The sequence below is a fragment of the Colwellia sp. 75C3 genome (assembly GCF_002836255.1).
Taxonomy (GTDB): Bacteria; Pseudomonadota; Gammaproteobacteria; order Enterobacterales; family Alteromonadaceae; genus Colwellia.
In genome coordinates this window covers 1-57671 of the sequence record NZ_PJAU01000051.1, presented here as the reverse complement: position 1 = coordinate 57671, position 57671 = coordinate 1, and the positions used below count along the sequence as shown (strand labels likewise).

The following is a 57671-nucleotide window of genomic DNA, read 5'->3' as shown; positions in this document are numbered from 1 at the left end:
TCTTATTAGGGATATTTTCCCTAATTTAAGCAGTTCTTGGTCTAGGTCGAGTTGATTAATACCCCAAGCATACGCTCCCATCGCTGAGCATTTACCTTGAATATACTTTTCTAAGTAACGTTCTTGCTGCTGGAAATGGTGAGGATTTAAAAACATCCCTTCTGACCAAACTACTTTGCTATCTAGTGACATAAGATCCTGCTATTTTTATTATTATTCCATTGACCGTAGTTCGCCTTCACTGCCACTTTTAAGGACGTGAGATGGATACAGTCTACAAACGTAAATTCTATTCTTCTATATGCCTAATGCAGTTAACTCAGGAGCTTGCTGTAAAAGTCATCTTCGAAGTCTCTGATCGAAGATGACTTTTACAAACTGGTCCCCCGATTAATACACCACGGGCATGACGTCCCTGATCCATCGGCATAGGCATAGGCATAGGCACGTTATTTTATTCTTACAATACTTATTCTTTTAATTTTGTACTATTTCAACAAAATCATATTGTTTTCAAAAAGCTGTACTTTTGCCGTTGAGCTAACAACGTTAGTTTCGGCTACAGGAATAATGACTTTATATTTAGCATCTTCATACTGTAGAAATTCAGCGTACAAGCCGATAAATTTTGTGCCTTTGCTTAAGACAAATCTTCCTGAGCGATCTTCATTCGGCTGAATAGGCTTCAACGACTGTTGGCTAATCATCGTTTTACCTAATACGTCTGCATCTCTTTCATATAAGTCGATAAAATTGGCATTTTCAAAAGCCTTAGTTGACTTCAATTCGTACATTCTGACAATCAGTGGTGAAGATATTTTACTGTCATCAGGGTTAACACTTTTGTCTACCACAAAACTCAATTTCAAATCAGTATCAAGGTCGAGTAAGCTGCCCACTTTACTATTTACTGAAGTGCAAGAAATAAGTGAAAACGCGATTGCGGTAACGAATAATATTTTACTGATATTAAATTTTCTCATTTTGGTTCCGTTATGCCTCGTAAATTAGTTAATTGACTCATCTTTATCGCTTTCATTTGGTGAAAGCCTTGCACTGATTAAGCGTTGCATTTGGTCTTCATACGCTTGTACAAAGTCATAACCAAACAAATGCTGAAAAGAATCATCTAGATTTTCGGTTAAACCTTGATGATATTCTTTATAGGCTGACCAACGTTTGCTTCTTTGCCCTAGGCTTAGCAAACTTGAACTCTTGTACTTTTCAAAACGGCTCTCTAAATTACTTGGATCAAATCGTTCTATCATGCCTCTAAATGCTGCTTGCATCCCAGCAATCACCGCCACTTGATGTTCAGCTATACCTTGAAAACCTTCTCTTACTGCATCAACAGGCGCTTTGTAAGCATTGTTCTCTTTGATGAACATATTTTCCATCGCATCATCTATATTGGCGGAGAATTTTAATGGGTTATTTTCAACAGATTGAATGGTAGTCACGTTGATTCTAAATTCTTCTTTAATTTTCTTTCTAAATTTTAATACTCGCATCATGCCTTGCATGGTTTCACGCATTAACAATCCGACCATTTCATTTATTTCAGCGACTTTTTTATCATCTAGATTCCACTTCGCTAACCCCATAGCATTAACAACACTATGGGTTTCACCTCGGCTATTAATCGCTGCACTTGGCGTAGCTTGCGTTGAATTCGCCTGTAACAATTGCTGTTTCAATTGTTCAACTTCACTTTGTAACTGTTGGTTTTTCAATTTTAGCTGGGTATATTTTAGCTGGGTATATTCAACATCCGAAGGTTTACCTGCTGGCACCGCTACGGCTGCAACGTTAGCTTCATGGTTTTGGTTTTGGTTTTGGTTTTGGTTTTGGTTTTGCGGAGCCTGATGTACTGGTGTTCCATTGGCTGGTGCTTGCTGTACTGTTGCTTCATATATTGGTGTTTCATAAGCAGGCTTTTGTTGCACTGGCGCTACATATGCTGGTTTTTCATAGTCAGGAATAACTTGAGCTGGTGCAGTAACTGCTGGACCAAAATCAGAAAGTAGATCCTCGTCATCCCAATCATCAGGAATTAAGCTAGTGTCCTGATTTGCCGAAGGCCAGCTAATAGAATCAGTCGCTACATTATTACTTTCAATTGACGTGCTGGTACTGGCTACAAAAGAATCTTGAACATTATTTTTTGACACATGACTACTTTGTGAAAAGTCATCAAGGCCATTTATTGGCATTGCAAAAGGATCATTAGCCGATTGGGCATTGTCTAATAATTCAAGAGGATCAATTTGTTCCGCATCAAAAGCTGATAATGGATTGTTAGCCGAATGACTTTGATTGATGCCTGAAGCAAAAGGATCGTTGTTTGAGAAGCTTGATGGACTTGACGACATAAAATCATCTTGCCCTGATGCAGGAGCACTGACTTCATCAAAATCAGAAAAGTCCGCAAAAGGGTCTGCATTGTTGTTATTTTCGAATATATCCGCATCAACCATCGAATTGGGAATATTAGCGATAAACTCATAATCACTGATAGTAAAATGATCACCATCATTTAAGGCTATTTGATTATCATTACCAATGGGCTCAGATGCGCCATTAATAAAAGTACCATTAGTACTTAAATCAGTCAGGAAATATTGTTCTGCTATACATTCGATTTTGGCATGAACAGATGACATATATTTATTAGGATCATCTAATATCCAAAAGTTATTACTGCCGCGTCCTAGCGTTCCACCCGCCTCTGGAAATGTATGGTTTGACTGACCTACATTGACATTGCTTGGTGAGTTAATAATGGTTATTTCAATTGGCATAAAATCATTCCTTGATAAGGAACCTCATCATCATTATTAATCAAAGAACTTCATGTTCTTACTCGGTATAAATAATTAAATTATCTATTTATTTATTTTATTCATGCATTACTGCCATACCGCAAAGTAGCGGGTAATTTAAATGGGGCCTAACATTATAAAGGTGTTAAACCTATGTTGTTATATGATGGATATTTTAGACTTTAAGACGTGGTACATAAGATTAATAACGGCGTTGAAACTCAACAACCAACGTATGTATTACTACAAAATTAAAGTGTACTACCAACTGAACAGATAAATTGACGTTCATGTTACAGATGATTAATATGAAAAGCCATCAAAATTAACATTGTAGCATTATCCCTTTGTACAATAACTCTCGCAAGATAAAACCCGCCAACACCACCGACATAAGCCACTAATTTAATTGAAATTAAGTGATTTTTAACTATTTCCAAGCTGTTGAAAGACTTGCTAACCAATGTAATTATATTGTTAATAAATATTTATCGCATCTATTGCAAATAAAGCCATTACATAATAATCTTCTCAGCCAGAAGGACTACATAACACTAAATATACGGAGATCATAGATTCAATGCCCTCACCTGCACTAATTGATATTTCATACCTGCTATCCCCTATTGAAGGTGAACTTAGCGTTGGTAATGACCCACGTATTGATACAGCTTATTCTTCAAATTATTCCCAAATAAAAGACGCAAGACGTGCAGCCCGCGATGCTGAACGCAATAACATGTTTGATGGTGACAATACTGAAGCACAAGAACACTGGGGGAAAATATTTTCATTAGCGCCCAAATTGATAGCGACTCAAGCTAAAGATATTGAAATTGCCTGTTGGCTTACCGAAGCGTTAGTAAGAAAATCTGGCTTCCAAGGCCTTAAAGATGGCTTTACCTTAATCAGACAATTAATTGAAAACTATTGGGAACAAGGCTTATATCCAGTAGAAGATGAAGATGGCATTGAAACTCGCGTTGCGCCTATAGCGGGATTAAACGGTGAAGGTGCCGATGGCGTTTTATTAACACCTATCCGTAACTCGTTTATTACCGAGGATGCCGCTTCCGAACCCTACTCTTTTTGGCAATATCAGCAAGCAGTAGATGTTAGTCGCATGTCTGATGAAAATAAACAACGAAACCAAATAGAAAGAAATGGTTTTTCAATGGACAACATTGAAAAAGCGGTGGGTCAATCTTCAAATGAATATTATGCAAATTTATATGATGATATCGATGTATGTATCACTGAATACAAAGCCGTTGATGCGTTATTAATTGAATTGTGTGGCCGTTCTGAAGCGCCACCAACCAGTAAGATAATTGAACTGCTTGAAGGTGCTAAAGGTGCGATCAATCACATAGCGAAAGCTAAGCTACCTATTGTTATTGAGACCAGTGAAAGTGATGAACAGAGTGATGAATTGATCGATCAACCCGAAGTCACTGCAAACGCTTCACAATCAAATAATATTACTGCCGCATTGAACTCACGAGACGATGCATTTAAGCAACTTAATATAATTGCTGACTATTTTAAGAAAACAGAACCACACTCACCTATATCATTTATGTTAACGAAAACAGTGAGGTGGGGGAATATGCCGCTTGAAGAGTTGATGAAAGAGTTAATTCCTGATTCGTCTTCAAGAGATACCTATAGCTCTCTTACCGGAGTAAGTGTTGACGACGATTAATATTTTTTCAACGTATAAGCTGTCAAAACTTATACGCTGATGAAAAGTTATTGTTAACAATCAAATTAATTTTTATACACGGAGAAAAACATGAGTGAAAGTATTCATAACAAACTGAAAAGAGTAAGGAAACCTCGCGTACACATTACTTATGATGTGGAAACGAATGGCGCTGTAGCTAAAAAGGAATTGCCTTTTGTTATGGGTGTCATGGGTGATTATTCTGGTGATAATACCAAAGATAAAAAAGCATTAAAAGACAGAAAGTTTTCACAAATAGACCGTGATAACTTTAATGACATCATGTCAAAAACTGCGCCTAAGTTAAATTTACAAGTTGAAAACACGTTAGCGGGTAATGGCAGTCAAATGGAGGTTAATCTTAACTTTAACCACATGGAAGACTTTGAACCGCATAAAATTGTCGAACAAGTTGAACCGCTTAAAAAATTACTACAAACACGTGACAGATTACGTGATTTATTAAGTAAAGCGGATCGCTCTGAAGAGTTAGAAGACCTTTTAGAAAACATTCTAAATAATACTGAAGCGCTTTCTACTTTATCTGGTGAGCTAGGTGTTGATGCTAATAATGAAGGAGATAAGTAATGTCTATTGAAGAAACTTTATCCAACCAAGCAGAAGCAAGTGCTGGTGATGTAGTAGAAGCTAGCTTTTTAGAACAAGCTATCTCAGCAACTAAACAAACCCCTAGAGACGAAACCGAAGCATTATTAAAAACGCTTACGCAAGAAGCAATGAACGGCACTGTTTCTTGGGATAAAAGCTTAACGGTTACCATCAATGCTGCAATCGATGCTATTGACGTTGCTTTGTCTACTCAGCTTTCTGCGATTATGCAAGAGCAAAAGTTTAATAAACTTGAAGGCTCATGGCGTGGTCTGCATCACACTGTGATGAACTCTGAAACTAGCTCACAATTAAAAATTCGTGTGCTTAATATCAGTAAAAAAGAAATTTATAAAGATCTTGAAAAAGCGGTTGAATTTGATCAAAGCCAGACCTTTAAAAAGATTTACGAAAGTGAATTTGGTACGGCCGGTGGTGAACCTTATGCAGCATTAATTGGTGATTTTGAATTTTCATCTCATCCAAATGACGTAGATTTATTATCAAATATCTCAAATATCGCTGCCGCTGGCTTCTGTCCATTTATTGCGGCTACTGCCCCAGAAATGTTTGGTTTTGAATCATTTGCTGAATTGTCTAAACCACGTGATTTAGAAAAAATCTTTGATTCTGCTGAATACATCAAATGGCGTAGTTTCCGTGACAGTGATGATTCACGTTTTGTTACCTTGACTATGCCACGTGTATTAGCACGTTTACCTTACGGTCAAGATACCAAGCCAATTGAAGCATTCAACTTTGAAGAAGGTTCGCTTGATGAAAGGGGCAATCAGCTTCAAGGCAAACATGACAGTTACTGTTGGATGAATGCTGCTTACGCAATGGGCGCAACATTAGCAAAATCTTTCGCTGAATATGGTTGGTGTACAAGTATTCGTGGCGCTGAAGGTGGCGGTAAAGTTACCGGTTTACCAAGCCATACTTTTGTTAGTGATGATGGTGATGTTGATCAACAGTGTCCTACCGAAATTGGTATTACTGACCGTCGTGAAGCTGAATTAAGCAAGTTAGGCTTTTTACCGTTATGTCATTATAAAAATACTGATTACGCAGTATTCTTTGGTGCACAAACGACTCAAAAACCTAAAACGTTTGATGACCCAGATGTAACAGCTAACTATGCAATCTCTGCTCGTTTACCTTACATCATGGCAACTGCACGTATTGCACACTTCTTAAAAGTAATGGGCCGCGATAAAATTGGTTCATTTGTTGAAGCATCTGAAGCTGAAGAATGGCTTAACAAGTGGATTAACAGTTATGTAAATAACAGTTCTGATGCGAGTGCTGAAATGAAAGCACAGTATCCATTAAGAGAAGCTAAGGTAGAAGTTAAAGAAGTTCCAGGTCAGCCTGGCTCTTATAGTGCTATTGCACATTTATGCCCTTGGTTACAAATGGAAGAGCTAAGTGCTTCCCTTAGACTAGTCGCTAAGATTCCAAAAGCTAGCTAATTGAACTACGTTAGGTAATATCATTTGGCTAATATCGCCAAACGGTATTACCTGCAACTATTAAGGGAATAAATAATGAAGCAGGGTGTTACTTTTACCAAAGACGATAAAGCATTGATGACGATTGCCAATTATGCGCAACTGTCATTGGCTTTTATCGATCAGTTAAAGCAGCGCCCTCTATTATTTGTTTCCTTATTATTCAATTACTTAAAGCTAACACTAACCTTATCGTTAACACATCCAACAATAACGCTTTATACGTTCACTGCTTTACCAAGCAAAACTTAACGTGGCCTACTCCCCAATACTAATGAGCAACCCTGAATCAACTCGGCTTGATTCGGTACTTCTTGATGAGGTATTGGAGCAATCGGCTTACATCACTAATTTAACGCAGCTGCTCGCTGAAAAAGACGATACCAAAGCGTTACAATACTGCATTGAAAACTTTGTCGATAAAAGCAAGTTAACGTCAGCCAAGACGGTACGAAATGCCTTACTTAGACTTGTTGCTGATATTGATGAGCAAATAAATGAACAAGTAAATCAAATTATTCATCATGCCAGACTGCAAAAGTTAGAAGCCTCATGGCGCGGCTTATGGTTATTGGTTAAGCAAGCTGAAGGTTACCAAAGCATCAAAATAAAGATGCTTAATATACGCTGGACTGAAGTGGTTAAAGATATCAGTAAAGCCATGGAATTTGATCAAAGTCAGCTATTTCAAAAGATATACAGTGAAGAATACGGTACGCCTGGCGGTGAACCCTACGGCGCCATTATTGGTGATTATGAAATTAGTCATCGAGTAAGCAAAGATCATCCCACTGACGACATTGCCACCTTAGCCGGTATTGCACAAATTGCTGCCGCCTCTTTCTCGCCTTTTATTACCTCAGCCTCGAGTGATTTATTTGGTATGGATGACTTTTCTGGCTTGGGTTTACCGGTCGATTTTGAAAAAGTTTTTAGCCAAACAGAATACATTAAATGGAATGCCTTAAGAAAATCTCCTGATACCCGTTTTATTGGTTTAGCCTTACCGAAAATATTAATGCGTCGTCCTTATCAAACAACGATGGGCAGTTATAAAGGCATTAACTTTTATGAAAAAAGCGCTCGCCATGGTGAAAACAATTTATGGGGCAATGCCTGTTACGCCTTCGGCTGCATATTAATCAGAGAATTTGCCGATATCGGTTGGTTTGGTCATATTCGCGGCGCACCTAGAAACCAACTTTCTGGTGGTATTTTTAAAGAGCTAGCGGTAGATAGTCATGCGACCGATGCCAATGATATTGCGGTTAAACCAACGACTGACGTCATTATTACTGACGCTATCGAAAAGAACATTAGCGAACTGGGCTTCATTCCTCTTTGCCAGGGTTATTTATCGCCTTACACAACATTTTATAATAACCAATCACTGCATAAGCCAAAAAAATACACGACGTTAGATGCAACCACCAATGCTCAAATATCGTCAATGTTACAACATGTTTTATGTGGCGCAAGAATATCGCATTTTATTAAATTGATGGTCAGAGACAAAGTCGGTTCTTTTATTAGCGCAGAGAAATGTGAAGATCACATCAGACAATGGCTAATGAAATATACCACTGGCAGTGAAGATCTTGATTGGGAAGAACAAGCAAAATATCCTTTAAAAGAAGGCTATGTACGGGTAAAAGAACATCCAAATAAACCCGGCCACTATTTATGCGTTATCCATATACAGCCACATTATCAGCTTGACCAAATGGTTTCAGAGCTGGAACTAGTGACTGAACTAGCCTCTTTTAGGAAGTAACGATGGCACGTATTGATAAAGACAAGAAATTACGCCCTTCCATTTTAGATCGCCTTTTTGATGATGAACCTCACAATCAGGTAGAAAAAAAATTGGAACATCACCAAGTATTAAAACAATTACGCCGTAGTATTCGAAGAGATCTAGAGTCTCTGCTTAATACCCGTTTTCACCTGATACAACCTAGCAGTGACTTGGTAGAAGTTGAAAAATCACTTTTCAATTATGGTTTACCTGACCTTGCCACCGTTAACATTATGGATATTGAACGACGTAAAAAATTTATTATTCACTTAGAAGGCACCTTAAAAATTTATGAGCCTAGATTTAAATCGGTCAGAGTCTCTTTTATTGAAAACGCTGACAGCATAGACCGCACCTTACGTTTTCGTATTGATACGGTTATTTATGCCGATCCACTACCAGAAGTTGTGGTTTATGACTCTATACTCGATTCTGTTACGCGCTCTGTAAGCGTTAAGGAACTTTAACTATGTCCGATGAACAACGAAATTTCCCGATATTGCCTGACGTAGTGGTTTATGAGTCTATGCATGGTTCTCTGCTTGATTCTGTTACTCACTCTCTTATTCAAACAGAAAGCGTTAAGGAACTTTAACTATGTCCGATGAACTGCTGCCCTTTTATGAAAAAGAGCTGGTCTATATACGCCAGCTAGGTGCTGAATTCTCTAAAGAACACCCGAAAATAGCCTCGCGTATCGGTATTAATAACGACAGCATTGAAGACCCACATGTTTCGCGTTTGATTGAAAGCTTTGCCTTTTTAAATGCCCGTATACAGCACAAACTTGATGATGATTTTCCTGAAATAAGTGATGCTTTGCTTGGTACTCTGTACCCGCATTATCAACGCCCTATTCCAGCAATGTCTATTGTGCAATTTGTTGCCGACAAAGAGCAATTAGACTCAAGTTACACCATTGCTAGCGGTACTTTATTAGAGACAACGCAGTTTCAAGGTGAGAATTGCCGTTTTACCACCAGTTATGAAATCCCGTTATTGCCGATAGAAATAACATCAGCCACTTTAATGGCTAAGCCTTTTTTCACCCCTGGTTCAGCGAGTATTAGAGGCGCGGATAGTGTACTTAAGCTATCACTTAAAACCTTCTCTAAAGAGTTAAACTTTGCCGATTTAGCTATAGATAAGCTACGTTTTTATCTTAAAGGACAAGCACAGCATATAAACCCGCTCTATGAAATGTTACTCAATGATTGTAACCGTACTTTCATAGCGACTTCTGAAGACGATATTCACCCGATTGATTTGGGCATCAATGCGATTCAACCAGTTGGCTTTTCAACGGATGAAGGCATGTTGCCCTACCCGGCGTCCTCTTTTATTGGTTATAGATTATTAACCGAGTATTTCGCCTTTCCAGAAAAGTTCATGTTCATTGATATTGTTGGTCTCGCTAAAAAATTAGCAAATCATGATGGTGATACCTTAGATTTTTATATTTATCTTAACGATACCAATGTCGAACTTGAACATAATATTGCTAAGTCGACCTTCAATTTAGGCTGTACACCGGTAGTGAATTTATTTGCGCACAGCGCAGATCCGATAAAACTTGAACATACTCAGCACGAATATAAAGTAACGCCTGACTCACGCCGAACAAGAGGTTATGAAGTTTATAGTATTGATCAAGTGACCGCGTCCTCTTATTACGGAGACGATGTTGATTTTCTACCTTTTTATGGCATGAATCACGAGCAACAAGAAAGCAATTCCCATGCATTTTGGTTTGCAGCCCGCCGTAATGCCAAACTTGATACTTATGACCGAGATGAGGGTACAGACGTATTCTTATCGTTAGTGGATTTATCGTTTAATCCAAACATACCTGAAGATCGTACCATCACCATTGAAACGACTTGTAGTAACCGAGATTTACCACAGAAGTTACCTTATTCAGTCGGTGAGTCACAATTACAATGTACCGACAGTGCGCCACCTTGTTCCGCAATTCGTTATCTTATGCAGCCGACTCAGGTCATTAGACCGCCTTTAAGAGATCATGCTAGATGGCGATTAATTTCTCACTTGAATTTAAATTTTTTATCGTTAACCGGTGGTAATGACGCCTGCTTAGCCTTAAAAGAAATACTGCGTTTGTACGACTTTAAAGGCTCCGCTGTTACCCGCTCGGTAATAGAGTCCATTACAAAAGTACATGCAAAACCGATCAGCGCGCCTTTAACTATTGATGGTTATACCGCGATGTGTCGAGGTATAGAGATAACCGTAAACATTGATGATTCGCTATTAAGTGGCAGCAGTGTTTTCCTATTTTCAAGCATGTTAGAACACTTTTTTGGCTTGTATTGCTCTATTAACTCTTTTACTCGACTACTGATAAAAACAAAAAATAAAGAAGGCTACTTAAAGAAATGTCCACCGCGAGCTGGCGAAAAAATACTGCTGTAATAGATACATTAGCTCAGCATCCATACCAGTTTTCTTTTAAGCAAGCTGTCAGGGTGATTGAGCGCAGTAATAACTATAACGACATGGTTGAAGTTTCGGCAATTCAATCTGTGGGACGCTTTATGCCTCCACTATCTGAATGTATCCGTTTTACCAGCCGTCAATCGTTATCGTTTCCTTCTTCTGAAATTTCATCCGTTGAACCTTTATATCAAGATAATAAAGAGAATAATCAATGGAAAATGGAGTTGAATTTTATTGGTTTGACCGGCAGTAATGGCGTATTGCCTTATCACTATACTGAGACGGTATTAAAGCGTTTAAAAGTTAAAGATAAAACAATATCCGAATTTTTTAATTTGTTTAATCACCGAACCGCTTCATTGTTTTATCAATCATCGGTCAAATATTTTGCCCCGTTAGAGTATGAACGTTGTCGTTTAACTCAACGTAACAATACTCAAAGTAGTAACGGTCAAAGCGTTAATACTCAAAGTAGTAATACTCAAAGTGTTGACATTCAAAGCGGTCAGACTAAAAAAAGTACACGTAATCAAGCGAAGACCCAAACCGATAATTTCACCAAAATGTTATTGGCGTTGGTTGGCCTAGGTACTGATAACCTGACCGACCGTTTATACACCAAAGACGAGTCATTATTACGCTATGCGGGTTTACTTAGTAGTTCTGTACGTAGTGCATCAGGTCTTAAGCAAATCCTTGAAAGTCACTTTGAATTGCCGGTCGAAATAAAAGAGTTTGTTGGCCAATGGCAACCTTTAATAGACGATGTCAGAACAAGAATGCCACTTAACGGCGCTGCTGGACAAAATAATCAATTAGGCAGAACGGTAATGTTAGGCAAAAGTGGTTTTTTTGCCCAAGGAAAAATTAATATTATTTTAGGCCCCTTAACGGCCAAACAGTTACAAAAATTCACCCCGCAAACACCTCATCTTAAAGCACTGGATGAGTTGGTACGCTTATATTTAGGTTTTGAACAAGATTATAGTTTCATCTTACGAACGCTCAAAAAAGAACTACCTAGTCAGGTAAGTTTTGCCTCGAAAAACAAACCAATTTTAGGCTGGACCAGTTGGTTATCGAGTAAGAGCATAAGCAGCGAACATGACAATTCCGTGGTAGATATACCGATATCAGTGAGATAAAAATGCATCTTTTTTATAAATATTTTACCGTTAACAAAACAGTAGCTCCGCCAATGTTAGTCATGTTGTTACTGCTGTGTTTGGTTTTCCTCAATGCTTGTTCGTCAAGCAGAAGCGCTAATGAATTAACCGAGATTACCATACTGGCGCAAGGTGAGAATATTAACAGTCGTCCTGAAATGACAGAAGCATGTAAGGGCTTTTATGTCAGTACTGAAAAGTTAAAAAGTTTTTACCTAAATTCAGCACTAACACATGATAAACAAGCCAGTAGCAATAAGAGAGAGTTGCCCTGTTATTCTTCTGGCATTGCTTTTTTAGCTGATGAACAAATCCATTGGGTTCTTCGTGCTGGCGGTGTCGGTGAGTTTTATAATGGACAAAAGAGTTTTACCAAAATTTGCGGCATCTCCTGCTGCGACAGCGTACAAGGCGTTTGTTAGTACCAACAAACTTACCAAAGTAAATAACATCACGTGAACAATAGGGAATAGATATGGTTACAATTGATTTAAAATCATTAGTCGGTAGGTTGAATGAAACCTCTCGTAATGCGCTAGAAGGAGCTGCGGGACTTTGTCTTTCACGTACTCATTATAATGTTGAGATTGAACACTGGTTATTAAAATTATTAGAAGTACCCGATAGTGATATCTTGGCTATTTTTGATAAGTTTGACATTGACCTTGGCAGACTTCATCAAGACCTAAATAGAGAGTTAGATCGCATTAAAGGCGGCAATACTCGAGCGCCGGCATTATCTCCAAGTATTGTTGATATCAGCAAAAATGCCTGGATGCTTGCCTCGGTTGAATATGGTCATGGCATAGCGACATCAGCTCACATTCTAACTGCCTTAATGCTTGACGATAGTATGCGTCAATCAACCTCAGCATTATCAGGTGAATTAAAGAAAATTCAACCTGAATCATTACGTGAAGTAACGCGCGCAATTGTTGGTACCACGGCAGAATCTTTATCGAGTGCCATGGGTGATACCTCTACCGGTCGTGCTCCAATGCCTGGCACACCAAGTAAAACACCATCATTAGATAAGTTTACCGTGAACTTAACCGAAGATGCCAAGCAAGGCAAAATCGATGCTATTTTAGGCCGTGATGAAGAAATCAGACAAATTATTGATATTTTAATTCGTCGTCGTCAAAACAACCCTATTTTAACGGGTGAAGCGGGGGTTGGTAAAACAGCAGTAGTAGAAGGTTTCGCTTTGCGTATCGCTTCGGGTGACGTACCTGACGCACTGAAAGGTGTATGTGTTCGCTCACTCGACTTAGGCTTATTACAAGCCGGTGCCAGTGTTAAAGGTGAATTTGAAAACCGTTTGAAATCTGTAATTGCTGAAGTAAAAGCCTCTCCACAACCTATCATCATGTTCATTGATGAAGCGCACACTTTAATTGGTGCTGGTGGCAAAGAAGGCCAAGGCGATGCAGCTAATTTATTAAAACCTGCTTTAGCACGTGGCGAGTTACGCACCATTGCAGCAACGACCTGGGCTGAATACAAAAAATACTTTGAAAAAGACCCGGCATTAACACGTCGCTTCCAAGTAGTAAAAATTGAAGAGCCTAGCGAAGAAAAAGCCATTAACATGATGCGCGCAATTGCTGAAGTATTACAAAGTCACCACGGTGTTCGCATCATGGATGAAGCCATTGTTGATTCAGTGAAATTATCAAGCCGTTATATTACTTCACGCCAGCTACCTGATAAGTCGGTTAGTTTACTTGATACCGCTTGTGCACGCGTTTCATTGAGCCAAAGCTCGACCCCTGAAGCGGTTGAAAATACTCGACGTAATATTACTCAAGCGCAAACAACGATAAAATCGTTAGAGCGTGAGCAAGCGACTTTAGGCGACCATCAGGAAACCATTGATGAATTAAATGCTCAGCAAGTTTCTCTTAGCGAATTATTAGTTGCTCAAGAAGCACAATGGCAAGAAGAGCTCGGTGTGGTTGCTAAGATTCATGGTTTGCAACAACAAATAGAACAGAGTCTAGCTAAATCTGAGAAAGCTATTAATGCTAACTCTGAGGGTGTTAAATCTGAAAATACGGTAGAAACTAGCGCTGAAGCAGCTTCATCGACTGAGAAAAAGCAAGAAACCAAAATATTAACGGCTGATGAAATTGCTGCGACTAAACAAGAATTGCATAGCTTAATGGCAACCTTAACTGACATGCAAGGCGATGAGCCCATGATTCAAGTTAACGTCGGTAGTCAAGCCATTGCTGAAGTAGTTGCTAATTGGACCGGTATTCCTGTTGGTAAAATGGTTTCCAACGAAATCAAATCAATTATGGGTCTAAAAGATACCTTACAAAAACGTATTATTGGTCAAGACCATGCATTAGAAGCTATCGCTGAATGTATCAAAACATCACGTGCTGGGTTAACTGATCCGCGTAAACCCGTTGGTGTATTCTTTATGGTTGGCTCAAGTGGTATTGGTAAAACCGAAACTGCACTAGCACTGGCTGATGAGTTATACGGTGGTGAGCAAAATATCACCTGTATCAATATGTCAGAGTTCAAAGAAGAGCATAAAGTGTCTATGTTACTTGGCTCTCCTCCAGGTTATGTTGGTTATGGCGAAGGTGGTGTATTAACCGAAGCTGCGCGTAGAAAACCACACAGCATTATCTTACTTGATGAAATGGAAAAAGCGCATCCAGGTGTGCAAGATATTTTCTATAACTTATTTGATAAAGGCACCATCAAAGATGGTGAAGGTCGTGATATCGACTTTAGAAATACCATTATCATTATGACGTCAAACGCAGGTGAAGAGCATATTCGTGCTATTTGTGCGCAAAGCGAAGAATTGCCAGATCCAGATGTATTGTTAGATAACTTTAGACCTCAGTTACTTAACTACTTCAAACCAGCATTTCTTGGCAGAACGACCGTTATTCCTTATTACCCATTAGGTGATGAGAACTTACTGAAAATATGTAAAATCAACATGAATCGTATTGCTAAGCGCGTTAAAGAACATTACAACGCGACCTTTACTTTTGATGAAGAAGTAATGTTGCATATTCTTGCCCGATGCCAAGAGGTAGATACCGGCGCGCGTAATATTGAAAATATTTTAACGCGTACGCTTTTACCGGCAATGGCTGTTGAGTGTTTAACTAAACTCTCGAATAACGAAGAAATATCGAATATTGAAGTCAAGGTTACTGAAGACGGTTTATTTACTTACCACCTCACGTAGCTCATTACTCAATAAGTGACTCAGTAAGTGACTTAAAAAGATAACACATCAGTGAGTACGCTAACCAAGGTTAGTTTACTCGCTGATTTATCTTAGTTTACACGCTCATTAATTCAGCACTAAATATTAACCCTAGGATGTAGCTAAATAGCCCACATCAAATGAAGACCCTTTAATGAAAATCACTGTTACTCGCATGCTTGTACGTTCTCTTTATATCAGCTTATTTTTACTAGGCTCACTTGCTAGCACCTGCAGTGTCGCAACCGATATTAATACCTATCAAACACAGTTAGATAGTTTGGATAAAGCGCACCAGACGTTTAGCAAAGACTTTTATAAAAAAATAATTAAAACACCTGCACTACAAGATGCCCGATTTAATTCCATTGGGGCGTTATCGCAAGCGGTACAGCGTGCAAATAAAAATAATAGCCCAGTAAAAGCCATTGCCTTAATTCTTAGAAATGAATTCTTACTTAGCCGTGACTACGACGACCCAAAGGTTATTTCTTTAGTTAAAGCCGTGTTAGATAACAACGCATTACCAAGCGCTAATAAGCTCATCAAAAACATTAATCGCCAAGGCGATGATAATGTAAATACACAGCTTAATTACCTGTTAGCTGACTTTTATTTTCAACGTGAAGATTGGCAGGAAGTACTAACTTACCTTGATGATAGTATGAGTAAATTACCCTTGACGCATTACCACCATGCATTATTAATCAAGGGCATTTCATTACAAAAACAAGGCGAACATCAAGCGTCAATAAAAGCCTATGTAAAAATACCCGTGACAGCTAAAGACTACATCGCTGCGCAGTTCAATATAGCACTGGCTAACATTAGACAAGGTTGGTGGACTGATGGGCATCAACTTATTTCTCAATTATTAGCTTCTGAACAGGCAGAAAATCAAGAAAAAACATTGAACCGTTTATATATCACCTTAGGATATTCACTTCTTAATCAAGCCTATTATCGTAATGCTAGAAAAACATTTCAATCAGTCGGTTTAACTAGCCGTTATAGCAATCAAGCGTTGCTGGGTATTGCGTTAACCGCAGCTCATCAAGATGATTACATTGGCGCGTTAAATGCGACGCGTTTTTTAAAAAATAAAACCGGTGATGATCTGAATATTGATGAAGCTTATTTATTAATGCCATTTTTTTATGAAAAATCACAACAACTTGCTACCGCTTCACTGGGGTATTCTCAAGCATCAACTTATTATCAAAATAAAATCATCGCATTAACGCAGTTAATTAATACACCAATCAATTTTAACAAGTCGCCAATAACACTTAAAAATGGCGCCATCATGACTATTGAAAATACCTATGTTGATTTTTTAACTGAGTACCCACAATATTTCTTTGTTCAGCGTCACAACGCCTCACAATATAAGACTCAGCTTGCTGGCTTAAATACCCCGAAGCTTAGCCGAGACTTAATAACGCTAACCAAAGAATATGATGAGCTCACCGCTAAAATGGCAAAAAGTATTATGCAAAACAGAGTGGCTCAGTTGAATAGCTATTTAAATCAATCTAGATATGGTCTCGCTAGACTATATGACAACAATACGGTTGAACAATAATGCCGCTTATCTTAATGCTAACTAAATTAATGGCCTCGAAAAAAAGGCTATCTAAAGTAAAAAAAGCAAAATCATCAATACGTTACCTACTGATAGCTTGCTGTTTAAGTTTATTGCTTAGTGCCTGTAACGAGCAAGAAAACTCACGACAAACACTAAAAACACTACAAAGTATCGATAGCAATGAACAAACAAAAAATAACAAACAAGAGAAAGCTATCGCCACCTCTGAAAGTGACATTCGTGACGCCTACGTTAATTATTTAAAGCATGCTTCAAAATCTGATTTATCGCGTGCAGATGCTTTAAATAGACTGGCAGCTATCGAATTTAAACTATCTGAAGAATTACAACAAAACTCTACGGCAGAAGATGTTGAGTCTACCTTGGCTGAAGAAAAGCTTAACCGCACCATTAAGTTATTAGAAACATCAATAAAGGATTACCCCAAGGCTAAACACAATGATGTAACGCTTTATCAGTTAGCTAAGGCTTACGATCAAAAGGGCGGTTATGATCAAACACACCAAGCATTAAAAGCACTGGTTAAGGGGTATCCTAAATCAACTTATTATATAGAAGCACAGTTTAGGTTGGCTGAATATGCCTTTAGTGCCAAGAAATATGCCTTAGCAGAAGATAAATATACTGAAATTATCTTTGCCAAAAACAATGCGGTATTTTATGAGAAGTCGTTATATAAACGTGGCTGGGCTCGTTTTAAACAAGAGTTCTATATTGAAGCTGCCGATGACTTTGTCCAGGTTATCAACGTTAATGATTTTCAACAGTACGAGCAATTAAACGCAAGTAAGCAGAGTTTATTTGATGAGTATTTTCGCGCAATGGGCTTATCATTTTCCTACATGGGGGGCGTTGAACCATTAAATTTGTACTTTCAACAAACTGAGCATGTAAATAACTTATATTATATTTACAGCAGTTTGAGTGAAACCTTCCTCAAGCAACAGCGATATAACGATGCGGTAAGTACTTTAGACAGTTATATTTCTCTGTATCCTGATGCAGAGTTTTCAGCGAAAGCGTCCTTAAAAATTGTCGATATCTGGAAAAAAGCCGGTTTTGTTGAACAACGAAAGGCTGCTTTCGAACAGTTTTATACTGACTATCAACCGACAAGTAGCTACTGGCTTAAAAATAAAAAACAGTATAAAAAACGTTTTGAATCCATAAACCTAGCACTTAAAAAACATATATTAATTGAAACGGCGACTTACCATAAACAGTATCAGCAAAGTAATAAGTCAGCTGATTTTTCTCGTGCTGAGCGTTGGTATAAAAACTATTTAACGCACTTTTCTGCTTATTCTCGCCAAGACAATATTAACTTTTTATTCGCCTCATTATATTTACAGCATAAAAATGAAGACCTTGCCTTTAAGTATTATCAGTTAGCGGGTTTTGATGAAGAAACCATCACAAATAAAGAAGCGGCATACCAAGTTATTACCTTGGCAGATAAGTTATTAACGAACACTAAAAACAAACAAAGTCAGGCCGTTTGGATTAACCGACTCATTGACTCTTCGACATTATATGCCCAACAATACCCAACCGATAAACAAACCATTAAAGTTATCGCTCATGCCAGTGAAGTGGCTTATAGCAATAAAAAGTATGACGATACCATTCTGTTAGCTGAGTTAGTTTTCAGTGATAGAAACACTAAACTTATCAACAATATCAATATGGTTAAAGCCCATGCGTATTTTCAAACTAAACAATATTTAGCCGCAGAAAATACCTACATGGCGTTAGTGCACACTTCACAGTCAAGCTCACAACTACATTCAAAACTAACCAGTAAGGATAAATCGTCGGCTAAAGAAGGCCTTGCCTTAGCAATATTCTACCAAGGCAGTAGCGCCGCAGAACAAAAGCATCTGCAGCTTGCCATTGATCATTATGCAAGGATCTCAAACGTAGCACCAAAAACGGCAACAGCTGCGTCAGGACTATTTGATGCTATTGCCCTGTCGATTCAAAGCGAACAATGGTTACAAGCCATTGACCATATCAAGCGTTTTAGAACACTTTACCCGCTTCATAAGAACTCGAATGATGTCACCAAAAAACTATCTGTCGCTTACTTAAACTCTAAACAAGATATAGCGGCTGCTAATGAGTTGGAGAAGCTATCAAGTCATGAAAATAGCCCTGAATATAAAATGGCTTCATTGCTAAAAGCGGCTGAGTTATATCAAAAAAGTAATGATGTTACCTCAGCAATTAGATCATTAAAAAAATATATTAAAACCTACCCGCAACCTTTGATGCCTCATGTTGAATCTATGTATAAATTAACGCAATTATATAGTCAGACCAACGAACTCAATAAAAGTCTTTTTTGGCAAAAGAAAATTCTGTCGGTGGATAAGAAAACGCCTAATAGTAGCAAGAATGGTCGCTCAAAGTTTATTGCCTCCAATGCTGCAGTAGCTTTAGCACGAACAGAGCAAAAAAACTTCGCCAAGGTGAAACTCGTGACACCGTTAAAACGTAATCTCAAACGTAAGAAAAAAGCGATGCAGGCTAGCGTTAATTATTATGCTCGCGCCTCGTCGTATGGGGTCGCTGAAACGGCAACGGAAGCAACCTATGAAATCGCAACTATCTACAATGACTTTAGTCAGGCTTTATTAACATCAGAAGTGCCCAAGCATCTAAATGAAGACCAAAAAGAACAATACCTCTTTTTATTAGAAGATCAGGCTTTTCCTTTTGAAGAGAAAGCTATTGAATTTTTTGAAGTGAATTTACTGTACACCAAGGATGATATTTACGATCAATGGATACTAAAAAGCCATCAAAAATTGCAGGGTTTATTTCCAATAAGATATCAGCGTGAACCTAAAGTGGAGGACGTTATAAATGCATTACATTAAAAAATTACTGAGTATGGCCTTACTCCTGACTATTACCGCCTGTAGTAACCAGAGCACAACGACTAATACTGAGGGTGAGAATCAAAACACTCAATCGTCAGTACAGGAATTACAACTCTATAAAAGTGCCATCATTGCTTTAAATAATAATGAACTGGATAAAGCTGAGCAGTTATTTATCACCATGAGTGAACGCCAGCCTAACATTGCCGGTTCGTGGGCTAATTTAGCCTTAATCAGTATTAAAAAAACTGATTTAACGCAAGCTGAAGTTTATGCAAAAACTGCCTTAGCGAAGAACCCAAATATGCCACAGGCATTGAACTTGTCAGGTTACTTAGCACAGAAAAAGGGCGAGATTAATAAGGCAAAATCTTATTATTTGAAAGCTATCAGTCATAAATCAGATTATGCATTAGCGCATTATAACGTGGCACTACTTTTTGATATTTACCTACAAGACATTGCTAAAGCGATTGAGCATTACCAATTCTATTTAGCTTACAGTGAGCAAAAAGACGAAAACACTGAAAATTGGTTAGAAGGTCTAAAGGCAACCATGGCGGCCAATAACACATGAAAACAGTACTCATGAACATAAGACTAAAAATTAGTTTAGTAATACTGGCTGTTGTCTTTGTCGATACCAAAGCCTTGGCCAATGACGAACAAGCCACAGCGGAACCCGTAGATAGAGTCGAGTTAAAAACGAGTTTTATCAAAGGTAATAAAGAGCTACCACAAGTGCTTTACATTGTGCCTTGGCAAGAAATAAAGAAGACCACTAAAAAGCCAAAAAACATGGTGTTACACAGTTTATATGGTGATATTTTCCAGCCAATAACACCAGCAGATATTAGTGAATAATAACTAACACTTAGTATTAAAGAATAAACATAAATAATAACAGTGAGGTTCTACATGAAAAATTACTACTGGCTCCCATTTCAAGATAACGGGTGGCATAGCGATACCGTTGCTAGGATGACTAATCGTGACGCTATCTTACCTTTTTCTGATGGCACGTCTGCTAGTCGTACCCGACTTGGTAATTCCAAGCCTGCTGGACAATGGAGTGATATCGGCTCTGGCGACCAATTATTAATTGGCGGCCATGGTCATAAGTACTCTACTGAAAAAGTAACGTGGGTATTAGCCAATAAAAATGTGAGCTGGACAGCATCACAATTAGCTTCAGCAATTAAACTTAATCTTGCTAACTGCGGGCAACGTAAAATTGACTTCCATATTCTTGCCTGTTTCGGCGCTAATAACATGACACCATTAGCGAAAAGCTTTGGTTCTAAGCTCGCCAAAGAATTAAAAGTACGCGGCCTTAGAGGCACATTAACTGCTTATAAAGGCGCAACAGGTATGATGGCAGCTAGAGGTCATCAAACAGGTACTAGCCGTATTACCGCATTACCTAAGTTTGCTTTTGGTGATGGTGCGAGTACTACTGGTAACCCGACGAAAGATGCCGGGGTAATTTGGCAGTTACACCCGTAAAGTTTCAACCACTATTATTTATGGTCATTACTTAAGATAAGTAGTTCATTGCTTTGAGTAGTGGCCATAAACACCTACTATCTCCTTATTCAAAATCACCTCCCTAATCCCAATCAGTTTTTCTTAGTGATCTCATTTGAACAGCTTAGTGCATTAAGCTAAGATGGTTTTTTAATCGTTCACTGAGTAATACAATGAAAACTATAGCATTTATAACCTCTGTTTTATGCCTTGCTAGCAGCTCATTAAGCTATGCGGCAACTAATGCCGCAGTTAATACTAGTAGTAATAATACAAAGCTAGTCAACGCAGCCATGCCTGAACTAATGACGCTATATAAAGACTTACATCAAAGCCCTGAGCTTTCTAGCGTAGAATTTAATACCGCCAAGAAATTAGCTAAAACCGCCCGCGCATTAGGTTTTGAAGTCACTGAAAAAGTAGGTGGTACCGGTGTTGTTGCCGTATTAAAAAATGGTAAAGGTCCTACGGTACTAATTCGTGCTGATATGGATGCCCTACCAGTGAAAGAGCAAACAGGTTTAGCCTTTGCTTCCAAAGTTATTACTACCACTGAAGAAGGCTTACAAGCTCACGTAATGCATGCCTGTGCACATGATACCCATATGACGAGCTGGGTTGGTACCGCAAAACTGCTTAGTGAAAACAAAAAAAGTTGGTCTGGTACTTTGGTGATGATTTTACAGCCTGCTGAAGAACGTGGTCGTGGTGCAAAAGACATGCTAGCTGACGGTTTATATAAACGTTTTCCAAAGCCTGATTATGCGCTAGCTTTTCATAATTCTGCTAGTTTAAAAGCCGGTGTTATTGGTTATACCCCAGGTTTTACCTTTGCAAATGTTGATAGTGTTAATATTCTGGTAAAAGGCATTGGTGGCCATGGCGCTTACCCGCACGCCACTAAAGATCCTATTGTATTGGGCGCACGCATTGTCGGTGCCTTACAAACATTAGTTAGCCGAGAGTTAGATCCTCAAGATCCTGCGGTAGTTACTGTCGGCAGTTTTCAATCCGGCACTAAACACAATATCATTTCTGATCAGGCATTATTGCTGCTAACCGTACGTAGTTACTCTGATGAAACACGTCAAAAATTAATTGACGGCATCACCAGAATAGCTAAAGGGGAAGGCATTGCTATGGGTTTACCTGAAAAATTACTACCAGTAGTTACTCTAAAAGATGAATATACACCGGCAACCTATAATGCGCCTGAATTTACCAATGAGATGGCGCAATTATTCACCGCTGAGCTAGGTAAAGATCGTGTTATTGAAGTACCAGCAGTAATGGCAGGAGAAGATTTTGGTCGTTATTACAGAGCAGATACCAGTATTAAAAGCATGATATTTTGGGTAGGTGGTGTACCGCACGATAAATGGCAATCGGCGCAAGAAACTGGCGCAGGTTTACCATCACTACACAGCCCATTTTGGGCACCTGATGCGAGAAAAGTTATTGCTACTGCAACACAAGCAATGAACAGCGCCGTGTTAACTATTTTGGCTAAATAAGCTTCATTTAAACATTGATTGAAGCTTAAAATACGACGAGTGACTAGTTAGCCTAACTAGTCGCTGGTATTTCCTACCTTATTACCCAGTTCCCTAAATTAAATAACTGACTTCACTACTTTAATATTTAAACGTTTGGCAATACGGTTTAAATTAGCTCTATCGGTAGATAGTCGTCTTGCCGCTGCCGCCCAATTACCCTCTTCTTCTTTTAGAATTCGGCTAATTAACTGTTTTTGAAAGTTCTCTGTTTCTTCTTTCAAATGAAAGTTAGCATGCTGTTCCGCTGCTGATAATAAGCCATTCTCAGCAATCAGCTCTATCGGCAGCTCAACGCCGACCGCGTTAAGTGATCCACAATCAACTTTATCGATAGAGATTATCGCTTTATCACGTTGTCGAGCACGCGCTTTTAAAGTTGCTCGACTAACCACATGTTCTAATTCACGTACATTACCTGGCCAGTTGTATTGCGTTAAATGGGCTACCGCTTGCTCGGTAATTTTTAATTGAGTTATGCCAAGCTTACGTCGGGTTTGTTCAACAAAATAACCAGCTAATAGCTGCACATCACCAACTCTTTCATAAAGCCTTGGTACTCTAATGGGATAGACACTTAATCTGTGATACAAATCGGCACGAAAGCGCCCTTCACCGACTTCTTCTTTTAAGTCTCGATTGGTCGCGGCGACAATACGAACGTCAACTTCTTCAACATTGTCTTGGCCAACCGGTTGGATCTCATTACTCTGTATAGCTCTTAAAATCTTACTCTGTGCAGCCAGCGGTAACTCCCCTATTTCATCTAAAAATAATGTACCACCATCAGCCAGTGCGAATTTACCGGCACGGTTTCTTTCTGCGCCAGTAAATGCTCCTTTTACATGACCAAAAAGCTCACTTTCAATCAGATTTTCCGGCAGAGCAGCACAATTTACATAAACCATAGGCCCATTATGTCGCAGTGACTTTTGATGTAAGGTTCGGGCAACAAGTTCTTTACCTACTCCGGTTTCACCATAGATCAGGATGTTGAAATCAGAGGAGGCGACAATATCTAATTCTTGTTTTAACTGCGACATGATTGGACTTTCACCAATGAGTTCCCCACCATCACGTTTCCACGCTTCTTCGGTTAACTCTGCCACAACTCGCTGTGAATGATCCGCCCTACTTTCTAATTGATCCAGCAAAAAAGCGGTATTGAGCGTTGCTGCCGCAATGGCCGAAATAACCTCTAAGGTACGTACCTCAATATCTTCAAAATCATGGGGCGTTAGGCTATCAATCGTTAATAAACCTAACAATTTATCATCATAATACAGTGGTAATCCCATGCATGAATGCACAGGTAAATCGCCTTCACGATCTATTAATAGTCCATCGTATGGATCAGGTAATGGTGAGTCGGCAGCAAAACGAATTGGTGATTTTGATTGGCAAAGCGCTAGAAATCGAGGGTGCTCTTGAACATAAAAACGACGCCCTAAGGTATCTCGACTTAATCCTTGTAGGGCAATAGGTTTGAGCACGTCACCATGAAAAGACAGCAATGCTACCGCATCACAGGTAATGGTTTTTCTAACGGTATCTAATAAACGATCAAATCTATCTTTGCTATTTAAACTCGTTGCAAGATCGAGTGCTAACTCAATAACTGCCGTTGAAGATATTTGTTTCATAGTTTGTCCTGGTGCGAGAACCGATTTTGAACGTTAGCTTTAAAGGTAGAGTCACTGTAACTATTACTGCAACTTTCAGTGAGACAAAATAACACATCCGAGTCTTTATGACTACCAATGTAATGAGTCGATATGACTACATAAAGTAAACATTAAAACATAAACCATTGAATATAGTGAACAAATAAATGTGGCACTTACTTTGCAATTACATAGATAAATAAGTGCAGTAAGTAAATAACATTAGATAAGAGGCCGCCATGTATTCACAATTTTCTATCGCTCGCCAACTACCCACTATAGATAACGCATTAGGTTTTCAAAAGTGCTTAGTTATAGGTAACTACTTAATGTTGCTGTCTGTATTGATTGTGAGTACGTCTATATTTATTGCTTTCGGGTATGACGAACACTTCACCATTTCAGCGCAAGTATCTGCGCATATTGCCACTATCGTTTTTGCTGGTTTACTCAAAATTGGCTATGTCTTGCGCTGTGTTGCTTTACATGGCTTTGGTAAAAGGAACTTTTAATATGTTACAAATTCAAGATTCAGAGACTGCTCAACTAACTTATGACCAGCAAGGTACAAGTTCAGTCAGCTTTATAGCACAGCACCCAGCGCTTGATTTACCCTTTAGAAGCTACTTTTTACTTGCCGTGGTTTGCTCTTTGTTCTCGTTAGGAATATGGGCAGCATACTTTAATGGTTATTTCACTTTTAGTGAAAATGGCATTAGCCCCTTAGCCTGGCATATTCATGAAATGATATTTGGTTTTGCTGCCACCGTTGCTGTCGGTTTTGTTCTAACTGCGGCACAAACATGGACAGGACAACCAAGCATTAAAGGCTTACCTGTATTAGCTTTTATAGCACTTTGGCTAATGGTTAGAGTCGCCTTATTAATTAACTTACCTAGCACTATTGTCATAGCCATCATCTTGCAAAGCTTTTGGTGGCTTGGTGCCATTGCTGTTTTCACGCGCTTAGTACTTAAAAGTAACAACCGCCGAAACTACCTATTTATTCCATTATTATCGGTATTAATGCTGCTTAATATTGCCTTATTACTGCTCGACTTCAACGGTCATTATGAATTGACCCGTCATATTGCTAGAACCAGTGTGCTGATGTTTTGCTTGCTAATGGGTATTTTAGGTGGTCGAGTGATCCCTTTTTTCACCGTATCAGGTGCTAAACTTTCACCAATAACTAGCCCTAGTTGGCTAACACCATTACTAACCATTACTTCAGTTTCAGGTGTAGCGGTATTTTTTAGTTCGACTTTCATTGATTTACCCTTTAGCCCTGCTGGATTAATGATAACAGCAGGACTACTTCACCTCGTTAGACAAAGTTACTGGCGTAGCTTTGCTACCAGAAACATCGCTTTATTATGGTCCTTGCACTTATCGTATTTTTCACTAGGTATGGGATTAATATTACTCGGTATGAGCTACCACCCCTTGCATGGCATTGGCTTTATTCAATTAGCCATTCCCTTTGGTGATGCACTGCATTTAATTACCATAGCCGCAATGGGCTTGATGATTTTTTCCATGATGAGCCGAGTATCGCTTGGTCACACAGGCAGAGCATTAACACCGAGTAAACTGGTTTCATGGGTCTTTATTCTGATTACTCTCTCAGCACTGACACGAGCCTTTATGCCAACATTAATTTCTCAGCCGCTGTTGAGTTGGAATATTAGCGCCTTCGCATGGCTAATCGCCGGTGCTTTGTTCTTAAAAATTTACTACCCGATTTTGACCGCTAAAAAAATTGAGAAGTCCTTTAGTCGTTAAAAGAATAAATACACAGCAATAGCAATTATTTCAAAAATACAAAATCCATTAATACCACGCTAGGTAATTTTACCTAGCGTTCATTTTTAATTTCCGTTTGCCTTAGGAGCAATCATGTTAACTGACCAACACATCGACATAATAAAAAGTACTATTCCCCTGTTAGAAAATGCAGGTCCCGCGTTAACTGGGCATTTTTATCAACGATTGTTCACCCATAACCCTGAACTACAAGACATCTTCAATATGGCCAATCAACACTCTGGTAGACAGCAAGTTGCTTTGTTTGAAGCTATAGCAGCTTATGCTAAAAATATTGAAAACTTAGCGGTATTAACCACTGCGGTTGAGCGTATTGCGCAGAAACATACTAGTTTCAATATTAAAGCACCGCACTACGCGGTTGTAGGTCATCACCTTATCGAGACATTGCGTGAATTAGCCAGCGACGCTTTCACTGCCGATGTTGAAGAAGCATGGACAGCAGCTTACCAATTTTTAGCGCAAATATTTATTAACAGAGAAGAAGAACTATACCAAGAACGAGCTGAGTCATTAGGTGGTTGGCGCGACGCCAGAGCATTTACAGTGATAGATAAACAAGTTGAATCTAAATTAGTCACGAGCTTTATTTTTGCACCTGTTGATAACAAACCAGTAATAGGCTTTAAGCCTGGCCAGTATCTAGGTATTGAAGTCTCTGATCCAAAAAGGGAGTTTAAAGAAATACGTCAATATTCTTTATCTGATAAAGCGAACAATGAAAGCTATAGAATTTCAGTAAAACGTGAAGCAAACGAAGTACCTGGTATTGTTTCAAACTATTTACATGATGAGCTACATATTGGTGATGAAGTTGATTTATACGCGCCAGCAGGTGACTTTTTCTTTACTGACCGTCAAGCTCCGGTGGTATTGCTTTCTGCCGGTGTTGGCATAACGCCGATGCAAGCCATGTTAGAGACGTTAGCACACCAAGGTTATAACAAATCAGTACAATATTTACATGCCTGTGAAAACAGCGAGCAACATTCATTTTCAACAAAAACAGCCAGTCTTATTAGTGAAAATAATTGGCAACAAGCTATTTGGTATCGAGACGGAGTGAATGAGCAAGCACATATTCATCACGGCATGATGGATTTAACCAAGGTAGAATTACCTATTGAACACGGAAACTTCTATCTTTGTGGACCGATTCCTTTCATGCAATTTGCCAAGCAGAAACTACTCAGTTTAGGCGTAGTATTAGAAAATATTCACTATGAAGTCTTTGGTCCTCATGCCGATTTATAACTAAAACAGGAGCTTTAAAATCTCACTAGAATTTGCCGATAAATAATCGTCACGAAAAAATAAAGTAGCACTTAACAGCTGCTGCTTTATTTAATTCGTAGCATTAGTAGAAAGTTTACATTGGGATTCGTTCATTGTGCTGTTCATAGCAGTAAACTAGCCTAGAAAAAAAGTTCTAAGCTCTGCTATTGTCGGCTGAGATCTAAATATCAAACTACCGTCAATAAAAATATTAGGTGAATGGCGAATATGATTTGATTCAACTAAATCAAGGTTTTCTTCAATATATTCAACACTATAATTTATACCCACACTTTCTAGGTTACGCTTAAGGCCAGGTAAACTAGGGTCGGTATGTGTTACTAGAAGTTGTACATCCATCATTAACTCCAATTAAGCAATTTATTAACTTCTAATATTAGTATAGCTAGATATTTTCCTTTATGAGCTTTAGTTAAACCCTAACAATTAGTACCTGCCAGCTAGCTTCTAATGATCATCAATAATATATTATTTTATTACCTTACTAGTTTTTTATTCTCTATATTTATTAGCTCACGTTTTCGATTATCCCCCCAACGATATCCGCCTAATGCACCGTCACCACGTATTACTCGGTGACATGGAATAACCAGAGCGACATTATTACCCGCACAAGCATTGGCCACAGCTCGGTATGCTTTAGGGGCACCAATAGCTTTAGCTATTTCGCCGTAAGACATCACTTCACCATAAGCAATGGTTCTTAAAAAGTCCCAGACCTTTTTTTGAAATGCAGTTGCTCGTACATCTAGCGGTAAATTGAGTTCATTTGAACACCCCGTTAAATACACGTTGAGTAGATTTAACCAATGATGTAATTGCTCTGAGTTTTCATCCGGCATTAAGGTTATTTCAGCGCTTGGGTATTCAGCAACAAGTTGAGCCAATAACTGATGCTTAGACTCGCCAAATTGTAAAAATGATAGCCCTTTATCTGTTGCAGCAATCAACACTAGTCCTAGCGTTGTCAGGTCAATAGCATAAGATATTCTTACCCCTGCCCCACCTTGCAGATACTTTTTCGGAGTCATACCTAAATGACTATTCATTCGTCCATAAATGACAGAACTAGACTCAATGCCTGACTGGTATATAGCATGACTAACGTTATCGGTTTCTCGTAAGTTTTTCTTTAGTAGCGTTAACTGAATTTGATCGATATAACTTTTTGGCGTAACACCCAGGTATTTTTTAAACAATCTGTTTAGCTGAAATTGATTGATACCTATCGACTCGGCTAATTGCAACGCAGTTATCGAGCCTTCGGTATGCTGTTCTATTTTTCGACAAGCGTGGATAAGTTTAATTAATCCGCTATCTTGCTGAGCATTTTTGTCAGGCTGGCAACGTTTACAGGCTCGATATCCCTCAGCCTGAGCTAACGAAATACTGTCGAAAATAATAATGTTATCTATCAGCGGTGTTTTGCTTTTACACGATACATTGCAGAATATTTTTGTGGTTTGAACACCATAGTAAAATTGAAAATCAAATGCATCATCTCGTGCTAATACTGCCGTAGAATAGACTTCATTAACCATAGTAAATATCCTTAATTTAACGCCGTTACTTTCTATCAAGTCTTAAGCTGTAGCAACCATAAGCAGCAAATCTTGCGATGATAAAATCAACCTGTTCTTGTTGAAAAAACTCAACGATTGTTTGTTCTGCATTGGCAGGAGTCACTAGCCGTGCATCAGAAATAGACTCTTGCTTATCATACGCCCTTAAAACAAATACTTCGCCAAAGTAATCATTGATAGAGTTAGTCGGCAAAGGAATTTTATCATAATTAACAGGCTCATCAGTTTGGTTAGCCAACACAAAAACAGCGCCGTATTCTTTATAAGGGCCTGGTTTTGAAAAGGGGCAATAACTCCCAAGTATTAATTCTTCACCGACATTCGCTCGTCGTAAGACATCTCGACACGGCTCTCCGCCTTTTGCTACTGTGGTGACTACAGGCTGATTTTGATCATCAATTCCTGCTTGTCTTACCTTCATTAAAAAATCGTTTCTTATAGGCGTAATTTGATAATTCACACGTAATCCTTAATACATCAATGATTAGCTAAATCTAAAAGGAATTTAACTTTCGATAAGCATAAACGCCTGACCATTGAGTAACTATCGGATTATTGCGCTGTGACATTATTTATGGGAATACAATGTTAATTACCCTTGATTCATATAAAAATCAATCAACCCCTGTGTAGAACTATCATGCTTAGTATTAATATTTTGTGTCATAAGTTCTTGCTGGATTTTATTAGCCAGACCTTTACCTAGCTCTACGCCCCATTGATCAAAAGAGCATATTTGCAAAATAATGCCTTGCACAAAAATTTTGTGTTCATACAAAGCAATCAAACTACCTAAACTTTTAGGTGAAATCTGCTTCATTAAAATGGTATTTGTCGGTCTATTACCTTTGTGAACTTTGTGCGGCGCCACCTTATCTATATAATCTGCTGTTCGCCCTTTTGCTTTTAAATCAGCTCTAACTTGCTCCTCATTTACGCCTTGCATTAACGCTTGAGTTTGCGCAAAAAAGTTAGCCATTAGAGTTTCATGATGGCCTTTTACCGGTGTGACACTATTAATCGAGCCGATAAAATCTGCCGGTACTATGTTATTACTTTGATGTAGATATTGGTAAAAAGCATGCTGGCCGTTTATGCCTAGTTCCCCCCAAATAGAGGGTACAGTTGCATACGAAATTTCTTCTCCATGCCAGCTAACCGACTTGCCGTTACTCTCCATTTCAGCTTGCTGTAAATAAGCAGACAACATATGAAGCGATTGATCATAAGGTAATATAGCCTGAGACTGAGCACCTAAAAAAGTACAATTCCATACGCTCAGTAACGCCAAAATAACTGGCGCATTCTCTGCGAGTGGTGCTTGTTTAAAGTGACAATCCGTTTCAAACGCGCCATCGAGTAATTCAATAAACTTATCAAAACCTAAATCTAGCGCGATAGGTAAACCAATCGCTGACCATAATGAAAATCGACCGCCAACCCAATCCCACATATCGAATATATTTTCTGCAGCAATACCAAACTCAATAGCATTTTTTTTGTTAGATGAAACCGCAACAAAGTGCTTACTAATAGCTTCAGCATCAAATGAAGAGGCGACCAACCATTGCATTGCGGTTTGCGCATTGGTCATAGTTTCAGTAGTAGTGAAGGTTTTACTAGAGACAATAAACAGCACGTTTTCGGGGTTTAAAGGCCTTAAAACGTTAGCGATTTGTGTGCCATCAACATTAGAAACATAATGCACATTGACACTATCATCACTGTATTGTTTTAAAGCCTCTGTGACCATTTGTGGGCCTAAGTTAGAGCCACCAACACCAATGTTAACAATATCGGTAATACGTTTACCGCTATAGCCGCGCCACTTTCCTTGTCTTACATTCTCAGTGAACAACTGCATCTGTTTCAGTGCTGTACGTATGCTGTCTTTGACATTGTGACCATCAACAATGAAAGGCTCATTAGTACTATCTCTCAGCAAAGTATGAAGTACCGCTCGGTCTTCTGTTTTATTGATATGCTCCCCAGCAAACATTTTATCGCGCCACGATTCAACCTGACATTCATCGGCTAGTTTAAGTAATAAGTTCAAGGTCTCTTCGGTAATCAAGTTTTTAGAGTAATCGAGTAGCATACTCGGCAATTGAATAGAGAAATCATTAAAGCGATTATCATTAGCTTCAAATAAATCATTCATATGCCTACTTTTCATGGCTTGGCTGTGTTTTATCAATTGCTGCCAACTTGGTAGTGATTCTCTTGTGGTCATGGCCATTCCTTAAAATTATTTAGTTATATCTAGGAGTATCTGGTGGGTAGGTATTGAGATAAGCCTTATGTTAATCTTTTATATTTAACGCTTATGCGGAGCCTAGTGTTTTTATTTTTTCTGCTATCAACGTTTTTAGCTGTTGCCACTCTTCGGCTTGCCATTGACCATCATGAGGTAACATAGAAAAGTGATCCGCGTTAGGCATGATAATTTGATCAACTACTCCCTTAGCATTATCACAATAATGTTGTGTTTGACTAATGTTCACACAAGTATCTTGTGCACCGTGAACAAGTGTTAAATTTATATCTTCGCTATATAAAGTACTGGGATCGCAAGCGAGATAACGTTCAGCTTTAGTGTTGGCGCAACCCCCCATCAATCGTTGTATTTGCTCTGGTTGGTCAACATCACCAGCGTTAAAGAGGTTTGAAATAGCAGCGATTGAAATAACACTATGTATCGATAGAGGCTTTTCTTCATAAAGCTCGCTGTCTGGAGCAATGTTACTTCTTGAAGCTGCCCAGGTAGTTAAATGTCCGCCAGCTGAGTGGCCAATAAGTAACACACGATTCAAATCTAAGTTTTCTTCATTAGCAATTGTTTTTAGATGGTCTAATCCCGCAGCAATATCTTTAAATGTTGCTGGCCATGGCGCTTTAATATTTTCACCTATAGCATCCATACGCCGATATTCTAAATTCCATATCGCGGTATCAAAACCTTGTAAATAATCAACAATGGCAGAAGTCGCATAAGAGTCTAAACTATGGCTATCTTTCCAATAACCTCCATGAATGACAACTACAATAGGTAGTATTTTAGTGGAATTAGGTTTGTATAGGTGAGCGAACTGCTGGCTATCACGGCCATAAAAAATAATTTTTTTCAGGTGATTGGTCATAAATACATAGATTTTAATAATAATCGCGCTTAAGATGGTATAACAGGTACACCAACCAAGCAACAATTTTAATTATCTGTGTAATATTGCATAAATGTCTAAAATTCAATCAATTTCAATAATTTCGTATACATTTTACTTTGCCTTGGTATAATAGCAAAATAGGTAAACACATAACCGATACTGTGTTAAGGAGCTACACATGCCAATTACGATTAAACGTCCCGTTGAAAGAAAAAAATTATCTGAAACTGTTGAAGAAGAGTTAGAGTTAATGATCCGCCAAGGCGAAATTGCTGAAGGTGATGCACTTCCCTCAGAAAGAGAGTTAATGGCTGCGTTTGGTGTTGGTAGACCTTCAATTCGCGATGCTTTGTCTGCACTTGCACGTAAAGGCTTAGTCAAAATTAGCAGCGGTGAAAGAACCCGAGTAACGAGACCTTCGCCAGATACTATTATCTCTGAGCTGTCGGGTATGTCGAAAGATTTTTTATCTCAGCCTAATGGCTTACAGTATTTTGACCAACTTAGAAGTTTCTTTGAATCAAGCTTAGTGCGTCATGCCGCTGAATTTGCTACCGAAGAGCAAATTGAAGAGTTAGAAAAAGCACTTGAATTAAATGGTAAAGCTATTAATAGTGAGAACCAATTTAAGAAAACAGATATTTACTTCCATCGTGTTATCGCCTCAATACCGGGTAATCCAATCTTTTTAGCTATTCATCAAGCGCTTGTTGATTGGGTTATTGATGCAAGACCAGCAAAAACTAATGCCAAAGTGCTCAACGCTAAGAGCCATCAAGATCATGTTGAAATTTTAGAGTGCATTAAAAAGCGTGATGTTGAAGGAGCGGATAAAAAGCTTACTCAACATTTAGAATACGTCTTTGAAAAGTATTACGCCGAATAACAAGTCACGCCATATCAAACCTTAATATCACGCTTAAAGGCTGCCATTCGGTAGCCTTTTTTGTTGGAATTTTTTCAACATAGATTATCGTGTAAAGAGAGAAAATTATCAAAGACTGTAAATAAAGTAGGATGTTTTTATAGTATTAATAAAACACAAGTGGTATAACAGGTATACAGCACAAAACAATACCACTTGAGTACATATGATTACAAAGATGTTTAAATATGCAGTCATTTCATTTTTAATGATGCCCTTATTCACCAACGCCCAAACTATTATTAATTGGCAGGAAGTAAGCACGTCTTCAGTTGAACAAGTTGACATCGGCCATGGCGCCTTTATAAGTAAGCAAAATAATAACTTAATTATCTCTTCAGGGGTAAATATTGACAAAACGACTAACAAGTCACCTTTTATTGCCGAGAAATTAGCACGTAATAACCAATTAAATAGCATGTACATCGTAAGTGGCGAAAGTGTTTTTCCTACGACTTTAACTACTGAACTAGGTAACAGAGCCTACGCAGCATCAGCAAGCTTTCATGATACAACACTTGTTATCGGTGGTATTGCCAAAAATGAGGCATCAGCCTTAGTTAACATAGTCAACTGGCAAGCGTCATCAAAAACACTGCAAAGTTATGCACTACCTAACTTACCTCAAGCGGCCTCTTCTCCTTCGACTGTCATTATTGATAATACCCTTTATGTTTTAACCGGCTCTGACGCGAATAATCAATTCTACACGTTAGACTTAAGCACGTTAGTAAACAATAAAGGTGAATTATCCTTTAACAAAAGTGATATCTCCTACTTTACTGCTCACAGTTCGTGGAAAAAACTGCCCGGTTTACCATTAGCCAGTAGAAATAAACCTTATCAAAACGCTATCCAATTAGCGGTACAAAATGATGGCAGTGGTGAGAAAATATTCGCAATGGGTGGTTATCAGTTTTCTGAGGGTTACCTTACTAATCAAGGTGAAGTAACACCACTTATTAGCCATTGGAAATATGATCCTTCATCTCAAAGTTCTGACAAAAACTGGCAGGAACTTGGCGATATATTTATTGCTAAAAATTCACTTAAAGAACGAATTAATACGCTAACGACCTTAGGACAATCACATATATTAGCATTCACCAACCAAGGTAATACCTTGTCATTTAATGCTATTACCAAAAGTTGGACGAAATATTTAGCTGTTAACAATATTGCTGAAAGTGACAAGACACAGAAAAACAATCCTCAAAATAACACCGTAAACTCTGCGCGTTTTATTAGTGAAAGCGTAACCTCCTCTAACGGTGAAGTATTTTCACTAAATCGCGCTGATGATAATCAAGGATCACTACATCTTTGGCAAGTATCGCTCAAACAACCTGAAAAGAATTTCGGTTGGGTGAATATGACGGTACTCATGGTCTATTTATTAGGTGTAGTGCTGCTTGGCCTGTTCTTTATGTTTAAGAATAAAAATACCGATGATTACTTCCGTGGTGGTCAATCGATTCCTTGGTGGGCAGCAGCCTGCTCCATTTATGCCACCTTGTTAAGCTCATTAACTTATGTCGCCCTGCCTGCCATGGTCTATCAAACCAATTGGTTAGTGTTAATTGGTATTTGGATGATTGTTGTCGCTGCACCAATTGCTGTTTACGTTGCTATGCCTTTTTTCCGTCAAATCAATGCCACCAGTGCCTATGAATACCTATCGAAACGTTTCAATATGACTGTTAGGTTATTTGCTAGTGGCTTATTTACTTTATTTCATATTAGCCGTATGGGTATAGTGATGGCGCTAACCGCCTTAGCGTTGTCCGCTGTAACGCCACTATCCGCCAGTGATAGCGTACTAATAATGGGCGTATTGTGTTTAATATATTGCACCATGGGCGGTATTGAAGCGGTTATTTGGACAGATACCTTACAAACCATAGTATTGCTTATTGGCGCTGTTATTTGTTTTATTACCATTATTATGGGATTAGATGGCGGTTTAACTGACTTTATCCGCATTGGCCTCAGTGATGATAAATTTACTATGGTCAATGCTGACTTTAGTTCAAGCAGCATAATGACCCTTTCTATTTGGGTAATTGTGCTTGGCGGTATCGGTCAAAATTTGGCAAGTTACACTGCTGACCAATCAATTGTACAACGATATATGGTCACCAAGGACTCTAAGGCTGCAGCAAAATCAATTTGGGCTAATGTTGCCATGGCGGTACCTGGTACGCTGTTATTTTTCTGTATTGGTACTGGTCTGTATGCTTTTTATCAAATGCATCCAGAAAAGTTAGATCCTACTATTCAAATTGATCAAATTTTCCCAATGTTCATCGCAACTGAATTACCAATAGGCCTTGCCGGATTAATTGTTGCAGGTATTTTTGCTGCCGCACAATCTACGGTATCAACCAGTATGAATTCTACCGCGACTACGCTAATAACAGATTTCATCAAACCCTTTAACTTGATTAAAACAGAAAAGGGTTACTTGAATGCGGCACGCTGGTTAACGTTTGTTATGGGCGCATTAGGCACGCTTGCAGGTCTTGTTTTTATTAACCCTGAAATTTATTCATTAATGGCCGCTTATTTTAAAGTAATTGGAATGTTTATGGGCGTACTCGGTGGTTTATTTGTACTCGGCGCACTCACTAAAAGAGCCAATTCTACGGGTGCCATAATAGGTATTATCTCCAGTTATATAACCACGATTGCAGCATGGCAATTAGGTTGGGCTAACGGCTATTTATACGCCACCATAGGTATTTTTTCATGTCTAATCTTTGGCTATATAGGCAGCTTGTTAACGCAGACAGCTAAATCCACAGAAAAAGACTTAACTGGCTTGACCTTATATACCATGCACCCTCCCGTGACTAAATAGTCATAAACTTTTATTCATATCAATCCGTATAAAGAAGTACTCACTTTATTATGCGGATTAGTATTAGCTATAAGGAAACTTGTATGTCTGTTGTAAATAAAACACGCGAAGCCCAGCTGTTATCTACTTTGAAACACTCGTTAATCGCCTCTTGCCAACCCGTTGATGATGGCCCAATGGATAAGGTTGAACATATTGTTGCTATGGCATTAGCTGCCGTTGATGGCGGTGCTAAAGGTTTAAGAATTGAAGGTGTTAAAAATGTTACTGCTGTTGCCAAAGCCACCTCAACGCCTATTGTCGCTATTGTTAAAAGAGATTTAATTGATAGCCCTGTGCGCATTACTCCATTCATCGATGATGTGGTCGCGTTAGCCCAAGCCGGCGCAAGCATCATTGCTTTTGATGGCACAGACCGAAAGCGCCCGACTGCGATGTTAGATTTGCTTAACGCAATCCATGAATCAGGCTGTATTGCTATGGCAGATTGTGCTGATTTTGATACTGGCTTAATGCTAGCCCAACACGGTTGTACCTTTATTGGCAGTACCATGTCAGGTTATACCGATTTGGATAATATCCCTGACGAGCCCGATTACCCGTTAGTAACACGTTGGGTTGAACAAGGCTTAAATGTTATCGCTGAAGGTAGGTACAATTCGCCTGAACGCGCAGCCAAGGCAATTGAATTAGGGGCATTTTCAGTGACCGTTGGATCAGCTATTACCCGTGTTGAACATATTACTCAATGGTTTGCTGGCAGTATTGATGGCGCTGTAAAAAACGCAGCTAATCACGCGATTAGCAACTCTACAGTATAACCACATTGTAAAAACGTAACCTATAACCTAGATAAAATGAAGGAAAGTAATTAATGATCATAGCAATCGATGTCGGTGGAACTAAAATATCAGCGGCATTAATCGCAGATGATAAAATACTAGAGCAACGCAAAATTGCTTCGGTTATTCACAGTGATTTAACGAACCTCAGCCACTACTTAATAGAACTTTGTCAGGACTGGATTGCACAAGCAACACTCGTTGCCATCGCTTGTACCGGCCAAGTAGGTGATGAATACGTTAATTTTCTTTCTGCCAAACAAAAATTACCACTGAAAGATCAGCTTGAATGTGCTTTTAAACTACCGGTTACAATTATCAACGATGCAGCTGCAGCAGCTTGGGCTGAATATTGTGCCATTAAGATCACTGCCAAGCATGACACTCCAACGCCCAGTGCTGACAGCATTAATCTAAGCGATGATACGCTGGTCTATATCACGGTATCAACAGGCATTGGTGGTGGCATGATTCAAAATGGTCAATTAGTTACTTGTCCAGATGGCTTTTGTGCGCATTTAGGCCATGTCAGTGTTCAACATAACAGCCAAGAATCAATTACTTGTCATTGTGGACGCGTAAATTGCGCTGAGGCCATTGCCTCAGGCACCGCGATTGCCAAACAAGCATCGTTAATTTTAAACAAGAAGGTTAGCTGCAAAGAAGTATTTGAACAGTATTTAGCAGTAGCCGAAATAGCACAGTTAATTGATGATGCCAGCAGCGCTGTCTGCGATTTAATAGCGAATATCAAAGCCGTTACCGGAACAAATATTGTTGTTTTAGGTGGTAGTGTTGGCTCAGTCGATATATTCCACCAGCAAGTAATAGCCAAAGTCGCTAATTTACCAGAAATTTATCAAGTACGTATTACACCTCCTAAAATGGGCGCCGATGCCGATTTAATGGGTGCTGCTTTTTACGCTAACAAAAAATAAAAATATTACTTAAAGACCAGTTAACTACTACATCAAATTCAAAAATATCATTTTACAAAATTGCTTTTAAACAGGGTAAGTCATGCAAGTTATAATATTAGAAAATCCAGAAGAAGTTGCACAACACGCTAGTCAATGGGTTGTAGAACTGATTACCAAAAAAGCTAAACCAGTATTAGGCTTAGCAACGGGTAGCACACCTATCAGCCTTTATAAAAACCTAGTAAAAAGTCATCAGGAAGATCAAATAGACTTTAGCCATGTCACCAGTTTTAACCTTGATGAATACCACAATATTGATATTGCTAATGAGCAAAGTTATCGTGTTTTTATGAAAAATCATCTTTTCGATAAAATAAATATTGATCAAAAAAACACGCATTTACCTACCTGTACTCAGAATGAAAATCCTCGTGTTCAAGGTCTTGCCTATGAAGAAAAAATTAAACATGCCGGTGGTATTGACTTACAAATACTAGGCATAGGCGCTAACGGTCATATTGGTTTTAATGAACCAACCTCCAGTTTACGTTCTAAAACACGAATAAAGACATTAACTCAGCAAACCCTACAAGATAACAGTCGATTATTTAAAGCAGACGAGTATCAACCCACAATGGCTATGACCATGGGCATCTCAACGATATTAGATGCAAAATATGTATTACTCATGGCAACAGGGACAAACAAGGCAACAGCAGTTAATGACATGATAACAGGCCCACTCTCTGCAATATGCCCAGCATCCGCCCTGCAATTACATGAGCATGCCATCATTGTTTTAGATAAAGCGGCCGCAAGTGAACTAGCGAATCAAGAGTACTTTATTTGGGCAAATGAAGAACACCAAAAAATAAACAAAACTTACGGGTTTTTCTTATAAGTATGAATAAAGGTAAAAATTAAGGTGATAAGTTAATAAACGGCTAATAAACAACTCAAAATAAAAGTAAATTTTAACACCATATTTTAGCCGTAAGCACTAGCTCCAATGACTTAAAAATTATTACCATTTAGTCTATTTAGCGTGTTTTTTGTTATTCAATCATCGGACCAGTAGTGATACCCTCCTCTCATAACTATAAAAACAATAACTATAACGATAAAAAACAATAAGATGAATAAACCCATGTTGACTTTTCGAAACCCGCTCAAAAAATGTATTTTCTTACTTCTTTGCCTGAGCATTACCAGTTGTGGCGGCAGTGATGAAGAAAGTACCGAACCAGCTAATCCTATTCCTACAACACCAGATACAGCCAATATTGCTCCTGTAATATCAGGAACACCAACGGTTGCCACAGTAGGCACAAACTACACTTTTACACCAACGTTATCCGATAGTGATGGCGATGACGTGATATTAGGGTCAGAGAACTTGCCCGCTTGGTTAACTTTAGACACCACAGGTATTAAGGGCACTGCCTCTGTCGATGATATTGGTGAGCATAACCTAGTATTAACCGCCTCTGACGCTAAAAGTACAATTCGCTATGAAATAACTATTTCAGTCATTGCTATTCCAGAAGAAGAAAAAGAAGTTAAACCCGAAAATAATAAAGCACCTAAACTATCAGGCATACCTAATAAAGCAGTCGTTGAACAAGCATTTAGCTTTACTCCTGTCGCAACCGATGAAAATAACGATGAGTTAGCTTTTTCAGCCACTAATTTACCGTCATGGTTAACTGTAGATGGAACAACTGGGGAAATGACCGGTACACCACAACTCAGTGATTTAGGGAGCTTTAGGAATATTGAATTAACTGTGTCAGATGGTGTTCTTTCAACATCGATTACCGTAGCAATATACGTTGTTAATGTACCTGTCGTAAATCAAGCACCAACAATCTCAGGCACAGCTAATAATGTGATAACAGAAGATGCCTTTAGCTTTGCCCCGATAGCATTAGATAAAGACAACGACATATTAACTTTTAGTGCCACTGGTCTACCGCTATGGTTAAGTATAGATAACACAACAGGTGAGATAACAGGTACGCCAGGATTAAATGATGTAGGTATCCTTGATATTAAATTAACCGTTTCAGACGGAGCATTATCCGTATCACTAAGTATTAGCATCACCGTAATCGAGCGAAACTTAGCACCGACAATATCAGGCATACCTAGTGAAGCGGTAATTGAACAAGCCTTTACCTTCACTCCCTCTGCGGCAGATGAAAACAACGACGTATTAAGTTTTAGTGTAACTAACCAACCAACATGGTTGAGTATAAATAGCACTACTGGTGAAATGACAGGTACGCCACAAATAGGTGACTCAGGCATAAGCGGTGATATTGAACTTGTGGTTTCAGATGGAAAATTATCCACGTCACTGAGCATTAGCATTAACATTCGTATATTTCCAGAACTCACCACATTAATAGCACAAGCGGTATCTGAAACATTATTTAATTTCGATTTAAGAAACAAGGCAGAAGAAAAGAGTGTAGTAACTTACAGTGCATCTTCTTTACCTAGCTGGCTCACGCTGGATAGAAAGACAGGTATATTATCTGGTACCCCAGCCATAGAGCATGTTGGTGAAACTATTATCCCAATTACCTTAGATGACGGTGTAGCGCAAAGAACATCAGTTTTTACTATATATATTGATGATGGTTCGTTAGATTTAGCAATCGCTACCGGCAATACTTTAGTGATAGCAGAAAGTGATAGTATTTTAAATGCAGCCCTTGTGGAAATTGACAGTCACAAAGTCCGTTTTAATGAAGTTAAACGTCAACTTTTCCAACTCGATTCTACCGAGAATAAACTTACTGCCATTGATTGGGATCCTAGCCATGACGCTGCTATTTTGTATGGGCAATATCCTTTTAATGACACAGTACTCAATACGAACAGCTCATATCAAGCGGGTGGGATAGACCGAGTTCTCCCTATTGCCATTGCGGGTAGTAAAACCACTGATACTGGCCGTTACTTAGCCTTTGGTGGTAATCCCTTTAGAAACGGTAAGAACGCCCAAATGGAGCAATTCTTACATAATAGTTTTGATTGGTTAACACAGAAAAAATCAACAGAGTTAGCTGAGTTTAAAGTGATATTTACTCAACTTGATGAGAGTCACTGGTTTAAGGATCGTAGCCAAACCCGTGCTTGGTTTGATAATAACGTAACGAATGTTAGTTATAACGATGCGGGTGTTTGTGACGGTACTAAGCTTGCCGACTGTATTGCCAATAAGCCTGATTTAATTATTATTTCACGCATTGCCCGCAGTGGTGATGATAAAGCGGCCATCATCCAAAGCGTAAAAAACGCGTTAGCGCAAAATATTCCGGTGATCTACCTTCAACATGACGGCGGTATTGGTGAGCACGGCCGCGAGCTACTCAGTGTATTTAACATTACTCACGGTCATGACAATTACTGGTGGAAATTACGTTTACAAGCATTTGATCCATCAACCTTAACGGATGGTTTACCCAGTGATATTCTCAATATAAGAACACTGTTAACAAACTTTAAAAATAATTTTTTCGATGTCGACTTAACGGGTTGTAGTGTTAGAAATTGTCCTGCAGAGTCTAACGTGCAAAGCGAGTTTTTTGATGGTGCTAATGCCACCAATGCGATGTTTAACATTTTTAACAGCCAAAAAATAAATATATTTAATAGCGAAGATTACCGCCTGAACAAACTGTTAATTTTACTAGCCGATCACTATCGCCAAACAGTTAGCTATCCTATGGATAAATTAACAACTGATACGGTAGACTTTTTTAAGTCTTTATATGCTGATTACGCTATCTACAATACCCGTGATATTAATCCAGTACAGCCTGACATGGGTAACTTTAGCCGTTCTGACTTTAGTCATATTACTCCTGAGAGTGCAAATGTATCATTAACATCTAAACCCTCTTTTCGCTCTGCCGGTGTTTATGCATTACCAGGACAAACGTTTACGGTTACACGTACCGATAATAATATTGCGGATACCAGCATTTTTATTAATACCTTAAGAACTGGCGCCACACATATATTCAATGGCAATAAATATAACCGTCCTTACCTATTACAAAGTAATCGTTTAACGATTACTTCTGGTGAAACAATACGTTTTACCTCAAGTTACGGTGGTCCCATTCAAATAGGTTTTTCTCAAAAAGATATCGAGGTCAGTTTTACCTTTACCAATATTGGTCGTCACCCACATTGGCGAACACCTGCAGATGATATTGTTTTTGCCCAACAAATGGATAAAGGTGATTATGATTGGGCTGAAATTGCCACTGAAGGCTTTGAGGTACATTCTAAATTGACTAAATTACGTGCGTCATTATCTGGCAGTATTTGGCCTGTCGCCTCAGATTTTGCTAATGCGACTTACCGTTACACCCATAATAAGGTGCATGTACTCGCAGGCTTTAAAGGACCTGGTATAGACGTAGTCCCTGAAATACATGACTTTGTCACTAATCGTGGACTCTCAGTTGATACCATCGATATTGTCAAACACATGAATGCCGACCAACCAACGTGTGGCTGGGGCTGTAGCGGTAACCCATATGATGCTGGTTGGAACTTCAGTCCTACGGGACATGGTGACTTACATGAATTAGGTCATGGCATTGAACGAGGTAGCATGCGCTTTGAAGGATATGGCGGTCATTCAAATACCAACTTCTACTCATATTTTTCTAAGTCTATTTATGAAGATGAAACCGGTGAGTCTGCAAGTTGTCAGGGGCTTCCTTTTGAAACGATGTTTAATACTTTACAACAAAGCAAGTTAGCAGCGGATCCAGCACTATACATGCAAGAAAAGCTATCTAAAAGTTGGTCTGAGCATCATGCGCTATATATCCAATTAATGATGGCAGCGCAAGCAGAAGGTACGATTACAAACGGTTGGTACTTATACCCCCGAATGCATATTTGGGATAGAGAAATGTGGCGCTTAGATAACTCAATTGAAACGTGGGCTGCAGGTAAAGTAGCACTAGGTTTTAATGATTACACACTCGAGGAATTTAAAGTAACCAGTCAAAATGAACGCTTATTTATCTCTTTATCTGAAATAACGCAGTTAAATTTAAGCGATTGGTTTGCTATGTATGGCTTTGAGTTAAGTGCTAAAGCAAAAGCACAAATCACGGCAAAAGGTTATAAAATGCTACCGCAAGTATTCTATACCTCGACCAGTACGGGCTATTGTTCAAGTTTAAACCAAAGTAGCCTGGCTATTGATGGCGTACAAATATGGCCAACACCATAACAGAGCACTTTAAATGCCTTAAACGAGTAAAACCCAAATAATTACAAAGCAAAAAAGTCAACGTTCAGCATATACTGAGCGTTGACTTTTTATTTATGGCTACAATAAACTGCTGATTATTAATCATTTACATTGCAAATATAAAGCAGTAAAGCTGTGAATAACAAAAGTATTTTCAATCATTAAAACGATACAGCCAAAATTGGTAAAGTAAGACTAACGAAAAGAAAAATCCTGGCAAATTAGCCCCTAGGATGTACCAATCTACCGGATTACTATTCCAAGCGTACAATGACCACATCACCAAAGTAATGGCACAAAAGACAATCAACATTAATGACAAACCTTGCGTCGATTTTCTCCGATAGTTATTGATAATCTGCAAGGGTAAGCCAAAACATAAATACAAAATTGATGACAACATTGCCATCCAGCCGATGATGTCGACAGTAAGCATTATTTACTCCTATTTTTTTGACAAAAAAAACCATCAACAAAGTGTTGATGGTTGTATATATTTTTTATATGTAACACTTATATAATTGCTATTTATAGATTGTAAAAATGGATATAACCTTTGCTAGCAATCATTCATATACAAAGCGTAAGTAGTTACCTAGTCGTTAAATTATTATTATTCCGTGTTCTTAATCGGTGCTATGAAGCCTTTATGTGCGCCATAAAACCAGCATCTTTCATTTTAGCAACAACATCTTCTTTTTCTGCTGCCGAAAGTGCACGAATAGGGAGTCGAGGATCGCCAACATCAATACCGTGTAGCAACATTGCCGCTTTACCCGCAGCAACCCCACCATATTGTACGAGTGGACGAATAATACCGATAACCTTATCCATAAGGGCGGTTACGCTAGCTTGATCGCCGTTATTGAATGCTTCGATAATGTCTAAGTAAAGCGGTGCCGCGTAGTTATAAGTACTACCAACAGCACCAATAGCGCCTACCGCAAGTCCACCTGGTAGGAATTCATCAACACCAAAAGGAATATCGAATTTTCCATCGCAAACACGTGTACAACGTTGGTATTCATAAAGATCACCATGATTGAACTTAATACCGGCAAGGTTTGGAATAAGTTTATCTGCTTTGATAAGGAATTGTTCCATATCAAACATGACACCAGACATACCTGAATGATAATAATAAAAGGCCTTTGTCGGAGCCGCTGCAGCAACAGCAGCACAATAGGCGACAAGGTCATCCACTGAGCCTGGCTTGAAGAAACATGGAGCGATAACTGAAGTAGCAAAGATATCGAGTGTTTCTGCATGTTTTGTTAATTCAAGTGTATCAACAATTGACAAAGCGCCTGTATGCACCGTGATACTGAGCTTGCCTTGAGCTGCGATAACCCAACGTTCAGCGACAGCTTTACGTTCAGCGACAGAACAATTAAGGCCTTCACCTGTAGTGCCACAAATATAAACACCTTCAACGCCTTGGTTGATGAGTAGTGCGGCAATTTGATCGATAACAGCAAGATTAACTTCGCCATGTTTATCAAAAGGTGTATGAGGGGCGGAGATCAATCCGGTAAGTTTTTTCATTGTAAACCTCTGTAATTTAGAATATTTGTTTGCCGCCAATCCATGTCTGGCTAACATGTAAAGCAGAGTTATTACCGTATTCAAGTAATGTGAAGTCAGCATTAGCACCAATGGCTAGCTGAGGGGTTTCTGTATTTAAGCCAAGAAAATTTGCCGGATATAAACTTGCCATTCTTAACGCTTCTTCTAATGGCACATCTAGCATCATTTTGGCATTATTTACCGCTGTAATCATATCTAGGGCCGAGCCAGCTAATTGTCCTGTTTGACTGGTTAGCTTATCGTCTGATAACTGTATTTTATGGCCGTCAAATTCAAGTGTTTGTTGGCTACTGCCTATCGTTGACATTGAATCTGTCACTAACATCATCTTGCCCTTTTTTTTAGCACGTGTTGCTAACTTAGCTACTGCGGGATGAACATGATGACCATCTAAGATCAAACCACACCAACTGTGTTGATCAAGCAATGCCGCTCCGACCATATTAGGCTCGCGAGACGTCAGCGGTGACATCGCATTAAATAAATGGGTAAAACCAACTGCCCCAGCGGCCAATGCAGCCTGCGTTATTTCAAAACTTGCATTTGAGTGTCCTAAACAGACTTTTACATCGTGCTCGATTAAATATTTAATTTGCGCTGTAGTGACATTTTCAGGTGCTAGTGTGACAATTTTCACGCCTAGATCATCGCGACAGTAAATAGCTATTTCTTGTTCGGATAAGGCTCGAATGTGCTCACTACTATGAATGCCTTTTTTAGGCTCACTAATATGTGGTCCTTCAAAATGTACACCTACGATGCCAACCATTTGCTCTTTTATTGCGAAGGAAATCGTGTTTGCCGCGGCATTTATTGTCTCAATGTCGCTAGTGATAAGTGTTGGCAGCAATCCTGTTGTTCCATAGCGACTATGCGCTAATACCATTGCTTCAAGCGCTATTAAGTTAGTGTCGTGGTTAAATAAATATCCGCCACCACCATTAACCTGTACATCAATAAAACCTGCCGTAAGTAAACCTGAAACCTTTATTTCCTTCGAGCCTTTAACTGAATCAAAAGCGATCACTTTACCGTCCGCGAAGCTTATCGCCTGATTATTTATGATGCTGTTACCATCAAACATTCGCTTTGCTATTATTGTGGTAATCATGATTATTCGACTTCTCTCTACGTTGTTAGTTTATTAAAAACTATTTATAAAACTTATAGCTACAGTGAATAAGATCAAACTGAGATGCCATTTTCTGACTAGCAAAACGCCTACTATTTAATAATTTACGCCTATGGCACAGCGTAAATACAAGGTACACCATCAACCTGTTATACCAATATACCATTTAAGTATTTTTATTGTCAAAGTGAAAATATTTTTTTTCAGTAAAACAATTAAATAAAAACAGTAATAGATTGTTTTTATTCGCTTATATAATTATTTTTATTTGAAAGTCATTGCAGATTGAGTCCTAATACTAACGATAAGTAGTCATTATTTTCTAAGTAGCTTCTATAGAATTACTCATTATTTCTATTTTTTTCTTTAAATTTCTCTAAAGTTAACCTGTAAATGAAAACCTCGATTAAAAACCAGTACGTTATATTGCAACAAAACAGGAGTGATGGTATAAAAGGTACACCAGTAAAGTCAAATGACTTATCTATTATCAAGGCTGACACTTAATGGAATATATTATTGGCGCATATGCCACTGCACCTTCTACCGAACAATGGCACCAAGAATTAGAAACTCAGTATTATCAACAACTCAAAGCTATTGATCGTATTGCAGGTCTAGAGCACCCTTTTACCGGTAAACTTCACCCTTATGACGATGATTGGTTTTTAGAGAATATCGATAAAGATTGGCAGTTTATATTTACCTCAATCCCAGGTGTTATGGGCAATATTGCTAAAAACCCTCACTTTGGCATTGCTTCTACCAATGAAGATGGCAGACAAGCCGCACTTGCTTTTTATCAACAAGCTCAGCAGGCCATATTAAAACTCAATAGTTACTTAGATAAACAAGCCGTGAGCTTTATAAAAATACATACCGCGCCAAGAATCACCGCTAGCACGCATTCATCTATACAAGCGCTACAAGCGTCCCTTGACACTATGCAGTCTTGGGATTGGTACGGTGCAAAACTTGTGATTGAACATTGTGATGCCCACATTGTTGGACAAGAAGCAGAAAAAGGCTTTATGTTATTGGAAGATGAGATTACCGCTATCAAACATGTTAATAATAGGCTTAACAGTGACATTGGTATCAGTATCAATTGGGGCCGCTCAGCTATAGAAACACGCAGTTCAACAGGCCCTTTGCTTCATATCAAACAAGCCTACCGAAGTGGTTTATTAAAAGGCATAATATTTTCAGGCGCCTCGGGGCTTGAAGGTCCGTATGGACAATGGAAAGATACCCATATGCCACCAGAGCAAGCATTTAATATTCCAAGTTTTGCGAAGGGTTCTCATTTAACTATTGAACAAATAGAAAACTCTCTGCAGCAATGTCATTATGATCAGCTTGATTTTATCGGCGGAAAAATATCAATAAGTCCAAATAAAGCGAGTGTTGCCAAACGTGTTTCTTATATTAAGAGCTTGATCACTTTATTAGATAAAGTGATCATTTAGCGTTATTTATGCTCTTCAAAATAAAGCAGCTTCTATTAACCGGTTCAGGCTTTTACCAAGATTTTCTGTATTTACTTATTGCTAAATTGTTAAGTATAGTAATCCCCCTACCTCCAACAATCATTGGCCTGAAGATCTGCTGAGGGGATGTAGGTTTGTTGATGTCGCGTTTGTCAGCAAAACAAAAATCACATTAACTACAACATTATTTAAAAAAGCTTCAGTGGTACTTTAGGTGCAGGGCTATCGTTAAAAACATCGATAACACCATAGTCCGTTTTATTCGAAATACGATCATTAGGATATTGGGTTCTATGAATGTTTACGGTTGGAAGAAGCTAGCATCAAACCCAGATATATTGAATGAATATTAGACACCTGCTTTAGTAAAACATAAAAGCAGGTAAACCTATTATGATTCTTTTGCTAGAGCAAACTATTTCACGCGTTCATGATTAATCTCTAGAATATGAGCCAAGATAAATATTGGGACTACGAATAACTGGTTTAATTTCACCTGAAACCCAATAAATACTATCACCTTTTTGTGTAACTGTTAACGGCCCCGCGCCACCGCTAAAAGGCACTTCATCCGTTAAGGCATGCCATGAATTTTCGCTGATATCATAAATAACCTGACGACGACTAAAGTTAATATCTTTTTTACTTAACGAGAAATAGCTATGCTTGAAAGCCTGTAAAGCTTCTCCTTTAAGGCTAGTTAATTGTAAAATAGCATTATTAAAAACGTCTCTATTCACCCCGCCTAATAACACTAACTGATTATTTGGCAGAGCTGCTACACCGCCACCTGCGACTGAAAATGCTTTTTCGTCCACGGTAATAGGCGCTAATGTTTTCCAGCGGGCTTTGTTAAAATCAAAGGCATAAACATCGGTTAATACGTAATTATCTTTTCCTGCCGCTAAATTCAAACCACCAAAAACATAAAAATGGTCATTATGGTTAATTGCTGGAAAGTCGGATCTACTCAGCCCTGGTACTGGTGGGGTAGTGTTGCTATCAACACACGTTTCGCTTCGAAAAGAGTATTTACAGACTTGGTTGCTCACTTGGCCATTTTGTTTACCAGCAAAAGTATACAAAGCATTATTTTGCCAAGCCGCACCACCGGAATCCCACGTAAAAGGTAAATTTCCAATAACCTCTGTTATTGGTTTTTTGGATCCATCAAGGGTGAGTTTTATTATTGTGTCAAAAGCTTGTTCGTTGTTTTTGCCGCCAATTAAATACAGACTGTTATCAACAATCAACGTTGCACCATGGCCAGCTTTGATGGGTAAGTGACCACGAGCGACTAAATTCAGTTGTTTGTTAGCCGTATCAAATACAAAGATATCTGAATAAAATTGTTTATTTCCCTGATCAAAAAAGGGATGCCCTTTGGGAAAATTTGCGCCTCCAGCAACGATCAAATAATCGCCTATAAAACCGCTATAAGCGGCTGAAACACCGAGTGACTCTGTAAATTGTTCAGGTACAGGTAATTCCCCAAATTTTTGCCAGTAAATTTTGTTGGCCTTACTGGTAATAACATTAATGTCACTGCCTTGGTCAAAAGCATGAGAAAAGAAACAAAAGAATAACGTACTGATCGTACATAGCTTAAAAAAGTTCAATGAAATTTCCTTTTTGTATCATTATACAGAAGCAGTTCGACTTCCTACTAAAGTAGTCTGTGAAAACGTCCACCGTAGAAACAATAAAACCTAATCACTGTATAGAGGTAAGCGATTAGGTTTTATTAATGTATTAACTATCATCAGCCAGTAACTAGACCTCAATAGTTTAACTCAGTTAAATTAGAACTTAAGTTTTAATCCAGCGAAGATAGTACGACCAATTGCATCATATGCTCTAGGCTCTGTGTTAGTACCTACAGAAGCAGTGCGTACGTCAATATCAGGTTCTTGATCAAATAAGTTGTTTGCACCAATATAGACATTTAACGAATCCATTACTTGGTAACTTGCTTTAAGATCAACATATACTACAGCGTCCATAGTATTTAAATCTTCACTAAAGCCAGCTCTGTCTGCTTCAAGGTATGATTCAGTTTCAGAGCGATATCTAATTTGAGAGAAAAGATTCAACTCATCAGTAACGTTGTAAGAGATATTTGTTGTAGATCTGAACTCTGGGAACAATATACGGCCTTTAAATTCTTGAGTGCCACTAAGTGTATCTTCATCATACTCACCTAAGAAGTTAGCTAAGAAGCTAATGTGCAGGTCATCAATTGAATAAGAAACTTCTAAATCTACACCACTAGTTGTAATAGTGTTGGCATTTATTATAGCAGAATTTAACTGTAAAATTGGACCACTAGCATCACGTTTAACATTACCTTCACAAGTAGCATCAAATGAACCTGGAGCAACGTTATGACAACGTTGAACAGCTACATCACCAGCGATTGAAGTAATACCATTTTCAATTTCAATTGCATAATAATCAAGTGAAAGAGAAAGGCTATCGATAGGAGTAAAAACCACACCTAATGTTAACGAGTCAGCTGTCTCTTCTTTAATATTAACGTTACCTGTTGTACGTTGCGTTGTATTGTTCGCTTCTGAAGCTTCTAGTTGAAATACACCACCATTAGCCGCTTGACGAGCTGCAATAGAAGCAATTGAAGAACAGTTTACAGAAATATTATCAGTAGCTGTATTACTAACACCATTACAAGCATCTACATTATTAGCCGCTGTACCTGCAACACCATTAGAGAATAAGTCATTGATGTTTGGAGCACGTACTGAAGAAGATTGACTAGCACGAAGACGGAAAGAATCATTAATAGGTGCATCAAGACCTAAACGGTATGTTGTTAAAACACCCACTGTAGAGTAATCAGCAACACGCGCAGCTAAACTTACGTTTAACCAATCTGCAACAGGAACATAAAGCTCACCAAAGATTTCTGCAACATCAAATTCACCTTCGATAGCTGTAATTGCTGCACTACGTGCTAAACCTAGTTGACGGAAACTATCAGGAGTTTCTATAGCTTCTTCTTTACGGTATTCAACACCAGCAGCAAAACTGATTTCGTCGTCATTAAATGAATAAGGTAAGAAACCAGAAAGAACACTTGATACTACTGTTTGTTTAATTTCACCAGTTTGGCCTGTAGTGATTTCAACATAATCCACACCTTCAGGTGAAAAACCAACAATACCAGCATCACCAGCAAGACTATCTACAGTGCCGAAAGGGTTGATAGGCACACAACCTTCAGCTCTAGCAGCTTCATCAGCACATTGATACTGACCAGGATTTAGTGGATCTTCTTGAATAGTTACAGCGTTACGAAGTTGAGTTCTGCTGTAATCGCCACTACTAGTTTGTTGTTGAGATGTTATACCATAAACAGCACTCGTTTTTAATAATAAATCGTCTTCAAATTCGTAACTATAGCTACCTGCAACTCTGAAAGTACTACGGTTATTATTTACAACACGGTCACCAATTTCAAATATACGTCGACCAGTAGTTAGTTGATTCAGAGATGTACCGTTGCCAAGAGTATTAAGCTCTGCAAGTAATTGCTCACCAGCACTACTACCAACAAAGAATGGGCTAGTTGCTACATCAATACCAGTATCGCCGCCACGGAACAAATCACCTCTAACACCAAGTGAACCTTCTTCTATTTTAGAAGATGATGAAGTTCTTGAGTAATTAATTTCAATTTCAGCTGAAGATTTATCAGAAAGATCAAAATTCATACCAGAAGAAACATTAAAACGTTCATATGGTGAAACAATAAGTCGACCTGCATTTTGATTATCAAAATCAGTTGGGCCTACAGGTTTGAAGTTACTATCAAGTAATGGTTGTGGTTTATCGTAATTATTATAAAGATCGCCATTACCAAACAATTGAAGACTACCTGCAAAAAGTGTTGAACCATCTACATGGTTAGGACCATTACGTACAGCTGGAGCATCCATGTCGCCATCGCCATTAGTATCTAAAAAACGTAATTCTTGTGCAGCAAAGGCTCTATCCTTAGAGTCTAATTGTTTTTGTTCTGCAAAACTTGAAGAAACCCATACGTTACCTGTATCAAAGTTAGTACCGTAAGTAAAATCAACATTACTTCTACCTGCACCACCTTCAGTTGACTCAGCAGCTAAAGCACTAACTTCAAAACCTTCAAAATCTTTCTTAGTGATGATGTTGATAACACCAGCAATTGCATCAGAACCATAGATTGCTGATTGACCACCAGTTAATACGTCAATACGTTCGATAGTAGCCGTTGGGATAGAGTTTAAATCTACACCGTAACCCGTGTTAGCTGATACACCTGATACATAACGACGACCGTTAACTAAAACCAACGTACGTGCTGAACCAAGGTTACGTAATGATGTAGTTGCAGTACCGATGTTAGCTGCTGGACCAGCACTAAATGAGTTGTTGTTGCTTGATGCACTGATATCTGATGTAACTGATGGGATGCTATTTAAAACACTCTCAACAGAAATAGAACCAACACCTTCGATAACTTCTTTACCAATTTCAGTAACTGGTGCTGATGAAGAGAAGTTTGCACTACCACCTCTATAGATGTTTGAACCAGTAACAATAATACGTTCAACTTCTTTTTCAGCTTCTGCTGTTTTAGCATCTTCTGCTGCCATAACTGCTGGACTAAGTAGTGCTGCAATACAAACGGATAATGCTGTGCGACGAAATGTTTTTTGATTAGTATTCATAACTTCCCTCAATATTTAATTGTTTTAATGTTTCGACTGTTATTTTTATTAACTTATTATTTAATCGTATAATACCTAGCACTGATATCATGCAGTTAACCTATCATACCAGTATACATCCAGCAACACTAAACAACAAAACAACGAACATTAATCACACAAACACTTATTAATCAGTACGAAAAACATCAACTAAAACAAACACACAAAACAAAATAAATAATTGTTTAATAAGGAATATAATATAAAAATCTAATGTTTTTTAGTGGTGTTTATAAAACCAACGTCACTGATATAAGATGTAATAATATTTATTTAATCTCAGTAAAAATAACTTTTAGATAAAAATAAAACCTATAAAAGAGTTCAATAATGTTAGTTTTTTTGGAAAAAAGGCTGGTATTTCTTTATTAGCGGATGAAATTGAAATGTATTGCCTGGTTTTAATAGAGTGAAATTGAGTATAAAAAAGACTTGGCACTTATACTCAGGCTTTCGAGAAGCAGTTGAACTGACTAATAATAAACAAAGCATTTGATATTCAATGCTCTATTATAGCCAAAATCATCATGCTTAATAAGACAACTTAGTTATGATTACTGGCTCCTAAAAAATCCAGTAAAAAACATAATGCCCGTAAGAAGTAGAGCCTATCTTTTCCGTAAGAAAACATAGACTCCTTAAGCACTATTACGTGAGATTTTCATCCTGATAAAGCCAAAATATAGCCATTGGCTAGCCTAATGAGAGTAACCTACTCCACCTTAATTAGAGTCAATACAATAAATTGTATTGAGATGCAGCAGACTTACTGCCTCAGTTTAATTTAAATGTATGCAAATTATTTAATTGACCTTTTTACCGGAAGAACAAGCTGCTCCTTTATATTCAACTCGATACGGCGATTGACCTTATGTGCCTCTTCGGTATATCTATCATCAATGAATTCTGATTCTCCCTTACCAATAGGCTCAATGATTTGTTTATCAATATTAAACTGTGTTGCCAAAACTAGGGCGACTGATTCAGCTCTTTTTTCTGATAACTTTAAATTGTACGAACGAGAACCAGGGGCTGAAGTATGACCAAATACTTTCAACGTCTTAACTTGATGTTTGGTGATGAATGCCGCCAAAGCTGAAATTTTGTCATTATATTCTGCCGGTATTTCATAAGAGTCATTAGCAAAATAAACGATTAATGAGAAGTTAAACTGCTGCTCTTGCATTATAGTACAACCAACCACATCGACTTGATGGCTTATATCCGTACCAGGGCACTGATCATTTTTATCTAACACACCATCTTTGTCTGTATCTAGCGCTTTAACAATAATGATGGCTTTAGCTATTGGTGCTTGTTTAACAACAATACTCTCCTCACCAAAATAATAACGAACCCCTAATGCAACATTGCTGGTTTTATCTCTTGCTAGTTCAAAGCGTTCCGCACTAAGGTAAACCTGAAAGTTATCATCAATACGATAGTTCAGCTCACCGCCATACCAAAAATCCCCTCCAGAAACGGCATCACTACCGACCTCGGCACCTTGGCTTAGTTCATTCGTAATATAGTCCCCTTGCCAATCAAGGTAACCCAATTTCGCGGAAACTTTAAACGACTCAGTTAATGGCCACGCGCCAACAACGGCAATTGAAAAACCATTGCCCGATTGTGGATAAACATGCTCGGCATTATCATAGAAATTATCTGTGTCTATATCTTGTCCGGTGAAATAGACAGTGCGTTCACCTAAATCTAAATAGCCCACTTCAACACCAACGTGAGTAGTAAATTGGTAACCACCAAATAAGCTAAAACTGGTGCCATCGTCGTCAATAGAAATACTGTTCGCCGTTAACCCTGATTGTTGAAAGAAGCTATCTAAATCTTTCTCATTAATATCTGTAGTGGCATAACCAATATCACCACCGATATACCAGCCTAAATGCGTATCACAGGTTTTATAGTTTTTCTCTTCGTCTTGGCAATTTCGCTCATTACTATACGCCAGGGGCAATAATAGGATGCTAATAATTGCTGCTGAAACTCGAGTAATTATTTTATTTTTCATAACGATTATATTGCCTTCTTAAAAATATCATTAACAACAGGTATAGAGCGATAAGGTGCAAGGCACCGCCACCAGAAGTTTTTGCATTAACTTGTATAACTTCTCTAACGGTAATAATCCATTGCCCTTCTGCCGTATTACCCAAACTATCTTGCACAACATAGTTAATGGTAATTACACCAAAGAAATTAGCGTTGGGAGTAAACGTGGCTTGACCATCAGCAGTGAAACTCACTTGCGCATTATCAATACTTATCAAAGATAAAATATCGTTTTCAGCATCACTATCATTATCGAGCAAATTAATAGATACGCTTCCGTCTTGATTGATAGTGCTGTTTTCATTAGCAATGATGGGAGCAGCATTATTGAGTATGGTAATGTATGCAACCGCATGATCAGTACCGCCATTATTGTCGGTGATACCGTAATCAATAGTGATAATGCCAATATAATTAGCTACGGGTTGATACACCAATTGATTATTAACTATATCAACAGTGCCAATATTAACAGTGGCCGATGAAATGATTAATAAGTCCCCATCTTCATCGGTATCATTTACTAATACCTCAATGGTTTTTTCATTATTCATGGTCATTTCTAGGTAGTCATCAACCGCAACAGGTAACTGGTTTGCACTAAGCATTACAGCAACACCTCCGGGATCAAACACCATAGAATTAACTAGACCATCATCATCATTAATACCACCGTCTTCGATAATTTGTTGCACACACCAATGCCCTTCGGTTAAACCTAAAGTCCACTGGTTATCACCGTTCGTATTGCTATTTGGTGGAGGACAATACCCTGGCTCTCCTTGGGTTGACCATAAACTATTACGCTCATTTTCTATGAAGAAGCCCCAGCCACTGCCTGCTCTATACTTTCGATACACGCCATTAGCCGGAATAGGTTTACGTTGCGGCATAGTGATAGCAAACGTCATACCATGATCAGGTAAACTATAAGCAATATAATCAAAAATACCGCCGACATTTACCGCTTCAGAATCTTCAACAAACTCATCGTCATGGTTATTTACTATGTCGTCTTCAGTGATTTGTGCTCCGCCAGTTTGACCTCCTATGGTTAAACTTCCTCGGCGCAGACATACTCCTGATTGCCCTTCAATAAGGTAACCATCATGAACTATCGCTTCTTCTTGTAAGACATTACACTCACTAATACGGTCGAGATAATCTGGAATACCATCACCATCTGTATCCTTATATCGTTCAACATTATCAGGTATTAAATCACCATCGTTGTCAGCACTGGTTAGCTCAGCTAGTGCACTAACAACCTGAATATAAACTGTTTCTTCATCAGATAATTGAGGTGTACCACTATCAGTAACAGTCACTGACAATGTATAAATACCGACACTAAGCGCACTAGGATCAAAGGTGAAACGAGTCAAATCTGTTGATGTATTAACGATGCTATTATCTGACGGTTGCCAATCATAACTAAAGCTATCGGTGGTATTTGGATCATATACAGCCCCTAAAACTGTCACCACACCATCGGCTAAAGTAACCATTAAGCGTTGTTCTTGGTTTTGTAAAACACTTAAGCTAAGTTCTGGCGCAACATTATTTTCTGTTATCACAAAGCGATGACTATTTTTGGCGCCAATATTTAAGGTATTGGAAAGTGTAATATCGACTGCTTCATCTCCCTCAGCAACATCATCACTAAAAGTGTCAAAGTTCACGGTAACTTTAGTACCAGAGGTGATAACAACTTCACCCGAGTGCAAATTATGATCACTTTCATTACCAATGACATCAAAAGCAACAACTACCGGATAAACTGGCGATTTACCATTAAGGTAAATGCTAACAGTCGCTGACTCCCCTTCAAATACCGTTTGATTCTTTTCAATTGAAATGATCGGATTAACACAAACAAATTGTTTTTCAACGGCTGTATTACCTTCCGCATCGGTCGCTTGCCAAAAGGCCTCATTAATGCCAGGTGGATACAATACTTGACCATTAATTAAAGAGACTGGCAGTACATTACCAAAACGGTCAACCGCTGATGCTACGCCTAAATCCACACGTGAATATAGGCCAGTGGCATTCACGGTAAAATCACCACACAAATCTTGCGGTAAGGTAATAACAGGTCCATTTTCTGACTCAATACGCACAGATATTTTAGCTTTCGCAATATTACCCACCGAATCTTTAATGCTGTAAGTTATGGTAAAAGTGCCACCAACGCCTTGTTTAGGAGTATAGATAAGCACACCATCAACTATTTCCACCTCGCCAATATCTGATTGCACACTCACTAACTCTATTGGGTCATTCTCTGGATCACTGTCATTTATCAGCACATCAAGTGTTACAGGGGTAAACGAAGTAAAGGCATAACTATCATCAATTGCAATTGGTGCTTTATTTTCAACAACAATTACCGTAACCGTTACCACTGCACTGGCAATACCTCCGTTACCGTCACTAATAGTGTAAGTAATAATATCTGTTTCAGAGCTTTCACCAAGCGGGCTGTAACTTAAAGTACCATCACTTTTAATAGTAACAGTACCGTAGTTTGCTGACACTTCAGTTACCGTTAAGGTATCACCATCGGCATCTGAATCATTACTCAAAATATCGATGATATTATGTTGGCTATTTTGTTGAACGTCGACATCATCATTATTAGCTATAGGGATAATATTAACGATAATAAGGCTAAAGGCTGCGCTAACTGAACAACTCGCGGCAATGGCACCCGTAGTAAATGTATTACCCAATAAACTACCACTACAACCACTGACCGTACTAATAGCATAACCACTATTTGGTGTCACCGTGACTGTCGTTGTCAAACCTTGATTAATCGTTTGTGTTGCTGGAGAAACCTCACCACCCGTGCCGGAAAGAGCACTTACCGTGTGCGTAATTGGTGTGAACGATGCACTGACCGAACAACTCGCCGCAATCGTACCCGTGGTATAAGTATTACCCGATAAACTACCGTCACAACCACTGACCGTACTAATAGCATAACCACTATTTGGTGTAACTGTGACTGTCGTTATCGCACCTTGTTCAACCGTTTGTGCTGCTGGAGAAATCCCACCACCTGTACCTGCAATCGCACTGACTGTGTGCGTAACACCCGTAATAGGCATAAACGATACGCTAACTAAACAACTCGCTGAAATAGCAGCTGTAGTATAAGTATTACCCGATAAAGTACCGTCACAACCAGTAACCGTACTAATAATATAACCACTAGCCGGTGTCAGCGTGACTGTCGTTGTTGTACCTTGATTCACCGTTTGTGTTGCGGGAGAAACACCGCCACCCGTGCCAGCAGAGGCACTTACTGTGTGCGTAATAGGCGTGAATGAT

The 57671-nt window shown here is 38.6% G+C and carries 43 protein-coding genes (1 of these 43 running past the window's edge); 27 read left to right on the top strand and 16 right to left on the bottom strand.

The window, feature by feature from the left end:
- The 3 genes from tssK to tagH all read right to left on the bottom strand — a co-directional run.
- A protein-coding gene (gene tssK, locus CXF85_RS11970; protein ID WP_101228776.1) for a type VI secretion system baseplate subunit TssK crosses the window boundary here: on the bottom strand, positions 1-192 show its 5' end (the start). 1143 nt of this gene lie to the left of the window's left edge; the window shows 192 of its 1335 coding nt (coding positions 1-192); it begins with the start codon at positions 190-192; the stop codon falls past the left edge of the window.
- Between the two features lie 296 nt (positions 193-488).
- Positions 489-983, bottom strand: a complete 495-nt coding sequence (tssJ, locus tag CXF85_RS11965; protein WP_101228774.1) for a type VI secretion system lipoprotein TssJ — start codon at positions 981-983, stop codon at positions 489-491.
- A gap of 24 nt (positions 984-1007) precedes the next feature.
- Positions 1008-2801 carry a type VI secretion system-associated FHA domain protein TagH gene (gene tagH, locus CXF85_RS11960; RefSeq protein ID WP_101228773.1) on the bottom strand — a complete coding sequence of 598 codons (1794 nt, stop codon included), beginning with the start codon at positions 2799-2801 and terminating at the stop codon, positions 1008-1010.
- 601 nt (positions 2802-3402) lie between these two features.
- On the opposite strand from tagH, the gene tssA reads away from it, so the two are divergent.
- The 17 genes from tssA to CXF85_RS11880 all read left to right on the top strand — a co-directional run bounded on the left by tssA (position 3403) and on the right by CXF85_RS11880 (position 22871).
- Complete coding sequence (tssA, locus tag CXF85_RS11955; RefSeq protein WP_101228771.1) at positions 3403-4527, top strand: type VI secretion system protein TssA; 1125 nt, start codon at positions 3403-3405, stop codon at positions 4525-4527.
- Positions 4528-4617: 90 nt separating this feature from the next.
- Positions 4618-5136 carry a type VI secretion system contractile sheath small subunit gene (tssB, locus tag CXF85_RS11950; RefSeq protein WP_101228770.1) on the top strand — a complete coding sequence of 173 codons (519 nt, stop codon included), beginning with the start codon at positions 4618-4620 and terminating at the stop codon, positions 5134-5136.
- On the top strand, positions 5136-6632 hold the full coding sequence (tssC, locus tag CXF85_RS11945; protein WP_101228768.1) for a type VI secretion system contractile sheath large subunit: 1497 nt from the start codon (positions 5136-5138) through the stop codon (positions 6630-6632). Before tssB ends, tssC (CXF85_RS11945) begins: the two co-directional genes overlap by 1 nt.
- A 75-nt stretch (positions 6633-6707) precedes the next feature.
- On the top strand, positions 6708-6923 hold the full coding sequence (locus CXF85_RS11940; protein WP_101228767.1) for a hypothetical protein: 216 nt from the start codon (positions 6708-6710) through the stop codon (positions 6921-6923).
- Position 6924: 1 nt separating this feature from the next.
- Positions 6925-8445: a type VI secretion system contractile sheath large subunit gene (gene tssC, locus CXF85_RS11935; RefSeq protein ID WP_198555618.1), complete on the top strand. Its 1521-nt coding sequence runs from the start codon at positions 6925-6927 to the stop codon at positions 8443-8445.
- A gap of 2 nt (positions 8446-8447) precedes the next feature.
- Entirely contained in the window at positions 8448-8936 is a 489-nt protein-coding gene (tssE, locus tag CXF85_RS11930) for a type VI secretion system baseplate subunit TssE (RefSeq protein WP_101228765.1), read from the top strand.
- Positions 8937-8938: 2 nt separating this feature from the next.
- Positions 8939-9064, top strand: coding sequence for a hypothetical protein (locus CXF85_RS23305; protein WP_269801177.1), 126 nt, complete (start codon positions 8939-8941; stop codon positions 9062-9064).
- A 2-nt stretch (positions 9065-9066) separates the two neighbouring features.
- The gene (gene tssF / locus CXF85_RS11925; protein ID WP_101228764.1) at positions 9067-10902 is read left to right on the top strand and encodes a type VI secretion system baseplate subunit TssF; all 1836 of its coding nucleotides are present in this window, start codon (positions 9067-9069) and stop codon (positions 10900-10902) included.
- On the top strand, positions 10866-12071 hold the full coding sequence (gene tssG / locus CXF85_RS11920) for a type VI secretion system baseplate subunit TssG (protein ID WP_101228763.1): 1206 nt from the start codon (positions 10866-10868) through the stop codon (positions 12069-12071). The genes tssF and tssG overlap by 37 nt, the downstream gene beginning before the upstream one ends.
- Before the next feature lie 2 nt (positions 12072-12073).
- Positions 12074-12514 (top strand): hypothetical protein, encoded by a 441-nt coding sequence (locus CXF85_RS11915; protein WP_101228762.1) that lies wholly within the window; start codon positions 12074-12076, stop codon positions 12512-12514.
- A gap of 53 nt (positions 12515-12567) precedes the next feature.
- Complete coding sequence (gene tssH, locus CXF85_RS11910; RefSeq protein ID WP_101228761.1) at positions 12568-15315, top strand: type VI secretion system ATPase TssH; 2748 nt, start codon at positions 12568-12570, stop codon at positions 15313-15315.
- 175 nt (positions 15316-15490) lie between these two features.
- Positions 15491-16921 carry a tetratricopeptide repeat protein gene (locus CXF85_RS11905; RefSeq protein WP_101228760.1) on the top strand — a complete coding sequence of 477 codons (1431 nt, stop codon included), beginning with the start codon at positions 15491-15493 and terminating at the stop codon, positions 16919-16921.
- Complete coding sequence (locus CXF85_RS11900) at positions 16921-19827, top strand: tetratricopeptide repeat protein (RefSeq protein WP_101228759.1); 2907 nt, start codon at positions 16921-16923, stop codon at positions 19825-19827. Before CXF85_RS11905 ends, CXF85_RS11900 begins: the two co-directional genes overlap by 1 nt.
- On the top strand, positions 19814-20407 hold the full coding sequence (locus CXF85_RS11895) for a hypothetical protein (protein ID WP_101228758.1): 594 nt from the start codon (positions 19814-19816) through the stop codon (positions 20405-20407). Before CXF85_RS11900 ends, CXF85_RS11895 begins: the two co-directional genes overlap by 14 nt.
- Entirely contained in the window at positions 20404-20694 is a 291-nt protein-coding gene (locus CXF85_RS11890; RefSeq protein ID WP_101228757.1) for a hypothetical protein, read from the top strand. The genes CXF85_RS11895 and CXF85_RS11890 overlap by 4 nt, the downstream gene beginning before the upstream one ends.
- Before the next feature lie 54 nt (positions 20695-20748).
- Entirely contained in the window at positions 20749-21336 is a 588-nt protein-coding gene (locus CXF85_RS11885) for a hypothetical protein (RefSeq protein ID WP_101228756.1), read from the top strand.
- 194 nt (positions 21337-21530) lie between these two features.
- Positions 21531-22871 carry an amidohydrolase gene (locus CXF85_RS11880; protein ID WP_101228755.1) on the top strand — a complete coding sequence of 447 codons (1341 nt, stop codon included), beginning with the start codon at positions 21531-21533 and terminating at the stop codon, positions 22869-22871.
- Positions 22872-22969: 98 nt separating this feature from the next.
- Here the strand turns inward: CXF85_RS11880 and norR are convergent, their stop codons facing one another.
- On the bottom strand, positions 22970-24553 hold the full coding sequence (gene norR, locus CXF85_RS11875; RefSeq protein ID WP_101228754.1) for a nitric oxide reductase transcriptional regulator NorR: 1584 nt from the start codon (positions 24551-24553) through the stop codon (positions 22970-22972).
- A gap of 260 nt (positions 24554-24813) precedes the next feature.
- On the opposite strand from norR, the gene CXF85_RS11870 reads away from it, so the two are divergent.
- From CXF85_RS11870 to hmpA, 3 genes are all read left to right on the top strand, one after another.
- The gene (locus CXF85_RS11870) at positions 24814-25086 is read left to right on the top strand and encodes a hypothetical protein (RefSeq protein WP_101228753.1); all 273 of its coding nucleotides are present in this window, start codon (positions 24814-24816) and stop codon (positions 25084-25086) included.
- Between the two features lies 1 nt (position 25087).
- Complete coding sequence (locus tag CXF85_RS11865; protein ID WP_101228752.1) at positions 25088-26359, top strand: NnrS family protein; 1272 nt, start codon at positions 25088-25090, stop codon at positions 26357-26359.
- 114 nt (positions 26360-26473) lie between these two features.
- On the top strand, positions 26474-27655 hold the full coding sequence (hmpA, locus tag CXF85_RS11860) for an NO-inducible flavohemoprotein (RefSeq protein WP_101228751.1): 1182 nt from the start codon (positions 26474-26476) through the stop codon (positions 27653-27655).
- Between the two features lie 156 nt (positions 27656-27811).
- Here the strand turns inward: hmpA and CXF85_RS11855 are convergent, their stop codons facing one another.
- From CXF85_RS11855 to CXF85_RS11835, 5 genes are all read right to left on the bottom strand, one after another.
- Complete coding sequence (locus tag CXF85_RS11855) at positions 27812-28036, bottom strand: hypothetical protein (RefSeq protein WP_101228750.1); 225 nt, start codon at positions 28034-28036, stop codon at positions 27812-27814.
- 137 nt (positions 28037-28173) lie between these two features.
- Positions 28174-29238, bottom strand: coding sequence for a bifunctional transcriptional activator/DNA repair enzyme AdaA (locus CXF85_RS11850; RefSeq protein WP_101228749.1), 1065 nt, complete (start codon positions 29236-29238; stop codon positions 28174-28176).
- A 25-nt stretch (positions 29239-29263) separates the two neighbouring features.
- Positions 29264-29740 carry a DUF1203 domain-containing protein gene (locus tag CXF85_RS11845; protein WP_101228748.1) on the bottom strand — a complete coding sequence of 159 codons (477 nt, stop codon included), beginning with the start codon at positions 29738-29740 and terminating at the stop codon, positions 29264-29266.
- 132 nt (positions 29741-29872) lie between these two features.
- Entirely contained in the window at positions 29873-31513 is a 1641-nt protein-coding gene (gene pgi / locus CXF85_RS11840) for a glucose-6-phosphate isomerase (RefSeq protein WP_101228747.1), read from the bottom strand.
- Between the two features lie 91 nt (positions 31514-31604).
- Positions 31605-32420: an alpha/beta hydrolase family protein gene (locus tag CXF85_RS11835; RefSeq protein ID WP_101228746.1), complete on the bottom strand. Its 816-nt coding sequence runs from the start codon at positions 32418-32420 to the stop codon at positions 31605-31607.
- Between the two features lie 202 nt (positions 32421-32622).
- On the opposite strand from CXF85_RS11835, the gene CXF85_RS11830 reads away from it, so the two are divergent.
- The 6 genes from CXF85_RS11830 to CXF85_RS11805 all read left to right on the top strand — a co-directional run bounded on the left by CXF85_RS11830 (position 32623) and on the right by CXF85_RS11805 (position 43260).
- Positions 32623-33330, top strand: coding sequence for a transcriptional regulator NanR (locus tag CXF85_RS11830; protein ID WP_101228745.1), 708 nt, complete (start codon positions 32623-32625; stop codon positions 33328-33330).
- Between the two features lie 217 nt (positions 33331-33547).
- Positions 33548-36229: a sodium:solute symporter family transporter gene (locus CXF85_RS11825; protein ID WP_101228805.1), complete on the top strand. Its 2682-nt coding sequence runs from the start codon at positions 33548-33550 to the stop codon at positions 36227-36229.
- 83 nt (positions 36230-36312) lie between these two features.
- The gene (locus CXF85_RS11820) at positions 36313-37050 is read left to right on the top strand and encodes an N-acetylmannosamine-6-phosphate 2-epimerase (RefSeq protein WP_101228744.1); all 738 of its coding nucleotides are present in this window, start codon (positions 36313-36315) and stop codon (positions 37048-37050) included.
- 53 nt (positions 37051-37103) lie between these two features.
- Complete coding sequence (locus CXF85_RS11815) at positions 37104-38009, top strand: ROK family protein (RefSeq protein ID WP_101228743.1); 906 nt, start codon at positions 37104-37106, stop codon at positions 38007-38009.
- Positions 38010-38091: 82 nt separating this feature from the next.
- Positions 38092-38892 carry a glucosamine-6-phosphate deaminase gene (gene nagB / locus CXF85_RS11810; RefSeq protein WP_101228742.1) on the top strand — a complete coding sequence of 267 codons (801 nt, stop codon included), beginning with the start codon at positions 38092-38094 and terminating at the stop codon, positions 38890-38892.
- Between the two features lie 246 nt (positions 38893-39138).
- On the top strand, positions 39139-43260 hold the full coding sequence (locus CXF85_RS11805; protein ID WP_198555610.1) for an ImpA family metalloprotease: 4122 nt from the start codon (positions 39139-39141) through the stop codon (positions 43258-43260).
- Positions 43261-43435: 175 nt separating this feature from the next.
- On the opposite strand, the gene CXF85_RS11800 is transcribed toward CXF85_RS11805, so the two are convergent.
- From CXF85_RS11800 to nagA, 3 genes are all read right to left on the bottom strand, one after another.
- Entirely contained in the window at positions 43436-43717 is a 282-nt protein-coding gene (locus CXF85_RS11800) for a SemiSWEET family transporter (protein ID WP_101228740.1), read from the bottom strand.
- Between the two features lie 200 nt (positions 43718-43917).
- Complete coding sequence (locus CXF85_RS11795) at positions 43918-44826, bottom strand: dihydrodipicolinate synthase family protein (protein WP_101228739.1); 909 nt, start codon at positions 44824-44826, stop codon at positions 43918-43920.
- 16 nt (positions 44827-44842) lie between these two features.
- On the bottom strand, positions 44843-45979 hold the full coding sequence (gene nagA, locus CXF85_RS11790; protein ID WP_101228738.1) for an N-acetylglucosamine-6-phosphate deacetylase: 1137 nt from the start codon (positions 45977-45979) through the stop codon (positions 44843-44845).
- A 527-nt stretch (positions 45980-46506) separates the two neighbouring features.
- On the opposite strand from nagA, the gene CXF85_RS11785 reads away from it, so the two are divergent.
- Positions 46507-47469, top strand: a complete 963-nt coding sequence (locus tag CXF85_RS11785; protein ID WP_101228737.1) for a DUF4862 family protein — start codon at positions 46507-46509, stop codon at positions 47467-47469.
- Positions 47470-47924: 455 nt separating this feature from the next.
- On the opposite strand, the gene CXF85_RS11780 is transcribed toward CXF85_RS11785, so the two are convergent.
- From CXF85_RS11780 to CXF85_RS11765, 4 genes are all read right to left on the bottom strand, one after another.
- Positions 47925-49109, bottom strand: a complete 1185-nt coding sequence (locus tag CXF85_RS11780) for a cyclically-permuted mutarotase family protein (RefSeq protein WP_157829092.1) — start codon at positions 49107-49109, stop codon at positions 47925-47927.
- Between the two features lie 183 nt (positions 49110-49292).
- On the bottom strand, positions 49293-52217 hold the full coding sequence (locus tag CXF85_RS11775; protein WP_101228735.1) for a TonB-dependent receptor domain-containing protein: 2925 nt from the start codon (positions 52215-52217) through the stop codon (positions 49293-49295).
- Positions 52218-53058: 841 nt separating this feature from the next.
- Positions 53059-54291: an OmpA family protein gene (locus tag CXF85_RS11770; protein ID WP_101228734.1), complete on the bottom strand. Its 1233-nt coding sequence runs from the start codon at positions 54289-54291 to the stop codon at positions 53059-53061.
- On the bottom strand, positions 54281-57671 hold a 3391-nt coding region (locus tag CXF85_RS11765), incomplete at its 5' end, for an Ig-like domain-containing protein (protein WP_157829091.1). The genes CXF85_RS11770 and CXF85_RS11765, both read right to left, overlap by 11 nt.

What these genes read in the sequence shown, in the direction of transcription:
- CXF85_RS11880 (WP_101228755.1), top strand. Translation starts at nt 21,531, where the DNA reads ATGAAAACTATAGCATTTATAACCTCTGTTTTATGCCTTGCTAGCAGC.
- CXF85_RS11900 (WP_101228759.1), top strand. Translation starts at nt 16,921, where the DNA reads ATGCCGCTTATCTTAATGCTAACTAAATTAATGGCCTCGAAAAAAAGG.
- CXF85_RS11830 (WP_101228745.1), top strand. Translation starts at nt 32,623, where the DNA reads ATGCCAATTACGATTAAACGTCCCGTTGAAAGAAAAAAATTATCTGAA.
- CXF85_RS23305 (WP_269801177.1), top strand. Translation starts at nt 8,939, where the DNA reads ATGTCCGATGAACAACGAAATTTCCCGATATTGCCTGACGTAGTGGTT.
- nagA (WP_101228738.1), bottom strand. Translation starts at nt 45,979, where the DNA reads ATGATTACCACAATAATAGCAAAGCGAATGTTTGATGGTAACAGCATC.
- CXF85_RS11815 (WP_101228743.1), top strand. Translation starts at nt 37,104, where the DNA reads ATGATCATAGCAATCGATGTCGGTGGAACTAAAATATCAGCGGCATTA.
- CXF85_RS11775 (WP_101228735.1), bottom strand. Translation starts at nt 52,217, where the DNA reads ATGAATACTAATCAAAAAACATTTCGTCGCACAGCATTATCCGTTTGT.
- CXF85_RS11835 (WP_101228746.1), bottom strand. Translation starts at nt 32,420, where the DNA reads ATGACCAATCACCTGAAAAAAATTATTTTTTATGGCCGTGATAGCCAG.
- tagH (WP_101228773.1), bottom strand. Translation starts at nt 2,801, where the DNA reads ATGCCAATTGAAATAACCATTATTAACTCACCAAGCAATGTCAATGTA.
- CXF85_RS11865 (WP_101228752.1), top strand. Translation starts at nt 25,088, where the DNA reads ATGTTACAAATTCAAGATTCAGAGACTGCTCAACTAACTTATGACCAG.
- CXF85_RS11805 (WP_198555610.1), top strand. Translation starts at nt 39,139, where the DNA reads ATGTTGACTTTTCGAAACCCGCTCAAAAAATGTATTTTCTTACTTCTT.
- tssH (WP_101228761.1), top strand. Translation starts at nt 12,568, where the DNA reads ATGGTTACAATTGATTTAAAATCATTAGTCGGTAGGTTGAATGAAACC.
- tssB (WP_101228770.1), top strand. Translation starts at nt 4,618, where the DNA reads ATGAGTGAAAGTATTCATAACAAACTGAAAAGAGTAAGGAAACCTCGC.
- pgi (WP_101228747.1), bottom strand. Translation starts at nt 31,513, where the DNA reads ATGACCACAAGAGAATCACTACCAAGTTGGCAGCAATTGATAAAACAC.
- CXF85_RS11885 (WP_101228756.1), top strand. Translation starts at nt 20,749, where the DNA reads ATGAAAAATTACTACTGGCTCCCATTTCAAGATAACGGGTGGCATAGC.
- CXF85_RS11915 (WP_101228762.1), top strand. Translation starts at nt 12,074, where the DNA reads ATGCATCTTTTTTATAAATATTTTACCGTTAACAAAACAGTAGCTCCG.
- tssE (WP_101228765.1), top strand. Translation starts at nt 8,448, where the DNA reads ATGGCACGTATTGATAAAGACAAGAAATTACGCCCTTCCATTTTAGAT.
- hmpA (WP_101228751.1), top strand. Translation starts at nt 26,474, where the DNA reads ATGTTAACTGACCAACACATCGACATAATAAAAAGTACTATTCCCCTG.
- CXF85_RS11785 (WP_101228737.1), top strand. Translation starts at nt 46,507, where the DNA reads ATGGAATATATTATTGGCGCATATGCCACTGCACCTTCTACCGAACAA.
- CXF85_RS11795 (WP_101228739.1), bottom strand. Translation starts at nt 44,826, where the DNA reads ATGAAAAAACTTACCGGATTGATCTCCGCCCCTCATACACCTTTTGAT.
- CXF85_RS11870 (WP_101228753.1), top strand. Translation starts at nt 24,814, where the DNA reads ATGTATTCACAATTTTCTATCGCTCGCCAACTACCCACTATAGATAAC.
- CXF85_RS11895 (WP_101228758.1), top strand. Translation starts at nt 19,814, where the DNA reads ATGCATTACATTAAAAAATTACTGAGTATGGCCTTACTCCTGACTATT.
- CXF85_RS11890 (WP_101228757.1), top strand. Translation starts at nt 20,404, where the DNA reads ATGAAAACAGTACTCATGAACATAAGACTAAAAATTAGTTTAGTAATA.
- CXF85_RS11850 (WP_101228749.1), bottom strand. Translation starts at nt 29,238, where the DNA reads ATGGTTAATGAAGTCTATTCTACGGCAGTATTAGCACGAGATGATGCA.
- tssC (WP_101228768.1), top strand. Translation starts at nt 5,136, where the DNA reads ATGTCTATTGAAGAAACTTTATCCAACCAAGCAGAAGCAAGTGCTGGT.
- CXF85_RS11770 (WP_101228734.1), bottom strand. Translation starts at nt 54,291, where the DNA reads ATGAAAAATAAAATAATTACTCGAGTTTCAGCAGCAATTATTAGCATC.
- CXF85_RS11855 (WP_101228750.1), bottom strand. Translation starts at nt 28,036, where the DNA reads ATGGATGTACAACTTCTAGTAACACATACCGACCCTAGTTTACCTGGC.
- CXF85_RS11825 (WP_101228805.1), top strand. Translation starts at nt 33,548, where the DNA reads ATGTTTAAATATGCAGTCATTTCATTTTTAATGATGCCCTTATTCACC.
- CXF85_RS11905 (WP_101228760.1), top strand. Translation starts at nt 15,491, where the DNA reads ATGAAAATCACTGTTACTCGCATGCTTGTACGTTCTCTTTATATCAGC.
- nagB (WP_101228742.1), top strand. Translation starts at nt 38,092, where the DNA reads ATGCAAGTTATAATATTAGAAAATCCAGAAGAAGTTGCACAACACGCT.
- CXF85_RS11940 (WP_101228767.1), top strand. Translation starts at nt 6,708, where the DNA reads ATGAAGCAGGGTGTTACTTTTACCAAAGACGATAAAGCATTGATGACG.
- tssG (WP_101228763.1), top strand. Translation starts at nt 10,866, where the DNA reads ATGTCCACCGCGAGCTGGCGAAAAAATACTGCTGTAATAGATACATTA.
- tssA (WP_101228771.1), top strand. Translation starts at nt 3,403, where the DNA reads ATGCCCTCACCTGCACTAATTGATATTTCATACCTGCTATCCCCTATT.
- norR (WP_101228754.1), bottom strand. Translation starts at nt 24,553, where the DNA reads ATGAAACAAATATCTTCAACGGCAGTTATTGAGTTAGCACTCGATCTT.
- tssF (WP_101228764.1), top strand. Translation starts at nt 9,067, where the DNA reads ATGTCCGATGAACTGCTGCCCTTTTATGAAAAAGAGCTGGTCTATATA.
- CXF85_RS11820 (WP_101228744.1), top strand. Translation starts at nt 36,313, where the DNA reads ATGTCTGTTGTAAATAAAACACGCGAAGCCCAGCTGTTATCTACTTTG.
- tssJ (WP_101228774.1), bottom strand. Translation starts at nt 983, where the DNA reads ATGAGAAAATTTAATATCAGTAAAATATTATTCGTTACCGCAATCGCG.
- CXF85_RS11800 (WP_101228740.1), bottom strand. Translation starts at nt 43,717, where the DNA reads ATGCTTACTGTCGACATCATCGGCTGGATGGCAATGTTGTCATCAATT.